Genomic DNA, 57,671 nt, shown 5'->3' on the forward strand with positions numbered 1-57,671 from the left:
ACGCGATCGTCGTCAACGAGACGATGATCGGCCGCGATGGCCACCGCTCCCCCGCGATCCCACGGGAACGCCTGGTCGGCTTGTTCAGCGAGTGATCGGCGCGCCGTTACGCCACACGGCGGAGATGCCTCGCATCGCGGTGATGTCCTTGGTCGGGTCGCCGTCGACCAGCACGAGGTCGGCGCGCAGACCCGCCCGGATCCGCCCACGGTCAGCGAAACCATAGATGCCCGCAGGCGTGGCGGTGGCCGCTGTCAATGCCTCGCGTGGCGTCAAACCTGCGCGGACCAGCAATTCCAGCTCCACCAGCAGGCTCACGCCGTACGCGATTCCCGGGATGCCCGAGTCGGTGCCCACGGTGATCGGCACGCCAGCGTCATGCAGGATCTTGATGGTACGAGAGGCGTTCGCCAGTCCCGGCCGTTCGAAACCCCAAGGGGTGTCGAGGAAAGCTCGCTGTGTCGCCGAAATGTACGGCGCCACACGCGGATCGTTGACCACGGCGCTGGATGCCGGGATCGCCGTGGAATCCCAGGCACTCCAGAGGGTCAATGTCGGCAGGACGAACGCACCGGAACGTTGGGCCAGCGCGACCGTTTCAGCGGACACGACGTCGTCGGCGAAGATGTGCACAAGACCCGTCACCCCGGCGCGCAAGGCGACCTGCGCGAGCCGTTGGTTGGTGGCGTGTGCGACGGCAGGCATGCCCAGTTTCTTGGCCGCCACGACCAGCTTGTTCGTCTGGTCGGCCGACAGTGTCGGGATCGGCTTGCCAGTAATCAGATCCTTGTCTTCCAGCGCGAGTTTCAGGTGGTCAGAGCCTTCAGCCTGGCGCGCTGCGACGAACTCCGCTGGTATCGTGCCCGGCTCGACCAGCGGGAACTTCTGGCCGGAACTGGTGCCGTGGCCGCCGGGCACGGTCGCCCACCAGCCCGCGGTCCACAGGTCCGAGTTCGCGGTCGGCGCGTAGGACCGGCGCTGCTGCTTGAACGGACCGTGCACGGTCGGGTCGCTGACCATGTCCAGCTCGGTGGTCACACCGAAGCGCGGCGCGTCCGTGCGGACTGGGTTGGTGTGGTGCACGTGTCCGTCGATCATGCCTGGCAGCAGTGTTTTGCCGCGGCCGTCGATGACGTGCAACGTTTCGGGCGCGCCACCATGCTCGAGCACGGAAACGATGCGGCCGCCCGTGACAACGACGTGTCCTCGGTCGATCACCCGCTTTCCGTCGAAGATCCGGACGTTGGCGATGACGAAGGTGTCTGGTGCGGCGGCCATTGCCTCAGATGCCCCGAACGCCAGCGGCACCGCCACTCCAGCGGCGAGGACGCTGCGACGGCTGACTTTGGGCGCGGGAACAACGTGGGACAAGCACATGTGTCAAACTCCCCAGTTCGGCTAGGAGTTCCACGTTACTCCTTCACCGGGGCAGCTTGACGACCGTGAGGAAGAAGTCGTCGATCTGGCGCACTGCTTGAACGAACCGGTCGAAGTCAACTGGTTTTGTCACGTAGGCGTTGGCGTGCAGCTGATAGCTGCGCAGGATGTCTTCCTCGGCCTCGGACGTGGTGAGGATGACGACCGGAATGATCCTCAGGTCGTCGCTGCTCTTGAGCTCGGCAAGCACTTCCTGGCCGTTCTTGCGCGGCAGGTTGAGGTCGAGCAGGATCAGGCCGGGCCTCGGCGCGTCTTCGTAAGGCGCCTCGCCCCGGACGAACTTCATCGCTTCGACGCCGTCGCTGACCACGTGCAACGTGTTGCTGACTTTGTTGTCCGCCAACGCTTCCCTGGCCATCAGCACATCGCCCGGGTCGTCTTCGACGAGCAGGATGTCGATTGGACGCAGCGCTTCTGTCATGGTTTCTTCTCCCGAACGGGCAGCGTGAACCGGAAGGTCGTACGGCCGTTCGTGGCCGATGTGTCCAGCCAGATCCGTCCGCCGTGGTATTCAACGATCTTACGGGCCATCGCCAGGCCGATACCTGTGCCCGGATAGGCAGCCCGAGAGTGCAGCCGCTGGAAGATCACGAAGATCCGGTCAGCGTAGTCCGGCTCGATCCCAATTCCGTTGTCACTCACCGCGAACACCCACTCGGTGCCCTCCCGCGTCGCGTCGATCTCGATCCGCAGCGGCTCTTGCCCGCGAAACTTGATGGCGTTGCCGATCAGGTTCTGCATCATCGTGGTCAGCAAAGACTCTTCGCCGTGCACGGTCGGCAGCTCGGAAACCGCGATGTCCACATCGGCCGCATCGAGGTTGCCAACAGCCGTTCGCACAACGGATCCCATGTCGACATCGGTGAATTCGCCAGTGCGACGGCCAACCCGGGAGAACGCGAGCAGGTCGTTGATCAGGACCTGCATCCGGGTCGCACCGTCCACAGCGAACTCGATGTACTGCTCGCCACGTTCGTCCAGCTGGCCCTGGTATCGGCGCTGGATCAACTGGCAGAAGCTGGTCACCTTGCGCAGCGGCTCCTGCAGGTCGTGTGAGGCGACGTAAGCGAACTGCTCAAGGTCCGAATTGGACCGTTGTAGCTCCTCGGTCTCCGCGGCCAGCCGTTGGCGCAGCGCCTCGACGTCCTTGGCCAGCTCTTTGAGTTCCTGCGGGCCGTCGCCTGGCGGAATGGCGTGGAAGATGTCGTCGGTGGCCGACCGGATCTCACTGGCCAACGCGAAGACCGGGCGCGCGACCCGTCGATGGAACCCCAACACCAGCAGTACGAACAGAATCACCAGCAGCGCGACAATGACGATGAACACGATCGGCAGCAGGATTGCCGAGCGCTGCAGAGTTTCCCGATTGGACTCGCGCTCGGCGGTCAGGTTGTTTCGCTGTGTTTCCAGTGCCGAGCGGACCTCGTCGAATTGCACTTTCCCGGTTTCGACAAGGGTTTGATCGTTCGGCGCGCCGACCATTCGTTCGGCGGTCGAGTGCCATTCGGCGGTTTTCTCAAGCACGACAGCCAAATCATCGCCGGCCCGCGTCCCATCGACCGCACCGAGGCGCCGCATGTCGGCGACGGACTGCTCCTGCTGAGCACGCCCTTCCTGGTACGGTGTAAGGAAATCGACGCGACCGGTCAGCAGAAATCCCCGCAGTCCGGTTTCCTGGTCGAGCAGGGACGTCTCCAGCTCACGCTGCTCGATGAGCTCAGGATCGATCTGGTCGACCACCCGCAGACGCGCCTGGCCCAGCTGCGTCAGGCCGATCACGCCACCCGTGACCGCCGCCGCGAGCACGATGGCCTCGACGACGATCAGGTAGAGCACCCATCGGCGAAGCGTGTTCATCGGTGGCTCAGCAGGGCCAGCGCCACATCGTCGTCCAACGGCCCTTGATTGAGGTCGACGACCGTGGCGATCAACCGGTCAAGCACGGCCAACGGCTCCGAACGCCAATCCGGATGGGCACGAAGGTCGTCGAGCACCAGCTCCGCCATGTTCTCGTGACCGAGCCGGTCGGGTCTGCCGTGTACTTTGCCCTCGAACACGCCATCGGTGTAGAGCAGCAGGGACCAGCCGGGGCTCAGCTCGACATCAACCGGTTCCCACGCGGCGTCGGGCAGTAGCCCAAGTGGGACACCGAGATGATCCATTGGCAGCAACCGCCCGGCATCCCCGTCGATCAGCAGCGGCGGCGGATGGCCTGCCAGGCGCATCCGCAGCGACCGCCTGTCCGGCGCGACACTGATCACGCACAACGTGGCGAAGGAATGGTTGATCCGCTCGTGTCGTAGGACGACCTCGATCGTGTGCAGCACGTCGCCGGTCGGCAGACCCGCCAAAACCAGGGAACGCCAAGCGATCCGCAGCGCCACACCCAGCGCGGCCTCGTCCGGGCCGTGCCCGCTGACGTCACCGATGATCACGTGCAGCGTGCCATCCGGCAGCTCGACGGCATCGTAGAAATCGCCGCCCAGCAACGTGCCATCGCGCCCCGGCCGGTAGCGCGCGACGAGGTTCAGGCTCGGGTCGGTCAGCAGCGGCGCGGGCAAGAGGCCTCGTTCCAGACGCCGGTTTTCGTCCGCCACCAGCCGTTGCTCCAGCAGCTGCCGCTCGGCTTCTTCGGCGCGCTTACGTTCCCACGCGTACCGCAACGCCTTGACGAGCAACGGACCGTCCACCTGGTCCTTGACCAGGTAATCCTGGGCACCGGCAGCTACGGCCGCGACACCGATCGCCTCATCACGGTGGCCCGTCAGCACGACCACGGCCGTTCCCGGCGCGTGCTGCCTCACCCTGGTCAATGCCGTGAGCCCCATGGCGTCGGGCAGCTGAAGGTCAAGCAGGACGCAGTCGACTCGTGGCGCGCTCAACGCGGCCGCGAGGGTGTCCACCCGGTGCAGGACAACGTGCCCGGCCAGGTCCGCGAGCAGCTCGGACACCAGGAAGGCGTCACCGTCGTCGTCTTCGACGAGCAGCACGCGCAACGGCTGACCCGCCCTCGGCGGCGCGTCCAGAACGTCCACACGGCTCCCTGAGGCGTGGCCCGGATGATCTGTGTCGGCTGTGGTCTCAACCGGCGATCATCTTACGGGTCAGCCCGATAAGCCAGCAGGTCGCCAGGCTGACATTCCAGCACCGCGCAGAGCGCGCCGAGCGTGGAGAACCGGATCGCGCGGGCCCGGTCGTTCTTCAGCACCGACAAGTTCACAATGGACACTCCGACCCGCGCGGACAGTTCGGTCAGCGTCATCCCGCGTTGGGCGAGCACGCGGTCGAGGTTGACGTAGACACCGTGGTCCTCAGGCGCCATCACACCGTCCCGTCGAGTTCCTCGCACATCGCCGTGCTCACCCGCATGATCCGGCCGAACGAGATCATGATGATCCCGAGGAACAGCGCGACCTCCGGCCAGTCCCAGCCGCCGAGCCAGCTCAGCCCGGGAATCGGCTCGAGGACCATGGAGTTGGTCAGCCAGAACCGCACCACCGACTCCAGCAGGGTCACGCCGAGCCCGGCCACGATCACGTACACGCCGACCGACTTCAGCAGGCCTGGCACGCGGTCACCGAAGAGCCCTTCTCGCCGCATACCCCGGAACAGGCGCAAGAAGAGCAATAGACCACCGACCAGCGCCAGAAAGCCCGGCACCACCGTAAGGGCGCCGAGTAGACGCTGGCCGAAATCCGGTGTGCTGTCGCAGAGCGACACGACCACGGCCGACGAGACGACTCCCTCCGCCGGATTACCGACCAAGTTCGGCACGCTCTGCGGCACGTACACGACCCCGGATGGCGCCTCGACGCACACGCTCGGGCCGCCGATGCCCATGGTGCTGCTCGATCCCCAGATCGCCGCGGGCACGGACAGAACAACGACCACGGCAAGCAGACTGATGATGATCTTGACCGTGCTGTCCATCGGTTCCAGCGGATCCCGTTGCATGATACCCCCTGTTTATCGACTATCGATAAGTTACTTAACGATAATCGTTAAGTCAACGGGCCTACTAGAGTGAGCGGGTGGAGTCACTCGCCGAGCGGACCGAACACTTCCCCGATCTCCGGGCGTTGATCTTCGACCTGGACGGCACCCTGGTCGACACGAAGGCCAACAACCGCCGTGCCCTGTACGCCACGTTCGCGACCCAAGGCGTACGGCCCGAGGACATGCCCTCGGCGCCAGAGGGAACGGGATTCGTTGACTGGTGCGCGCTGCTGGTCGCCGAAGGCCTGCTGTCCCCCGATGTCTCCGTGCCCGCGTTGCAGGAGATCTGCGAGAAGGAAACGCTGCGCACGATCCACGATGTCCGCGAGATCGAAGCCGTCGCCGAATTCGCCCGATGGGCTGAACGCCGGTTTCCACTCGCGCTGGCGACTGGGAGCTCGCGGGCGATCGTGGATTCGTTGCTGGCGGCGACCGGGTTGCGCAGGTTGTTCGATGTCGTTGTGACCAGGGACGAGGTGGCGAACGGCAAACCGGCGCCGGATCTTTTCCTGCGTGCGGCCGAATTGCTTGATGTGGCGCCCGCGCGGTGTGTGGTTCTGGAGGACACGCAGGTCGGGTTGGATGCCGCCGATCGGGCCGGGATGGGCGCTATGGACGTACGACCGTACCGATGACTTTCGCGGTTTCGGCGTCGTACGTCGCGGTCGCCGAGACCATCGCGAGCAGCTGGTCGACGAGCCAGTTCTCCAGCTGTTCCCTTGGCAGATTGCGTTCTTGCAGCCAGGTCAACGTGGTTCCCTCGACCACCGCGGTCCAGCAGTTCAACGTCAGCAACGCCAGCGGCGACGGTTCCCGCACGCCCGTCCGGGCAAGGATTTCCGCGACGGCGTGCCTGCGGACATCGTCGACCACCGCGCCGGTTTCCGCAGTCGCCACAACGGATCCTCCACGCAGCAACGCGATGAACGCGGCCGCGTGCGACTCGGCGAACGAGATGAATTCACCGATCAACGACCGGAGTTGGTCGAGTAGTGGGCCTTCCGCTGGCGCGGCGAACTTGGCGATCAGCCCGTCGGCGGCGAAGCGCAGTGAAGCGACGTAGATCTCGGTGGGGCTGGAGAAGTACCGGTAGAACAGCGCTCGGGACACGTCCGCGGCCGCGGCGATGTCGTCGATCGAGACCTGCTCGTACGGGCGGGTGCCGTACAGCTCGATCGCGGCTTCCAGCAGCTGCATGCGCCGCTGCTCTGGCGCCATCCGGCGCTGTGTCCTCACCAGGCTCATTCTGGCATCACATGTCCAAGACGATCCGGCCGCGGCCTCGGTCGACGCAGATCCTCATGTCGCCACCGTCCACCCGTTTCGTGGTGCACGTCCCGCAGAAACCCTGCCTGCACGAGTACGCGACCGCGGGCATGGCTTCGCGGATGACATCCAGTGCCGTGCGGTCCTTCGGGATCTGCAGAACCGTTCCGGTGCGGCGCAGTTCGATCTCGAATGGACGTCCGTCGACGATCGGTGGCGGCGAGAACCTCTCGTAGTGCAGGCCCGTTGTCCGGTCCACCCGGACACCGGCGATCATCGGCGCCGGGCCGCAGCAGTAGACGTGTGTGTTGGGCAGGGCCCAGGTCAGCAGTTCCTTGCCACTGACGGGAACGCCGAATTCGGTGTCCGGCCGAATCCAGACTCTGGCTGGGTCGAGTTCCGCTATCTCGTCAAGGAAGGGCATCGAGTCGCGGCTTCGTCCACAGTAGACAAGGTGCCAGTCCTTGTCCTGCGCGGCTTTGACCATTGGCAGGATCGGTGTGATGCCGATACCGCCCGCGATGAACAGGTATCTGGGGACGTCGATGAACGGGAAGGCGTTACGCGGGCCTCTGACCGTGACCAAGTCGCCTTCTTTGATGGCGTGGACTTCCTGGGATCCCGCGCCGAGTTTGCGGACCGCGATCCGGTACGTCCAACGGTCTTCCGGGTCGCCGCATAGGGAATATTGCCGTTCGGTGCCTGAGGGCAGGCGCAGATCGATGTGACAGCCGGGCTGCCATGTCGGCAGCGGACTCCAGTCCTCTGTGGACATCGTCAGGCTGACGACGTCCTCGGCCTCGGTTTTGACCTTGCGTACCACCAGTTTCATGCTCAGGCCCTTCGCGGGCTGTTCTGGTGTTTCGCTGCGCATGAAGCGCGTCATCACCTCGTACGCGCTGATCGCACGCGTGGCGAACTTCCACAGCCGATCCGTGGGACGTCTGCCATACAGATCCGGCGGTGCGCTCATTGTCCCGCCGCCAACGCCGCCGGCGAGCTCGCCAGGTATGCCACGGCTTGGCTCGTCGAACCTTCCTGCGAGGGGTGGTAGCCGCGCTTGAAGTACCGAAGTGTGGAGGTTGCCAGGTGTGGCGCGCTTGGCAGCAGGCCACACCTGCCAGCCCTGAAGAAGTCCCGCCAACGGGCTTTGCCGGTTCGTGGATCGCTGGCCATGAGGTACCGGACGCCGCGAGTCCATTGCCAGACGAGGAACGGGATGGCGACCGCCATTGCCATGACCCGGTTGGCGAACCGGCCGTCGATGTGCATGAAGAGGTCGAACGCCACGGAACGGTGTTCGACCTCTTCGGCCCCGTGCCAGCGCAGCAGATCCAACATCGTCGGGTCCGCTTTGGCCTCGTCGAGCTTGTGCGAGTCCAGCACCCACTGGCCGAGGAAGGCAGTCATGTGCTCGACGGCAGCGATGACCGCGAGCCGCGACACCAGCCAGCGTCTGCCGCCGTCCGGCCGGTCGAGCCGGACCCGGAAGAACCATTCGAGCTGCCGGACGTACGGGCCCGGGTCGATGCCGTGCTTGATCAGGTGGTCCTGAGCGCCTTGATGTGCGGAGGCGTGCATCGCTTCCTGGCCAATGAAACCGACGACTTCTTCGCGTAGCCGCTCGTCGGTGATCAGCGGCAGGGCCTCCTTGAAGACCTCGACGAACCAGCGCTCGCCTTCGGGCAGGAGCAGGTGCATCACGTTGAGGACGTGGGTGACCAGTGGCTCACCGGGGACCCAGTGCGCGGGCAGGGCCGACCAGTCGAAGCGCACGTCCCTCGGCCTGAGCGCGATCTTCTCCGGCTCCATGACAGGCCACCTCCACAATGAGACTGACTGTCATGATAGACAGAATGTCAACAAGGCTCTAGGTGAGCACGGCCAACTCGCGCCACTCACGCAGCGGCATGACACCCTTCTCAGCCGTCAGGACCTGCAGACAGACGTGATCCGCCCCGGCCGCCAAGTGCTCATCGACCCGCTTGGCGATCGCCTCCAGCGAGCCGCCCACGACCAGCGCGTCCACCAACCGATCGCTGCCTCCGCCCTCGAAATCCGTCTCGTCGAAGCCCAGCCTGAGCAGGTTGGCGCGGTGATGCGGCGCTCCCGCCACGTACGCACCTACGTGCTCACGCTTGAGTTCCTCATTCCCACCAAGGAAAACCGCCTGCTCAACCGCGAGAAACGCCGCCGGGCCCATGCGTTCACGAGCCATTACCGTGTGCTCAACGGGCACGAAGTACGGGTGCGCACCCCAGGTCAGCTCGGCCGCAAGGTCGAGCATCCTTGGCCCGAGGGCCGCGAGCACTCGCCGAGGCCGCTCGGCCGACGCCGAGTTCAGCGGGACCTTGTCGAGGTTCGCCAGGTAGTCACGCATCCCCGACACCGGCTTGCCGCTGAAGGGAATCCGATATCCGGCCGCATCGAGCCGGGACCCGGGCACGCGATGCCCACCAAGACCCAGCACGAACCGGCCCGGGTACTGCTCCCCCAATGAACGCTCCGCAGCCGCGGTGGCGATCGGATCCCGTAAGTGGATGTTCGCTATCCCGGTCGCCACGACCAGGCGTTTTGTCGCGTCGAGCAGCAACGCGGCCTGGGATACCGCGTCCCGGCCGAACGCTTCGCCGAACCAGATCGCGCCGAAGCCGAGGTCGTCCAGTTCGGCCGCGGCGTCCCGGACCACTGCCGCCGGGTGCGGGTCGAACGCGAAGGTCCAGATGCCGAGCCTGCCAAGATCATGCGTCACAGCAAGTCTCCAATAAGATGAGGGTACCTCCGTTTTTCGAAGCATACGGAGGCTGCCTCCGATTGGCAACGAAGGAGTCAGCGATGCGGGCCGACGCGCGACGCAACTACGAGCGGCTGCTGCAGGAAGCCGAAACGGCCTTCCGGGAACGCGGCACCGACGCGTCGCTCGAAGACATCGCCCGCAATGCCGGAGTCGGCATCGGCACCCTCTACCGGCACTTCCCCACGCGCGACGCGCTGCTCGAAGCACTGCTGCACGACCGTTTCATGGCACTGGGCGAACTGAGCACCAAGCTGCTGGACTCCGACGAGCCACGGGCCGCGTTGATCACGTGGCTCGGCGAGTTCGCACGATCGTCCAACAGGTACGAGGGCTTGCCCGCCTCGGTGGTCGCGACGCTGAACAACGAGGAATCCCGGCTGTACGCCTCATGTCACGCTATGGGCGACGCGGGCGCGCGCCTGCTCGCCAAGGCTCAGGAGGCTGGCGAGGTGCGCGCCGACCTGACGGCCAGCGAACTCCTGCTCTTGGTGGCGTCGCTGTCCTGGGCCAACGAACACAGCCCGAACAGCATCGACCGGTTCCTGAATCTGCTGGTCGAGGGCATCGCGACCTGAAGATGTCGTACCCCGCCGGTACGGTCGCGACATGGTCGTGAATTGGAACATCGCGTTCGACTGCGGCGAACCCGGGAAACTGGCCGAGTTCTGGGCGCTGGCCGTGGGGTACGTGCCCGCGCCCCCGCCGCAGGGGTTCGCGAGCTGGGACGACTGGTACCGGCACTTCAACGTGCCCGAAGACGAGATCGACTCGGGCGCCTACCTCGTCGACCCCGAGGGCGTCCGGCCCAAGATGTCGTTCTTACGCGTGCCGGAAGGCAAAACCGCGAAGAACCGCCTGCACATCGACATCCCGATCGGCGGCGGCAGGCACGTGCCCATCGAGGAACGGTGGCCGCGCGTGCTCGCGCACGTCGACAAGCTGACCTCGGCGGGCGCGACCGTCGTCGAGCAGTACGACCACGACGGCCAGCCCGACCACATGCTGATGACCGACCCGGAGGGCAATGAGTTCTGCGTGGTCTAGTGGTTGCGATCGGAAGTTCGTTGGGGGTATTCGGCGGATCCAGGTTTTCGCTGAGTGTGCCGGGCGAAGGGGCCGGTACCGGTGTTGTACCGGCGCCTTTGGCCGGTGCTGCCCAGAGGAAAATCTGGCTAGGAGGCCGCTGAATTAGGGTGGTTTGCGGGTTGGTTGTCACCGAGTGATGGCAGGCGAGGACCTGGGCCTTGCTGATTCATGGGCGATGCTGGGCGTTCAGGGAGCCCAGGGCGGTTGCTCGACGAGGTTCACAACTCCCAAGACTGGGGGTTGGGCCGTGGTTTCCCTCAGGTAGCCAGGGTCCAAGCGCCCGCCGTATGGGTCAGGCCGCGACCGATGAGGTTGCGGAGGTTCAAGGCTGCGGTGCGGCGTTTGAGCCAGGCGTTGTTCTTGCCGGTGCCTAGATATCGGAGTTTGAGACGTCGGCCACCGCGGCTGGCGATCTGGGAGATGACCCGTTCCACGTTGGGGCGGAACGTCCTGTAGCTCTCGCGCAGTTCGGGCTTGTCCGCCCAGTCGCGTCGGGCTTGGCGCAGCAGGTCATCTCGTGGGTGCAGAACGATTTTACGGCCGGTCTTGGACGTGGTGCACTGTGCACGCAGTGAGCAGGCACGACAGAGAGCGCCAAAGGTGGCGACCCGGGTCCGGCTGATCGGGCGGGTGATGTCGTTGGGGCAGGTGACCGTGCCCGCTTGCTCGTCCACGGTGAAGTCGTCCACGGTGAAGTCGCCCTCGACCGGAGCCCGCAGCGGCTTGGGCTTGATCACCGCCTCATGCCCGGCATCGTCGATCCCACCGCGTAGATCCCCTGTGCCATAGGCGGAATCGCCGTACCACGCGCGCTTGCCGTCCTCGGCGTCGAGGAACTCCTCGGCCACAGCGGGGTCGGAGTTCTCCGTGCCGGCGGCCGTGGTCACCTTCTCGTCGGTGACGATCCCGGTCTCGGGCTCGGCCGCCACGTGCGCCCGATACCCGTCCCGCCGGTTCTCCGGGGACTTGCGGGTATGCCGCGCATCCGGATCCACTGTGGACACCACCCGGTCCGGGGCGACCTTGCGGGCGATCCGCCACCGCCCATCAGTGCCGTCACTGCCCTCGGCGGGCTCGACATCCTGACCGGCGACCAACGCCAGCAACGCCAACGCGAACTCCGCGTCGCCTTCCAGTTCGGTATCGGCCAGCGCCGCCACCAGCGCGTTCGCATCGTTGACCAGCGCGGAGACCAGCGCGTCCCTGGCGGCCGGGTCGTCCCAGTCGATCCTCGGCTTGTCCGGCCGACTGTAGTCATGGCCGGTACACACCTTCGCGATCTGCCCCGCCGCGCCGGGCACCTGCCGATCCACCCGCCGGATCGCCGAGATCAGCTGGGTGATGGTGTCCTGGGTGGCGACCGCGTCGGCCAGGATCGTGGAATCCACCGCCCGCTTGCGGCGGCCACGCAGGATCCCGGTCTCCTCGACGACCGTGCGCACCGCGTCGTTGATCCGATGCGGCCGCCCCGAGGTGGCCAGTCGTTTGCGCCAGTACACCAGCGTCGAGGGGTCGAATCCCTTGTCGTCCAATGCCATCCCGGTCGCGACCTTCCACCGCAGGTCACACCGGGCCGCCTCAGCGGTCTCCCGATCCGAGAGATCATGCAGGGTCTGCAACACCAGGATGGAGGCCATCACCGACGCCGGGATCGAGGGCCGTCCCTTGCCCGAGGGGAACAGATCCTCGAACTCTCCATCGGGGAACAGATTCCGGCGATGCCCGGCCAGGAACGCGAACATGCTCCCCGCCGGGACCAGATGACCGACCAGCGCCTCCGCGTCCAGCAGCTCCCGATCACCACGCTCCACACCCTGCATGAAACGATTCTCCCAGCTCAAACCCACATCCTGGGGCGACACGCCGATTATTCAGCGGCCTCCTAGACGAGCTGGCGGCAGGTAATCGGCTTTGTCGGTTTTGCCGGGTGTCCGAAAAGGTAAAGAGAAAGTGTTGTTTCAACCACAGGCAATGTGGTTCCCTTGTTTTGAGAAAGGGAAAGTCATCCCTTGGTAAAACGCTCAGTTGATCATTAAGCGGACAAAGGTGCTGAATAGAGCACGCTTTTGTCTTGTTTTCCTGAATTGCACTGATCTCCGAATATTCTCAGGGAAAGAATCCTGGACTTTGTCGGTGATGAGGGCCACTATCGTCATCAGACCTCATTCAGTATGCAATTCGTTGCACAGAGTGTGGTCGGTCGCGGTGCTGCGCCACGTCGGGTGACACCGTGTTGGCGTTGGCGGGAAGCACGCACGCCGGCCTGCGGTCGTGGGCGCCAGAAATCCAATCCGATTTGAGGGCTTCGGTCGGGAGAGACTTGCATGGCGACCAGTTTCAAGCAGATCACGGACAGCAATGGCCGGGTCTATCGTGTGGGCGAGACACCGGAAGATCTCATGGGCCGTTCGCGCGGCTGGATGGTCTTTCTTCCGTGGATCGCGATGATGGCGGTAAGCGTATTCGAATATGGCTGGGGTGCTGCTGAGGACATCTTGGAGCAGGCTCATGGCTGGACCGTGAACAATGCGTTCTGGCTGGCTAGCGTATGGGCGATCTTCCAGGCGGCAGTCGCTTTCCCTGCTGGTCGGCTGCGGGAGAAGGGCATCGTGTCCGCACGCGCTGCGATGTTGGTCGGCGCGATCTGCAGCGGTGTCGGCTACTTCAGCATCGCCCACTCCGGCAACCTGGTGATCGCGTTCGTCGGCTACGGCGTGCTCGGCGGAGTCGGCGCAGGTTTGGTCTACGCCACCTGTATCAACATGGTTGGCAAGTGGTACCCGGACAAGCGAGGTGCCCGGACGGGCTTCGTCAACGGCGGATTCGCGTACGGCACACTGCCGTTCATCTTCCTCTTCGCGTCGTTCCTGACCCCGACCAACTTCACGGTCATGCTCGACCTGGTCGGTCTCTACATGCTCGTCGTGGTGGGCGTGTGCGGCATGCTGTTCCGTGACCCGCCGAAGAACTGGTGGCCCGCGGAGGTCGACCCGCTCACGGCGACAAGCGGAAAGAACCGCAACCTGGCCAAGAACCCGCCAGCGGTCCGTCAGTACACGCCGGTCGAGGCGATCAAGACCGGCATGCTGCCGCTGATGTGGATCACCCTGGTGGTCATCGGCGCGGTGTCCCTGTTCGGCATCAACTTCCAGGTGAAGTTCGCGCAGGCCAGCGGATTCGGCGCGTTCGTCGCCGCAGCGTCGGCCTCGGCGGTCGCATTGATCAACGGAATCGGCCGCGGCCTGTGCGGCTGGCTGTCGGACAAGCTCGGCCGCAAGCAGACGCTGACGCTCGTGCTCCTGGTCGCCGCGGTCGCCCAGTTCGGCATGCTGATCGCAGGCAACACCGGAAACCTGTGGATGTTCATCTTCTTCGCGTTCGTCGTCGGCTTCGGCGGCGGCGCGTTCTACCCGATGTTCGCCACCCTGGTACCGGACTACTTCGGCGAGAACAACAACGCGTCCAACTACGGCCTGGTCTACAGCGCCAAACTGGTCAGTGGCGTCTTCGGCGGTGGTGTGGCCGCCGCGATCGTCACGGGCTGGGGCTTCACCGGCGCGTACATCCTGGCCGGTTGCCTTGCGTTGCTTTCCGCAGTGATGACGTTGTTCCTGCGGCAGCCTGGACGTGACAAGGCTGGGCAGAAAGAGGTCGAGCCCGCCCCGGCATTGGCTGTGTCGTAAGGGATTCCTGGTCGGGAGCGCGCCATCTCCGCGCTCCCCGGCCAGGATCGGGAAGGGGGTCCGCCATCGCCGGACTCCCAACGCGACTGTTCAGGACGCGACTATTTGGTCAAGCATGCCGCTTATGGTCACAACGACGATCGCCCTGGCGCGCAAGCAGCCGCTGCCATCGTTCGTTGTGCCTGTGTACGAAGCGCGGAGCAGTTTGCCCGGCACGAATTCCACAGCGAACGCGCAACTGGTGCCCACGATCTCCTGGCGTGCGGCCAGATCACCGATCACCTGGCTGGTCACGGCGGCTCCCGCGGCCAGCCGGATCTCCGCGAGGCCCATGGCGGGCCCAAAGGTCAGCAGCACTTCGGCCGACGGACCACCGGTTCGGGCCGTGCAGGTCGATTGGCCCGCGATGCTATTGCTCTGCCACAGCTGCTCTTGCGGGATGTCAATGCCCACGAAACCGAAGGTGCCGCTGTCGGCGATGTCGCATACGCCTGTGTGGACGAAAGCCGGATGGGGCCGTTGCGGCGTCACGGACCAGACTTGCCCGCCTGCCAAGGGAACCATGCGCTTGGCGACGCGTTCGGCGACCTGATGGGCGGCCTGGCAGCTGCGCTGCCGATCCAAGGGTTTCCGTTCCTCGTTGCGGTGAAGCACCGTGAACGGAACGACGGATCGAGTGTCGACCTGCAACTGGCACGCGCCGGGAAAGCCGGCTTGATGTTCCGTCCGATCGTAGAACCGGGCGTAAAGGCCAGCGACGGTTGTCGCCTCCATGAACGCGGTCGGCTCGTTGAACGGAACGAAAGCCCCGCCCCATCGGATCTGCACCGAGTTGCCCTCTGCCGTGGTGAACGAGCAGAAGTCGTCATCGGAACGGACAGAATCACTGGTGATGCCCGCGAACAAGCCATCAGGCACCCAGGCGCATCCGTGGGATGGGTGGAAGTCCCAAGCGGCCCAGTTGGCGCTGGGCACGGGCACCGGCTGGTCGACCGGTCCCTCGCCGAAACCCGAGTGGTCAGCCGGATACGCGTAGTCGTCCGGCCGCTTCTCGGTCGGCCTCGGCGGTTGCGGCGCCGGGGCCGGTTCGCTGCAGGCCGTCAAGCCGCACAACAACGCCATCACAATCAATGTGCGCAAAAAATCCTCCCCTGTGTGCGGAGGATCTTGGCACACAGGGGAGGACTTGGTCTGACCTTATTCGGCTTCGGCGACGCGTTGGTCGTGGTAGGCCTGACGGGTCTTCTCGGTGTGCCGGTTCATGATCATCGCGGCCAGGTCGCTGTCGTGCGCGGCGATGGCCTTGATCAGTTCGGCGTGTTCGGCCCATGCGCCATGGCCACGGGGGCGGGCGATTGGCCGGTAGTACCACCGGACCCGGCGCTCGACCAACGCGATGTGCTCGGCCAGTACCGCGTTTCCGGAGATCTCCGTGATGTACGCGTGCAGCGCCGCGTTGGCCGCGGTCATGCCTTCCGCGTCATCTGTCTCGACGCGGGCTTCGCCGTCGCGCTGCAACTCCCACAGCCGCTCGATTTCTTCGTTCGTGGCGCGGCCTGCCGCCAACCGGGCCGAATGCGTCTCCAGTACCGAGCGGACGCTCAGCAACTGGTCGGCTTCTTCCTCCGTCGGCGTGTGCACGAACGCTCCCTGCGCGGGGCGCAGGTCGACCCAGCCTTCGGTTTGCAGGCGCTGCAATGCTTCGCGCACCGGCTGCCTGCTGACTCCCAAGTACTGGGCCAGTTCCAGCTCGACCAGATGCTGACCTGGCTGCAGGGTGCCGTTGATGATCAGCTCGATCAGCGCGGAGTGGACGGCTTCGCGCAGCGGAGCGGGCCGCTCGACCCGTTGGGTGGCGGCCCCGCTCAACGCACCTCGTCCACCCCGTTTGCCGCTCCCTAGTGACTCGGGAAGCTGGATCACGGGATCGTTCACCTGGGTCCTCCCGAACCGAGCGAAGGCGACAACGTTGTGTCTACAACATACATTATGGGAAGCGTGGATACATGGCCTGGACGCCGCAGACGTACGCTCAGTATCGCCGACACCAGCGCAATCAGCCCGGATATCAAGAAAACCGCCGGGAATCCCATGGCTGGAACCGCGAATGCGGCGAGTCCGACGCCGATCACGCCGCCGAATGCCTTCGCTGAGTAAACCACGCCGTGTGTCTTGGCGATGTCGCGGTCGCCGAAGAACTCCCTGGCCAGGCTGGCGAATAGCGGATAGAACGCGCCGCCGCCCGCACCGGCCAGCGTGACCGCGACCAGCAGCAGGAAGATCGACTCCGACGCGGCCGCGCCTGCCAGGAACACCTGGCCGACGGCCTGTGCCACCAGGACCGCGCCAATCGCGCGCCTGCGGCCGATCTGCTCGGAGATTCGGATCGCCAACGCTCGTCCCGCGCCGTTCGCGCCCAACAAAATCGCTGTTCCGATTGCGACGACGGCCAGACCAATGCCCATCTGTGAGCCAAGAATCGCAAAGAACGTGACCGTGAACAGCGATACCGCGCTCGCTGCCAGCAGCACGAAGTACATCAACGGAAGAACGCCGGTACGCAGTGCCTCGCGCACCGAGAATTGCCGTACCGCGCGCGACGGACTGCGCCTGCGGTCGACCGCCCATTCCTGCGGATCGATGTGCGGCGGCCACCAGTTCGGGGGCGGGTCGCGGAAGAAAAGGCCGGTCGTGGCCACAACGGCGGCCACGATGACCGCGGCGATGTCCAGCGCGATCGCGGGCGGCGTGAACAGGAATGCGACAGCGAACGGCACCGCCCCATACGCGAAAGCGCCGGTCACGAAACTGACCCTGGACGCCATCTGCTCCGGGTGCCATTTCGCCACGGTGGACGTGCAGGTCGCGTAGACCAATCCCGCACCAGTTCCGCCGAGCACCGAATAGCCGAGCAATGCCAGCACGTAGGAATCGAAATGCGCCAGCGAGACCATTCCGGCCAGCATCAGCGCCGCGCCGAGCATCATCACCGCACGCGGGCCGAGCCTGCCGCGTTCACGCAGGTACGCCGTGGGGAATCCGGCAATGGCCTGAAAAATGGCCCATGCGGCCAGCAGCCAGAGTGTTTCCGCGACACCCCAGCCGCGTTCCGCCAATTGGGGGACAAGCGAGCCGAAGGCGTATTGCATCACCCCGGTCGCCGCCATTGCGGCCCACGGCAGCCAGGCCATCCAGGCCCGCGGCCGGCCGATGAGTTCTTCAGGGACCGGGCCGACCTGATACGTCCGGCCAAAACAATCCCGCACCGATGGATACATCTCGCCCTCCCTCTGGACAGGCCGTTCCATACTGCATACAGTCTACAACGTGGACCTGTACGAGTATCAAGCCAAAGAGCTCTTCTCGAAGCACGGCGTCCCGGTCGGCTCCCAGCGAGTCGTCGCCAATCCAACGGACGCCGTCGCCGCCGCCCGGATTCTTGGCCTGCCCGTCGTGATCAAGGCGCAGGTCAAGGTGGGAGGGCGCGGCAAGGCCGGTGGTGTGAAACTTGCCCGCACCACCGACGAGGTGACCACGCACGCCGAGGCGATCCTTGGTTTGGACATCAAGGGCCACATCGTGCGCAAAGTCCTTGTGACACCGGCATCCGAGATCAGATGCGAGTACTACTTCTCGTTCCTGCTCGACCGTGCCAACAGGACGTTCCTCGCGCTGGCGTCCGCCGAGGGCGGCGTCGAGATCGAGGACAACGCGGACACGCTCGCGCGTATCCCGATCGACGCGATCGAAGGCGTGGATCTGGCCAAGGCCAAGCAGATCGCCGCTGAGGCGGGCATCCCGGAAGCGGCCGCGCCGATCATCGTTCAGCTGTGGAAGACCTTCGTGGCCGAAGAGGCGACGCTGGTCGAGGTCAACCCGCTGGTCAGTGACTCGGCCGGGGAGATCATGGCGCTGGACGGCAAGGTGACCCTCGACGACAACGCGGACTTCCGGCACCCGGAGCACGCCGACTTCGTCGACGCCGCAGCCGAGGATCCCTTGGAGGCCAAGGCGAAATCGAAAGGCCTCAACTATGTCAAACTCGACGGACAGGTCGGCGTCATCGGGAACGGCGCCGGGCTGGTTATGTCCACTCTGGACGTCGTCGCCTACGCGGGTGAGGCGTTCGGCGGGGTGAAACCCGCGAACTTCCTCGACATCGGCGGTGGCGCGTCGGCCGAGGTGATGGCCAACGGGCTGGAGATCATCCTGTCCGACCCGGACGTGCGCAGCGTGCTCGTCAACGTGTTCGGCGGGATCACCGCCTGCGACGCGGTGGCCAACGGCATCGTGCAGGCGCTGAAGTTCCTCGGCAAGGTCGACAAGCCGATCGTGGTCCGGCTGGACGGCAACAACGCCGAGGAAGGCCGCCGGATCCTGGAGGAAGCCGCGCTGCCGAGCGTCGTGCAGATCGAGACGATGGACGCTGCCGCCGAGCACGCGGCCAAGTTGGCAGGGGTATGACATGGCGATTTTCATCGACGAGAATTCCAAGGTCATCGTCCAGGGCATGACCGGCGCGGAAGGCCGTAAGCACACCGCGCGCATGCTCGCCGCGGGTACCAACATCGTTGGCGGCGTGACTCCGGGCAAGGGCGGCCAGTCTGTCGAGATCGGACAGAAGGAGCTGCCGGTCTACGACTCGGTCGGCAAAGCCATGGCCGACACCGGAGCCAACGCCACGGTCATCTTCGTGCCGCCGAAGTTCGCCAAAGGCGCTGTGGTGGAAGCGATCGACGCCGAGATCGGCCTCGCTGTCGTGATCACCGAGGGCATCCCGGTGCACGACTCCGCCTACTTCTGGGCGCACGCAGAAGCCAAGAGAGTCGCCAAGGGCACAGCGTCTAATTTTTCTGGGACCCGGATCATCGGCCCGAACTGCCCTGGCATCATTTCGCCAGGCAAGTCCAACGCGGGCATCATCCCCGCGGACATCACCACCGCGGGCCGGATCGGTCTCGTGTCCAAGTCCGGCACGCTGACCTACCAGCTGATGTACGAGCTGCGTGACATCGGGTTCTCCACGGCCATCGGTATCGGCGGCGACCCGGTCATCGGCACGACGCACATCGACGCCCTTGCCGCGTTCCAGGACGACCCCGAAACCGACCTGATCGTGATGATCGGCGAGATCGGTGGCGACGCGGAAGAGCGTGCGGCCGCGTTCATCAAGGAGAACGTGACCAAGCCCGTGGTCGGCTACGTCGCGGGTTTCACCGCGCCGGAAGGCAAGACCATGGGACACGCGGGCGCGATCGTGTCCGGCTCAGCCGGTACCGCCGCGGCCAAGAAGGAAGCCCTCGAAGCCGCTGGCGTGCGGGTCGGCAAGACCCCGAGCGAGACAGCGAAGCTGGCGCGCGAGGCGCTCTAAGACCGTCCTCGTGGGTGTGGTTGTGCCGAACCGCGCCCACGAGGGCACTCCATATCCCCTCGTGAGTGGTTATGCGTGTTAGAACACGCATAACCACTCACGAGGTATCGTCGCCGCTGATGAACGTGGTGACGGTGGTGGGTATTGGTGCTGAGGGGTGGGACGGCCTGACCGCCGTGGCCCAGCGAGCTCTGCGGGAGGCAGAGGTCCTGCTGGGCAGCGCACGCCAGCTTGACCTTGTCCCTGCCGAGGTCGCGGCGCGGCGGGTGGTGTGGCCCTCGCCCATGATGCCCGCGGTTCCCGGTTTGCTGGAGACATACCGGGACCGCGGGCTATGCGTACTGGCTAGCGGGGATCCGATGTTCTACGGCATCGGTTCCCGTCTCGGGCCGACCCGTGTGATCACCCACCCATCTTCGGTGTCGCTGGCATGCGCCCGGCTTGGCTGGGCGGTGCAGGACACCGAGGTGATCAGCGCGGTCGGCCGCCCAATCGAACTGCTCAACGCGGCAGTGCACCCGGGCCGACGTCTGATCGTGCTCAGCGCGAACGGCGAAACTCCTGGTCAAGTCGCCGAGCTGCTGACCAAACGCGGCTACGGCGCCAGCCTGATGACGGTTCTCGCGCAGCTGGGGGATGCTGCGGAGAACAAGGTCACGGCGACTGCCGAGCAGTGGCAAGGACCGTCGGACGCGTTGAACGTGATCGCGATCGAGTGTCACGGAAGCAAGCTCTTGCCCAACGTGCCGGGCTTGCCTGATGAGGCTTACGAAAGCGACGGTCAGCTTACGAAGCGTGAGGTTCGCGCGATCACGTTGTCCCGCTTGGCTCCTGTTCCCGGGCAACTGCTGTGGGACGTTGGCGGGGGAGCGGGCAGCATCGCGATCGAGTGGGCGCGTACGCATCCTTCGTGCCGCGCCATCACTGTTGAACGCGATCCCACACGTGCTGCCCGGATCACGCGCAATGCCGCGGAACTCGGGGTTCCGCGAATCCAGGTTGTCGAATCCGCGGCCCCGGTGGATGGGCTGGAGACGCCGGACGCGATCTTCATCGGCGGTGGGCTGACCGCGCCGGGCATGGTCGAGTGGGCGTGGGAGGCTTTGCGGCCCGGTGGACGGCTTGTGGTGAACGCGGTCACTGTGGAGTCGGAGGCTGTCATGGCACGATGGCACGCCCGGCTCGGCGGCGACCTGGTCCGGATCTCGGTCACCCGTGGCTCACCGGTGGGCGGGTTCACCGGATGGCGGCCGCTGATGCCGGTCACCATCTGGACCGTGAACAAGGAGTCGTTGTGACCGTGCACTTCATCGGCGCAGGCCCGGGCGCGGCCGACCTGATCACTGTGCGCGGCCAGCGGCTGATCGCGTCCTCGCCCGTGTGCCTGTACGCGGGCGCGTTGGTTCCGGCCGAGCTGCTGGAAATGTGCCCGCAGGACGCGCGGCTCGTGGACACAGCCAACTTGAACCTGGACGAGATCACGGCCGAGTTGGTCGACGCCCACGCCAAGGGCCTGGACGTGGCGCGGCTGCATTCCGGCGATCCGTCGGTTTACAGCGCTATGGCCGAGCAGATGCGTCGGCTCGATGCTGCCGGTGTGCCTTACGACGTCACGCCTGGGGTTCCTGCTTTCGCCGCGGCCGCGGCGACTTTGAAGCGTGAGCTGACTGTTCCTGGGCTCGGGCAAACGGTTGTGCTTACGCGGACTTCCGCTCGTGCGACTCCCATGCCTGAGGGTGAGGATCTTGGGACGCTTGGGCGTAGTCGTTCGACTATGGTTCTCCACCTTGCCGTGCAACGGGTCGACGAGGTTGTGGCGGAGTTGCTGCCCAATTACGGTCCAGAGTGTCCGGTCGCGGTTGTCGCCTATGCGAGCCGGGACAACGAGATTGTCCTGCGAGGCACGTTGTCCGACATCGCGGCCCAAGTCCACGCGGCCGGGATCAAACGGACAGCGGTGATCATCGTCGGTCAGGTGCTGTCGGCGACCGAGTTTCTGGACAGCCATCTGTATTCCGTCAATCGTGTGAGGCTTTCGTAAGACCTGACGGTCGTGGATCTCAGTAGGGTCAATGGCATGAAGATCAGTCGACGGTCCTTTTCGGCCATGGTGGCGTCCGGCGCGGCGGCGATGGCCGTCGGCGCCCCGGCTTCGGCATCTCCGGCACGCAACGGCAACGTCGTGCTGGTGCACGGCGCCTACGCTGACGGATCCTGCTGGGCCAAGGTGATTCCCTTGCTGCTGCACGCAGGAGTGGCCGTCACGGCGGTGCAGCATCCGCTCACGTCGCTGGCTGAGGGCGCCGCGGCCACGCGTCGCGCCCTCGACCTGCAGACCGGGCCGACTGTCCTGATGGGACACTCGTTCGGCGGGTCGGTGATCACCGAAGCCGGTGATCACCCGAATGTCAGTTCGCTGATCTACCTCTCGGCCCGTGCGCCGGAGGTCGGCGAGGACTATGGCGCCTTGGCTGCGAAGTTCCCGACTCCGCCTGCGAACGCTGGGTTGGTCTACAACAACGGTTTCGGCGGGTTGACTGAGCGGGCTTTCCTCAACGACTTCGCCAACGGTGTGCCCCGCAGCGAGGCCCGTGTCCTTTATGCCGCTCAGGGCCGGCTCGCGCAGACCCTGTTCGGGAATCGGACCACTGCCGCGGCATGGAAGGCCAAGCCCGCGCGGTACCTGATCACAACAGAGGACCGGACTACCAGTCCTGAGCTGCAGCGGTTCGTGGCCGAGCGAATGGGCGCGCAGATTTCCGAGGCGTCCACGGGTCACTTGTCGTTCATTGTCCGGCCGTCCCTGGTTGCCAGGCTGATCCTCGACGCGCTGCCATGATTCTTGTGCTCGGTGGGACCGGTGAAGCCCGGCGGCTCGCCGGGGAGCTGCCCGATGTGATCTCGTCGCTGGCGGGCCGGGTTCGTACGCCCCGACTGCCGCCGGGCGAGGTGCGTGTCGGCGGGTTTGGTGGTCCGGAAGGCCTGCGGAAATGGCTTCGGGACAACAAGATCGATGCCGTGATCGATGCCACCCATCCGTTCGCGGCTCGCATGACCGCGACCGCGGCGCGGGTGACTGCAGAGGAAGACCTGCCTTTCGTTGTGTTGCGGCGTCCAGGTTGGACTCAAGGGCCGGGCGATGACTGGCGCTGGGTGGACAGTGTTGCCTCTGCGGCGCTATCCCTGACGGCCGAGCGGGTCTTCCTTACCACAGGGCGTGAGGAGCTCTTCGAATTCGTCGGTCTCGGCAACTGGTTCTTGGCGCGCTCGGTTGAACCACCGGAACCTCCTGTGCCGCAACGGCTTCACGTTGTACTCGATCGTGGACCGTTCACTGTGGAGGGTGAGCTCGCGTTGATGCGTGAGCACAATATCCAGGCGCTGGTCACCAAGGACAGCGGCGGGGAGATGACCGCGGCGAAGTTGACCGCCGCGCGGGAACTGGGGATCCCGGTTGTCATCGTCCGCCGCCCGCCGCTTCCTGACGGTGTGGTTACGGTGTCCAGTGTGGACGAAGCCGTCAGCTGGGTTCGGGGTATCGGCGCGGTGTGAAGACTTGGCCGCTCTCGGTCAGCCGCGTCTGCGAGGAGCCGATCAGCAGCAGGCACCGCATGTCCACCTTGGACGGATCGAGGTCCGCCAGCCGGACGATCTCGATGGACTCAGTGGGATAGCCGACGTCCCGGCCGATCACCACCGGCGTCTCCGCCGACCGGTGTTCGAGTAGCAGGTCGCGGGCCGCCTCGACCTGCCAGGTCCGGGTCTTCGAGGCCGGGTTGTAGATCGCGAGCACGAGATCCGCCTTGGCCGCGGCGGAAAGCCGGGACGAGATGACGTCCCACGGCTTGAGCCTGTCGGACAAGGAAAGCACGCAATAATCGTGGCCGAGCGGCGCGCCGACCCTGCTGGCGACGGCGTTGGCCGCGGTCAGTCCAGGCAGGATCCTGACCGGGACGTCCGTGTACTCCTCGGCGACTTCCAGCACGGCGCTGGCCATCGCGAACACCCCGGGATCGCCTGACGAAACCACAGCAACCCGGGCGCCGTTACGCGCCAGGTCAAGGGCGAAAGCCGCCCGTTCGGCTTCGACCCGGTTGTCTGACAAGTGCCGTCGCTGACGTGGATTCGGTGGCACGCGGTCGATGTACGGCCCGTAGCCGACGAGATCCGTTGCTGTGGCGAGAGCATCTTGGGCTTCTGGCGTCAGCCATTCCCGCCCTGCCGGGCCGAGACCGACGACGACCACTTCACCTTCGACAGGCTTCTCCGCGGCAGTCGGTGTGACGGCCGCGGCCCGGCTCGACAGCAGGGCCACCGAGAAGTACGGGACCGTGGATGGATCGACCTCGGCGAGGGGCTCGATGCGCTGCTTGTCGGTGGTCGCGCGTTCGACGTACCAGGCCTCGTCAAGGCGTCCGGCCTCCTGCAACGCCGTCCGTACCTTGGTGAACGTCCGGCCCAGCTTCATGATCGCCGCGGAGTCCGTGGCTTTGAGCTTCTCGGTGAGCTTGTCGGCGTCGAGGGTGCCTGGCAGGACTGTGAGGGTTTCTTCCCGCTCGACCAACGGCCTGCCCAATTCGGCCGACGCCGCGCTGACCGACGTCACGCCCGGGACGACCTGCGTCGGGTACCGGTGGGCGAGGCGCTTGTGCAGGTGCATGTAGGAGCCGTAGAAGAACGGATCTCCTTCTGCCAGAACGACAACGTCACGACCCGCGTCTAGGTGCGCGGCGAGCCTTGCCGCGCATTCCTCGTAGAAGTCTTCGAGCGCACCGAGATACCCGCCGGGGTGATCGGTGGTTTCGGTGGTGATCGGGTACATCAGTGGCTCTTCGATCTGGCCCGCGTGCATGTAGTGCTTGGCGATCGAGCGGGCGATGCTGCGACCGTGCCGTGCACTGTGGAACGCGATGACGCCAGCCGATTCGATGAGCCGTGCCGCCTTGACGGTGATCAATTCCGGGTCGCCTGGGCCGAGCCCGACGCCCCACAAACGACCTGTCGGCGATGTCATTCTTCCTCACTCGCGATCGCGTTCAGGGCGGCCGCGGTCATGGCACTGCCACCGCGTCGCCCGTGAACCACCAGATACTCCAACCCAAGACTGTTGTCAGCCAACGCTTCCTTCGACTCGGCGGCGCCGACGAACCCGACTGGGATGCCCAGCACAGCTGCGGGCCGTGGCGCGCCGTCGGCGATCATGTCGAGCAGATGGAACAGCGCGGTCGGCGCGTTCCCAACCGCCACAACGGATTCCCCGAGGCGGTCTTTCAGGAGCTCGAAACCCGCGACGCTTCTGGTGTTGCCCATCTTGGCGGCGAGGTCCGGCACCCTTGGGTCGTTGAGCATGCACACGACCTCGTTGTCCGCAGGCAATCGCTTGCGCGTGACACCGGCCGCGACCATCTGGGCGTCACACAGAATCGGCGCCCCCGCTTGAAGTGCGGCGCGTGCCTTCGCGACAGCGTTGGGGGAGTAGGCGATGTCGGCGACGAGATCGACCATGCCGCACGCGTGGATCATCCGGACCGCGACCTTGGCGACGTCAGCAGGAAGGCCGCTGAGATCCGCCTCGGCACGGATGGTCGCGAAGGACTGGCGGTAGATTTCCGCGCCATCCCGCACGTACTCGGTCACTCGCTCCTCCGATAACCGTCGCCCGTGGCGATCATTTCGACCACGTGCCCTGCCGGTTTCCCGCACCGCCGGTCACATCCCGACCAGTGCACAGGAATCCTGTCTTTTCTTGTGGTAACCCACGCCGTCGCGTCCGCCCGCACGTCCGCCAACGCTTTCGCGCACCCCGGCCGCCCGGCGCAGGCGGTTACGCCGTGCCAAGGGGAGTCGGGGTCCGTGACGAGGTCGGTTTCGACGGCCGGAATCACGACGCTACGCCATGGCGTGAGCCGGACCCAGGGAGCAACGTCACACAGCTTCAGCGCCTGGGTCCGGGTGAGGCGGCCGAGCGGCACGGCGGCAACGGTCCGGTCGCCGAAGCGGCCGATCGGGTGGGTGGAGGCTGGCTTGATCTCGATGCGGCTGGGTCTGGTGTTGGTTGCCTGGGTGCTGTTCGGGGGCTCGCCAAGTTCAGTCGTGATTCGCTGAGCGGCATCCGGAGGTCCGGTCAGCTTCGCCGTGATCCTTTCGGCGCCATCCGGCACCTCGGCCAGCCGCCAGGCATCGCCCCTGATCCGCTGAAACTCCCGCGCCGCCGTGATCACCGCTTCAACCGGATTCGCCACCCGCAATCCAGTGTCTTTGCCCGCCAGCAACAAAGCATCGGCGTGCAGGCCGATATCGGCACCGAGGCCGCTGACATCGCCGCGGCCATCGTCCACAGTGACCAGAAACCGCCCAGGCAACGCGGCAAGCTCAGGCTCGGCACATAAAGCCCTGTCCACCTCATCGACAAGGTGTTGATCATCACCAAGCGGCGAAGCAATGATGTTGCGCACACGTTCATGCGACAACGACGGCAAAAGCCCCGCACCCCACAACCGGGACGCCAGCTCGACCTCAGCCCCCGCGGCCAACGCCCGAATCTGGATATTGGCCCGCGAGGTCAGCTCAAGACTGCCATCGCCCAAGTCGGCCGAGGCATCGGTCAACGCCCTGAGCTGGGCATTCGTCAACGTCCCACCGGGCACCCGGACCCTGGCGAGCCCACCATCCGCCGCCTGATGCACCGCGATCGCGCCAGGACAAGCGTCCGGGCGGGTGCGGTCAGGTTCAGCGGGCACGCGCCGGATGCTACTTGGGCGCGCCGCGTTGATAGGCCTCTCGGGTGAGGTGGCAACCGCTGCTGACGCTGAGCGTGGTGTTCTTGGCGGTGCCGAAGAGGAGTTCGGCGCCCCAGTCGTTGCCGAAGGTGACCTCGTGGTCGCCGGGGCGGTCGATGACCGCGCCATGCAGCTTGAAGCCGTGCTGGTTCGCGATCGACTCGACCAGTTTCACCGCCTCGCCCCACCTGGCGTCGGGCAGGTTGCCTGGTGAGTGGCCGGAGCTGTAGCGCCGCTTCTCGCCGTCAGCGCCGATGTCGTTGAACTCTCCGCACATCGATGCCCTGAAGAGCTCGTCGTTGGGCTGCCACGGCGTGATGCCGATCTTGGCGACCAGCTCGTCGCGGATGTTTCCGAGCATGCCGAGGTATTCCTCGTGGATCTGCTCGATGTCCGGCCGGTTGGCCAGTTGGGAATACTGGTCCGACGGTCCGCTGCACGCTCCCACCACGAGGACCGTGCAGAGGACCGCGAGCAGTCGGGTCACTTGGGCGTGCCGCGTTGGTGGGCCTCTTGGGTGAGGTGGCAGCCGGTGGTGATGCTGAGCGTGGTGTTCTTGGCGGTGCCGAAGAGCAGTTCGGCGCCCCAGTCGTTGCCGAAGGTGACCTCGTGGTCGCCGGGGCGGTCGACGACTGCGCCGTGCAGCTTGAAACCATGCTGGCCCACGATCGATTCGACCAGCTTGAGAGCATCAGCCCACTTGGCATCGGGCAGGTTTCCGGGTGAATGCCCTGAGCTGTACAGCCGGACCTCGCCGTCGCCGCCGACATCGTTGAACTCCGCCCCGCACAGCGAAGCCCTGCGGGGATTCTCGTCGGGCACCCAGGCCGTGATGCCGATCTCCGCGACGAGCTGGTCGCGGATCTGCTCGAGCATCCGCTCGTATTCACCGTTGATCTGCTCGATGTCCGGCCGCTTCGCCAGCTCGGTGAACTGCTCGTTCTTCGACGACGACATGGAACCACCTTTCGAATCACACGCGCCGACCAGCAGCAAGACCGTGCAGAAAAGACCAACTAGCCGCATCATTTCGTCCCTGGGAATGGCCATGTGAAGATGTCACCGACGCCTCTGCCGTCGTCGCGGACGACTCGGTCCTGCATTCCACCGACCACGACGCCAAGGTTGTATTGGCTGGTGCTCTTGTCGACCATGTACGCGCTGTGTCCCGTGGATTCGCTGAGGTGGCGGCCGTCCGGCAGAGTTGTTTCCTTGGCGGAAATGTGGTTCATGCCGTCCATGTGGCTTGGATCGCGGCCGAAGTACCCGAAGTCGCCGACCGCGTCGTTTTTCGCCTCGATGTAGAACGCGTTTCCGGTCGGCACATTGATCTTGTTGATGTCATCCGTGCCGAGGCCGGGGGAGCCGTAGAACACCGCGTTGTCGACGCCCGTGTTCTGCTGAAGCGCGAGTCCGGTTGTGGTCGAGCCATAGGAATGGCCGAGTGCTGTCATATGCGGATCGGTGGCACGTGACGCGTCGATCCCGTTCAGGAAAGGCGCCAGTTTCTTCGCGCCTTCCTTGGCGGAATGGTCGTCCAGCACGGTGTTGTCGTCGAAGACCACGCCGCCGAAACTCAGCTGAGGCGCCTGGTATCCGATCCACGTCACGGTGGCGACGCTACCGCCATCGCCGTAGCGCTTGAGCTCCTGCTCGGAACGGAGCCGGAGTTCTTCCATTTGCTTGTCGTATCCGCCGAGGCTGCCGTTGACCGTGGATGTCAGACCGGGGGTGAACACCGCGACGTGGTCGGCTGTGTCGATATTGCCGTTGGCGACGGCGGCTTCGGCCCGCTCGTTTGTCATGTTGAGCAACAGCAGTTGACGATCGCCCTTCGCCAACGTTTCCTCGATCTTGTTCAGCGAATCGAGCTTGGCGTTGACGTGCTCCAGTTCCGCGTCGGCATTCGTGAATGTGCCGCCGAACCAGTTGTCGTCCAGGTCTGCTTCCAGTTCACGCTTCCGAGCCTCGAGTTTCGCTCGTTCATCGTCCAGCCGGTTGCGGTTGGCCTCGTCGCGCGCCGAACCTGGCACGCCGTCGAGGTTGCCGATCCAGTCCGGATGCTGCTGGATGATCTGCTTGCGCTCGGCGTCCGACAGTGAGTCCCACCAACCCGCGTTGTCCCAAGGCGTTCCGTCCTTCGGCGGCTCCAGCGTGGACAGGCCACCCTGCTTTCCACCCGCGGCCGCGGCAGCCTGCAACGATGTCGCGCCCTGGTCGTCGACCTCGCCTTTCTCGGCGCGGGTCAGGATTGCCGCGAGGTCGTTGTCGATGTCTGTGCCGCGCCGGATCGCCTGCTCGACGCGGTCCGCCAACTCCGTCTGGACACGTTGGCGCTCGCGGAAATACTCGTCGATGTGCGCGGGGTCGTGGGCCGTTTCTGGCGCGTTGTCGACGATGCTGCCATCGTCTCGGATGACGAAATGGTGGTGTTGGGCGATGTCCTCGGTTTCTTTGACGGCGTGCCCAAGGGCTTCGACCGCGTCGGCCGCTTCGCCCATGCCCCGGCGGACCGCGGCTACCCCAGCCACTAGCCGTTCCATCCGGTTGTTGAGCTCTTCACGCTTCGCGCGTGCCTGGTCTGCCGATTGGCCGGTCCACCCGTGCGGGGTCCCGGTCGCGGCCAGTTCGTCGCTCAGGCCGATCAGTTCGTCGCAGCACCTGTTCAGGTCTCCGACTGACGTGTCCAACGGGCCCGACTGCCACTTGCGGATGTCTCCATACGATGGCATCGGCTATCCCATGCCTTGGAAGTCGGCTTTCGCCGCTTCTTCGTTCGCCGCGTAGTGGTCTGCCGCTTTCGTGAGGTTCTCGCCGTAGGTCTGCGCGTCCGTGCTCCAGGTTTTCACCTGATTCGTCCACGCCGTCGCCAACGAGGCCGCCGCCGGGCCTGAACGGCTGCCTGGCAGTGCCGGTCCGACGTCGTCGATGGCCGCCCCCAGCTGGACCTTCCCCGCTTGGGTCGCCGCGTCACCCGCAGCCGCGGACGCCTTCCGCAGCGAGTCGATCACGACCTCGTAGCCCACTTGTCGCCTCCAGTTGTCGCCGGACTCCTGTGAGGTTCGTGGCTCGTGTCCGGTTCCCCGCGTGACCTTACTGAGACGTAGCGCACGCGCTACCGGCCGGTGAAACTGGCCGACAGCGCGTGCGGGGGAGCTACTCGATCATTCCCACCAGTGGACTGCGAGGCCACCGGCGTTGGTGCGGACGAACGCGTACGGCTTGTGCGACGGGTCCGGCACGAGCGCCACCCCGAGCCCTCCGGCGATACCGCTGCCCACACTGCCCTGATTCGCCCAGTTCCAGGCGCGGCCGGTCCACCAGTGGACCCACAGGTTCCCGTCCCCAGCCCGGACGAACGCGTAGGGCCGCTGGTTGTCCACCGTCAACGCGCCCACTCCGTCGCTCACGCCGCCAGCGGGTGCGCCCTGGTTGGACCACGCCCATGCGCGGCCACTCCACCAGTTGAGCCACAGGTTTCCGTCGTGGCCGCGGACGAACGCGTATGGGCGTTCGGCACCACCAGACGAGTTCCTGACGCCGGTCGTTCCCACGCCCGCAGCGATGCCGCCGCCAGGCGCACCTTGGTTGGACCAGGACCAAGAGTTGCCCGACCACCAGTTCAGCCACAGGTTTCCGTCGCCGCCCCGCACGAACGCGTACGGGCGTTCCTGGCCCCCCGGGCTGTCCTTGACCGTCATGACGCCGACCGTGCCGATGATGCCGCCGCCGGGTGTGCCCTGGTTGGACCAGACATAGTGGCTGCCCGTCCAGGAGTTGAGCCACAGGTTTCCGTCGTTGCCACGGACGAACACGAACGGGCGTTCGTTCGCTGTGGGGCTGTCCCGAACCGTGATGGCGCCGATGCCCTCAGCGATTCCGCCTGCGGGCGCGCCGTGGTTGGTCCAGCTCGAGTTGCCGGTGACCGATGTGTTCCGCCAGAGGTTCCCGTCGCCACCGCGGACGAACGCGTACGCCAGGTGACCGCCGAAACCGTCTCCGTACCGGATGACACCGACGCTGCTGGCGACACCGGACGTGGGGGCGCCGAGAATGGACCAGACCCAGGAAGAGCCGGTCCACCAGTTCTTCCACAGGTTTCCGTCGGACCCGCGGACGAAGGTGTGTACCAGATTGTCCTGCCCGCCGGCCGGGGGCCGCATGGACACCGCGCCGACCCGCTCGGCCACGGTGGTGTTACCCGGCGTCCCTTGGTCCGCCCAATGCCAGGCGGCCAGTATCGAGGACTCGGCGTTCGATGTGCCGACTGCTCCGGCACCTAACGTCAGGGAAGCTAACACCAAGCTGGCGACTCGTCTGAGTCCACCGCGCATGTGCTTTCTCCTTGTTCGTGTTGTCGCTTGGCCATGATCGTGTCGGCTCATCGCGCACCGGCGCATCGTCGTGAGACGAGAAACGACGGCGGTGCACGGGAGGTGGTTTGTCACATGTGACAAGCAGGCCCAGTGCGAGCAGGTAGGGTCAGCTGGAACGACGAAGCAGCGAGGAAGCCGGTGCGAATCCGGCGCGGTCCCGCCACTGTTCACCGGGTCACCCGCCCGGGAGCCAGACACTCCTGCTCGCCGACCTGCGTCCCGGGGCGAGGACCCCGGGGGAGTGGAGTGACCCGCGTGATCCTGCTGCTGTCGACGTCCGACACCGACCTGTTGTCCGCGAGGGCCAGCGGCGCCGACTTCCGTCTCGGCAACCCGAGCCGGGTCGAGGTGGACGATCTTCCCGCCCTGGTAGACGGGGTCGACCTGGTCGTGGTCCGCATCCTCGGTGGCCGTCGCGCGTGGGAAGAGGGCCTTGATGCCCTGCTCGCGGGGCCACGTCCGGTGGTCGTGCTCGGTGGCGAGCAGCAGCCGGACGCCGAGCTGATGGAGCTTTCCACGGTTCCCGCAGGCGTTTGCGCGGAGGCGCATGCCTACCTGGCGCACGGTGGCCCGGAGAACCTGAGCGAGCTGTTCAACTTCCTGTCCGACACGGTTCTGTTGACAGGCCTTGGCTTCAACCAGCCCGTGCCCGCGCCTAACTGGGGCTTGCTTGAACGCTCGTCAGCGGGCACGGGCCCGGTCGTCGCGGTCCTGTACTACCGCGCGCACCACATGGCCGGGAACACGGCGTTCGTGCACACGTTGTGCGATGCGATCGAGGCTCAGGGCGGGCAGGCGATGCCCGTGTTCTGTTCGTCGCTCAGGACCGCCGAGCCGGAACTGCTGGCGACGCTCGGCAAGGCGGATGCCCTTGTCGTGACGGTGCTCGCGGCCGGTGGCACGAAGCCCGCCACGGCGTCGGCCGGTGGGGATGACGAAGCATGGGACGTTGGTGCCCTCGCCGCGTTGGATGTGCCGATCCTGCAAGGGCTTTGCCTGACGTCCAGCCGGGCGAGCTGGGACGAGAACGACGACGGGCTTTCTCCGCTTGACACCGCGACTCAGGTCGCGATCCCGGAGTTCGACGGCCGGATCATCACGGTTCCGTTCTCGTTCAAGGAGATCGACGAGGACGGGCTGACTGTTTACGTCGCCGACGAGGAGCGCGCCGCCCGCGTCGCGGGCATCGCGGTACGGCACGCGTCGCTGCGGCACATTCCGCCTGCCGAGCGTCGGATCGTGGTCATGCTGTCGGCGTATCCGACCAAGCACTCCCGCATCGGCAATGCCGTCGGCCTCGATACCCCGGCGAGTGTTGTCCGGTTGCTGACCGCGATGAAGGAACGTGGTTACGACGTTGGCGAGCTGCCTGGCGTCGCGAACCAGGACGGCGACGCGCTGATCCACGCGTTGATCGCGGCAGGTGGGCAGGATGCGGACTGGCTGACCGAGGAGCAGTTGACCGGCAACCCGATCCGTATCTCTGCCGCGAAGTACCGGGCTTCTTTTGCCAAGCTGCCGCAGGACGCGCGGGAGGCGATCGAGGAGCACTGGGGCGAGGCGCCCGGCGAGCTGTTCGTGGACCGTTCGTCCGATCCGGACGGTGAGATCGTCCTGGCTGCGTTGCAGGCCAACAACATTGTCGTGATGGTCCAGCCGCCACGCGGGTTCGGCGAGAACCCGATCGCGATCTACCACGACCCGGACCTGCCGCCGAGCCACCACTACCTGGCCGCATACCGTTGGCTGGCCGAGGAGTTCGGCGCGCACGCGATGGTGCACGTCGGCAAGCACGGCAACCTGGAGTGGCTGCCCGGCAAGACTGTCGGCATGTCCGCCGGATGTGGCCCGGACGCGGCACTCGGGGACATTCCGCTGATTTACCCGTTCCTAGTCAACGACCCTGGCGAGGGAACGCAGGCAAAACGCCGTACGCACGCCACTTTGGTCGATCACCTCGTGCCGCCGATGTCCCGTGCCGACAGTTACGGCGACATCGCGCGCTTGGAGCAGTTGCTCGACGAGCACGCGAACATCGCCGCGATGGACCCGGCGAAACTTCCGGCGATCCGCGCGCAGATCTGGACGCTGATCCAGGCCGCCAAGCTCGACCACGACCTCGGTCTCGACGACCGCCCGCACGACGCGGAATTCGACGACTTCCTGTTGCATGTGGACGGCTGGTTGTGCGAGGTCAAGGACGTCCAGATCCGCGACGGCCTGCACATTCTCGGCGTCGCACCGGAAGGCGAAGCACGCGTCAACCTGGTGCTCGCGATGTTGCAGGCACGGCAGATGTGGGGCGGTCAGGCTGACGCTTTGCCCGGTCTGCGTGAAGCTCTCGGGTTGTCCGAAAAGGACTCTGACCGGACCGCGACGGACACTGTGGAAGCCACCGCGCGCGCTTTGGTCGAGGGTATGGAGAACGCGTCCTGGAACGTGGACGCGGTACCGGGCGTTGTGTCCTCAGTGCTTGGTCGTTCCGATGATGTCGTCGCCAAGATCATGGTGTTCGCGGCTGCTGAGGTCGTGCCTCGGTTGGCTCGTACGACCGACGAGCTCGACCATGTCCTGCATGCCTTGGATGGCGGCTACATTCCTGCTGGGCCAAGCGGCTCGCCGCTGCGCGGCTTGATCAACGTACTGCCCACCGGGCGTAACTTCTACTCGGTCGACCCGAAGGCTGTGCCGTCTCGTCTGGCTTGGGAGACCGGTCAGGCGATGGCTGACTCGCTGCTGAACCGGTATCGCCAGGACACTGGGGAATGGCCGCCGTCGGTTGGGCTTTCGGTGTGGGGCACGTCCGCGATGCGGACCGCGGGCGACGACATCGCGGAAGTGCTTGCGCTTGTTGGTGTCCGTCCACTGTGGGATGACCAGTCCCGGCGTGTTTCCGGCCTTGAAGTGATTCCGCTTGACGAGTTGGGGCGCCCGCGTATTGACGTGACCGTGCGCATCAGCGGCTTCTTCCGCGACGCCTTCCCGCATGTGGTGGCTTTGCTTGACGACGCTGTGCAAATGGTTGCGGCCCTTGATGAGCCAGCCGACCAGAACTTCCTCAAGGCGCATGTGGACGCTGATCGTGACGATCACGGTGACGCGCGGCGGGCCACGATGCGGATCTTCGGCTCGAAGCCAGGTGCTTATGGCGCGGGCATTCTGCCGTTGATCGACAGTCGCAACTGGCGTGACGACGCGGACCTTGCTGAGGTCTACGCGGTGTGGGGCGGCTACGCCTACGGGCGCGGCCTCGACGGAGTCCAGGCGCGCCAGGACATGGAGACGTCGTACAAGCGAATTGCCGTGGCCGCCAAAAACATTGACACCCGCGAACACGACATCGCCGACTCAGACGACTATTTCCAGTATCACGGCGGAATGATCGCGACCGTCCGCGCGCTCACCGGCAAGGCGCCCGCCGCTTATGTCGGCGACAGCACGCGCCCGGACGCCGTGCGCACGCGAACGCTGAACGAGGAGACCACACGGATCTTCCGTGCTCGCGTGGTGAACCCGCGTTGGTTGGCGGCTATGCGTAAGCACGGCTACAAGGGCGCTTTCGAGCTCGCGGCCACTGTGGACTATCTGTTCGGATACGACGCCACCACGGGTGTCGTGGCCGACTGGATGTACGAGCAGCTCGCAGCGTCCTATGTGCTCGATCCAGAGAACCAGAAGTTCCTTGCTGAGGCCAATCCCTGGGCGCTGCACGGGATTTCCGAGCGGCTGTTGGAAGCGGCCGACCGTGGCATGTGGGAGCACCCCGAGCAGAGCACCCTCGATGCCCTGCGCGCGGTGTACCTCGCAACCGAAGGCGACCTGGAAGGCGGCTCCTGAACAGACTCGTGAGTGGTTAGCCGTGTTCTAACCCTGCTAACCACTCACGAGGGACGGGTGTAGCGGTGTTTGACGCCGACCGGGAAGTATTCCGGGTCACCGGCCGGGCGCAGGACCACCTCCGGTAGCTGCCGCTCGGCCGGGACGTAGTTGGCGAACTCGCTGTTCAACCGGCGCAGCTGGGCCAGGATCTCGTCAGCGATCCTGGCCGCGTCACCCTGCTGGCCCGGTGCGAGTTCGACCGTGATCCGCAGGCGCCGGTCACGGTCATCGTCCTCATAGGTCTCAAGGACGAACTTCCCGGTGACCCAGTCGCTGATCTCCGGCTGTTCCAAGCCGACGGTCACATTCTCGGGATAGATGTTCGCGCCGAAATACGAAACAGTGAACAACGACCGCCCGAACACGAAAACAAACGGTAGGTCGGGCCCGTCTGTCGGCGTGAACCCGTTGTCGTCGCAGAATTCCAGCATCTGCTCATGCGTGATCACGCCGCCCTCATCGGCGATGTGATAGCGGATCAACGGAACCCCGTTGTCCCCGGAGAACAGCAAGGTTCCATTGTGGACCTCGAAGAAACGGCTGCGCGGGTCGTATTGGAGGAGAGATGGCAGCCGTGAGTCACCGAAGAGCTCTCTGGCGAGATCTGGCCGGGTGGCGAGAAAACGCCGGATCGACACCGACTTCGAGGTCTCGTTGCCAAGCACGCCCGCGTCCGCGGTGCCGTACAACGACACCATCCCGCTGACCGGATCCCGCACGCCTGCCCTTGACGCGACCAGATCGCGCCACTCCTCGCTGAACACCTCACCCGCGAAGACCATCTTGATGTCGTAGGAAGCCCAGCCTGATCCGGAGTCGACGACATCCTTGACGAACGGTGGGTACCCAAGCAGCACGACCTGGTCGAAGTGCGGTGCCAGTTCGGGCAGCACGCGCAGGATCTCGGCCTTGTTGTTGCCAGGGGCCACGGACGTGATCGGGAATCCCTGGTTGGACAGGTGTCGTACGCAGGCGAGGGTGAACAGCCCGCCGACCCACGTGCCCAAAGGAAAGCAGATCACGGCAAGGGTGGTCTTGGTGTCGGCCTCGAATGCCCGGAACACCTGCTCGAAGCGTTGGGTGATGTGCAGCTCGTCGCTGACCGACCGTGGCCAGATCGTCGGCGTGCCCGACGACCCTGACGATACGGAGATCATGTCCCCGATCCGCCCATCCCGGCACAATTCAGCCAGCGGATACCGGCTCTGGTAGTTCTTCTTCGAGGTCAAGGGCAGCTGCTGAAAATCCTCAAAGGACCGCACCGACTCCGGACCGACCCCGTGCTCGGCAAGGAACTTGGGATACGCCGGTACAGAAGCGACAACATCCCGGAACAGCGAGAGCACATCATCCATGCCTCCGATTGTGCACGCCGTGTCCACCGTTCCAGAACACCGTGTCCACCGTTCCTGAAGGCCGTGTCGACCGTTCCGGCACACCGTGTCCACCGTTGCTTGCGGCTGTGTCCGCCTTTGCTGACGGGTGTTGACCGTTGCTTGCTGGTTTTTCTTGCTTTCCAGCGTGGCGCTCCGCGCTTCGGGGCTTTCACTTCGGCGCATCTTTCATTGCACCGCGCTGGGCGCGTGTCCACCATTCCTTCATGGTGAGTCAAACTGCTCGACTCGCTTCCAGCTCTGCTAGGGCGTGTTTCGAATGTCCCGGTCGATGAGAGGCAGGATCGGGGTGGTTCCTGGCGACGCCGCGGTGACGCCGCGAATACTGGTTGTCTTTGGGCGTTGCCGCGGTGGCGTCAGGGGCCGCATCCGGCCTGGCTATCGCGATCGGGCATTTGAAACACGCCCTAGTCGCCGTTGTTCGTCGCTCGCGTGTTCAACTCACCACAAGGAATGGTGGACATGCGGGAGGCTAGGCCGTCTAGTAGGGCTTGTAGGCCTTGCTCGAAGAGGTTGTCGAGTATCAGGTCGTATCCTTCCGCGTTGAGCGTCGCCAGCATCTTGCTGAACGTGGGGAAGCGGCCCATTGCCGTGATCGCGTTCAGTGCGCCTTCCGTGCTGTCCATCCAGTCCTCATCGGACATTCCGGACGTGCTGAAGGCTTGCTGCTCACGCTCCAAGTGCACCGCGATGCCCTGGGTGTAGCTGAAGATCAGCACGGTTATGTCGAGCATTTCGGCCGCGGTGAGTCCAAGTGCTTCCAAGGGTACGAGCATCCACTCGGAATGTGCGGTCAGATTGGGCAATGGCAGGGGGCGGGTGATGGGCCCCAGCTGAGCGAGCCAAGGGTGTCGTTTGAACAGGGACCACAGGGTTCGCGCGGCGAGTTCCAGACGGGGACGCCAGGCCAGTGACCCTTTGGAGGGGTAACCACGTTCACCGAACGCGGCATCGGCCATCAGGATGACGAGCTCGTCCTTGCCTTTCACGTGTCGGTACGGCGCCATCGTGGCCACGCCGAGCCTGGCGGTCACGCTGCGCATGGATACCGCGGCCAGGCCCTCGGCGTCGGCGATGTCGATGGCCGCGCGCACGAGCCGGTCGCGCGTGAGGTCGTGCTGACGGGACCATTTCGGCGCCTTCACGTTCTTGGAACCGGCGACCACGAAACCGGACCGGGGCTCGGCATTGATCAGGCCTTCCTGCGCCACCACAGTCAGGGCTTTGGCCGCCGTGGCGGTCGCGACGCCCCACGTGGCGGCGAGTTTGCGGACCGACGGGACCTTCGCGCCGGGTACCAGTTCGCCTGCGGCGATCTGCCGCTTGAGTTCGGCGGCTATGTCCAGGTAGCGGGGCATCCCGGGGCCTTCCTGTGCTAGTACAGATATGCAACTGTGCTAGGTCAGTTTTGACCAACATGCCTGTTCGGTTGCCAGTGTATGCGTCATAGCGTACGACCAACTGATACAGGAGAACGCCATGCGAAACGTTCTGGTCTCTGGTGCGGGTGTCGCCGGTTCTGCCCTCGCCTACTGGCTCACGCGGAACGGCTTCGCCGTCACCGTCGTCGAGCGTGCCGAGAGCCTGCGCAAGGGTGGCCAGGCGATCGATGTCCGTGGCGTCGCCCTTCAGGTGATCGACCGGATGGGCCTTGGTGAGCAGCTGCGAGCGGCACGGACGCAGATGCGCGGAATGTCCATGATGGACCGTGACGGCAACGAGATGTTCCGGTCCGAGGAGAAGACCTTGAGCGCGGGCCGACTCGACAGTGACGACATCGAGGTTTTACGGGAAGACCTGACGGCCATGATCTACGAGGCGACCAAGGACGGGGTCGAATACGTCTTCGACGACACGATCACCGCGCTGCACCAAGAAGACCACGGCGTGCGGGTCGAGTTCGAGAAGGGCGGCTACCGCACCTTCGACTTCGTGATCGGCGCGGACGGCATGCATTCACGTGTCCGCGGCCTGGCCTTCGGTGCCGAAGAGAAGTTCATTCAGCACCTTGGCTCGTACATCGCGGTCTTCCCGTCGCCCAACTTCCTCGAGCTGGACAACTGGCAGGTGTGGATCCAGGACCAGGAAAGCGGCGCGGGTGGTGGCGTGTATCCCGTGCGGGACAACAGCGAGCTGCGCGCGACCTTCGGTTTCATGTCCGACCGGATCGACTATGACTACCGGGACGTCGCGCAGCACAAGAAGCTGATGGCCGACCACCTCTCGCACCTCGGCTGGGAGATGCCGAAGTTCATCGAGGTGATGACGGACGCGCCGGACTTCTACTTCGACGCGATGGCCCAGATTCACATGGACAAATGGTCAACCGGCCGGGTCGCACTGGTCGGTGACGCCGCCTACTGCGCCTCGGTTCTGTCCGGACAGGGAACAAGCATTGCCTTGGTTGGCGCGTACATCCTCGCCGAGGAGCTCGGTAAGGCCGATCACGCCGAGGCGTTCGCGGCGTACGAGCGCCGGATGCGGTCGTACGCCGAGCTCAACCAGGCGCTGGCAACGGAGAACCCGGGCCAGCCCGCGTCAGAAGAGTCCATGGAGAAAGCCAAGAACGCCATTTCCCTGTGAACAAAGGAATGCCGCTTTATGAGCAGGGGGTGCTCATAAAGCGGCATTCCGGTTAGTTAGACCATTGGGCGGTCGGTCGGGGCGATGGGGGCGGGCAGGACGGACCTGTTCATCAGGTACGCGTCCACCCCGGCCGCCGCCGAACGGCCTTCGGCGATCGCCCAGACGATGAGCGACTGGCCACGGCCCATGTCGCCCGCGACGAACACGCCATCGACGCTGGTGGCGAAGGATTCGTCGCGGGCGACATTGCCCCGTGGGTCGTATGCGACCCCGAGCTCGTTGAGCAGGCCTTCCTGCTGCGGGCCGACGAAGCCCATCGCGAGGGTGACCAGCTGCGCGGGAATCTCCCGCTCGGTTCCTTCGATCGGGACGAACCTTCCCGCGTCCATCTTGACGTCGACGAGCTTGAGCGACTGGACGTTATCTTCGGAATCGCCGGTGAACTCCACAGTGGACACCGCGTAGATCCGTTCGCCGCCCTCCTCGTGCGCCGAGGAAACCCGGTAGATCATCGGGTACGTCGGCCACGGGTGCGCCTCCGACCGGACCTCCGGCGGCCGCGGCATGATCTCCAGCTGTGTCACCGAAGCCGCGCCTTGCCGGTGGGCCGTGCCCACGCAGTCAGCGCCGGTGTCACCGCCACCGATCACCACGACGTGCTTGCCTGCGGCACTGATCGGCGACGTGGCCAGGTCACCCCGGGCGACGCGGTTGGCGGGCGGGAGGTATTCCATCGCCTGGTAGACGCCCTTGAGCGACCGGCCAGGGATGGGCAGGTCACGCCACGCGGTCGCGCCACCGGCCAGAACGACGGCGTCGTACGACGTCCGCAGTTCGGTGGCCTTGATGTCCACGCCGACATTGACATCGGTCTTGAACGACGTGCCTTCGGCCCGCATCTGGTCGATCCGCCGGTCAAGACGCCATTTCTCCATCTTGAACTCGGGGATTCCGTAGCGCAGCAAGCCACCGATCGCGTCGGCCCGCTCAAGCACGGTCACCGAATGACCGGCCCTGGTCAGCTGCTGGGCCGCCGCGAGACCGGCGGGACCCGAGCCGACCACAGCGACCTTCTTGCCGGTCAAGGAAACCGGGACCTGCGGGGTGACCCAGCCTTCGTCCCACGCGCGGTCGATGATCGAGATCTCGACCCGCTTGATGGCCACGGGATCGCCGTTGATCCCGACCACGCAAGCGGTTTCGCACGGCGCCGGGCACAACGTCCCGGTGAATTCCGGGAAGTTGTTGGTCGCGTGCAGCCGCTCGATCGCGGCGAGCCAGTCCGTCTTCCAGACCAGGTTGTTCCACTCCGGAATCAGGTTGCCGAGCGGGCAACCCTGGTGGCAGAACGGGATTCCGCAGTCCATGCAGCGGCCCGCCTGGCGCTGCGTACGTTCCGTTGCGAAGTCCTCGTAGACCTCGCGCCAGTCCTGCAGCCTCAGGAAAACCGGCCGATGGGCCGCGTTTTCCCGCGGGGTGGTGATGAATCCCTTGGGGTCAGCCATGCGCGGCCTCCATGATCGCCTCGTTCACGTCACGGCCATCCCGCTCGGCACGAGCCCGCGCGGCCAGGACACGCTTGTAGTCCTTCGGCATCACCTTGGTGAAGCGGTCAGGGTCCCAATCGACCAAAAGATCGTGGGCGATCGCGGATCCTGTCTCGGTCAGATGCTTCTCGACGGTCTCGCGCAGGAACGCGCGATCGGTTTCGTCGAGGGGGTCCAGGTCGACCATCTCCGGGTTCACCCGGTGCTTGGCCATGTCGAGCACGTACGCGGCGCCGCCGGACATACCGGCCGCGAAGTTGCGCCCGATCTGCCCGAGCACGACCACCCGGCCACCGGTCATGTACTCGCACCCGTGGTCGCCGACGCCTTCCACGACAGCCAAAGCGCCAGAGTTGCGGACGCAGAACCGTTCGCCGACTTTGCCGCGGATGAAGATCTCGCCGGACGTGGCGCCGTAGCAGATCACGTTGCCCGCGATGATGTTCTCCTCGGCCACGAACGGCGCCGACGGGTCTGGCCGCAACGTGATCCGGCCACCGGAGAGTCCCTTTGCGACATAGTCGTTCGCGTCGCCGATCAACCGCAGCGTGACACCTTGCGGAATGAACGCGCCGAACGACTGGCCCGCGGTCCCGGTGAACGTGATGTCGATGGTGTCGTCCGGAAGCCCGGCACCACCCCAGATCCTGGTCACCTCGGAGCCGAGCATCGTGCCCACGGTCCGGTTCACGTTGCGTACCGGCAATTCGAGGCGTACTCGGTCCCCTGAGGACAGTGCGCCCTCGGCGAGCTGGATCAACGTGTTGTCCAGTGCCTTCTCCAAGCCGTGTTCTTGGGAAACGGCCTGGTGACGCACCGCGCGTGGCGGCAGTTCGGGCACGTGGAAGATCGGCGACAGGTCCAAACCGGACGCCTTCCAGTGATCAAGTGCCTTACGCGTGTCCAGCAGCTCGGCATGCCCGATCGCCTCGGCCATGGACCGGAAACCCAGCTGTGCCAGGTACTCGCGGACCTCCTGCGCGACGAACTCGAAGAAGTTCACCACGTATTCGGCCTTGCCGCTGAACTTCTCCCGCAGCACCGGGTTCTGCGTGGCCACGCCCACCGGGCACGTGTCCAGGTGGCAGACGCGCATCATGATGCAGCCCGACACAACCAGGGGAGCGGTCGCGAAACCGAACTCCTCCGCGCCGAGCAGCGCCGCGATGATCACGTCACGGCCGGTCTTGAGCTGGCCGTCGGTCTGCACCACGATCCGGTCACGCAACCTGTTGGCCAGCAATGTCTGCTGGGTCTCGGCGAGACCGAGCTCCCATGGACCACCGGCGTGCTTGATCGACGACAGGGGAGAAGCACCCGTGCCGCCATCATGACCCGAGATCAGCACGACGTCCGCGTGCGCTTTGGACACACCGGCCGCGACGGTGCCAACGCCCACTTCGGACACCAGCTTGACGTGAATACGCGCCCGAGGGTTGGCGTTCTTCAGGTCGTGGATCAGCTGTGCGAGGTCCTCAATGGAATAGATGTCGTGGTGCGGAGGCGGTGAGATGAGCCCGACACCCGGCGTGGAGTGCCGGGTCCTCGCGATCCACGGATACACCTTCGCGCCGGGCAGCTGCCCGCCTTCGCCTGGCTTGGCTCCCTGCGCCATCTTGATCTGGATGTCGTCGGCGTTGACCAAGTACTCGCTCGTCACGCCGAACCGTCCACTCGCGACTTGCTTGATCGCCGAGCGGCGCAGATCGCCGTTCTCGTCCGGCGTGAACCGGTCCGGATCCTCGCCGCCCTCACCGGTGTTCGACTTGCCGCCGATCCGGTTCATCGCGATCGCCAGGATCTCGTGCATCTCCTTGGAAATCGAGCCATAGGAGATGGCGCCGGTCGCGAACCGCTTGACGATGTCGCTGACCGGCTCGACTTCCTCGATCGGCACCGGCGGCCGGTCGGTCTTGAAGTCGAACAGGCCACGCAACGTCATCAGCCGCGCGGACTGCTCGTCGACCGAGCGCGTGTATTCCTTGAAGATCTCGTACTTGCCACTCCGGGTGGAGTGCTGGAGCTTGAACACCGTCTGCGGGTTGAACAAATGCGCTTCACCCTCGCGGCGCCACTGGTAGTCGCCGCCGGTGTCCAGCTCACGGTGGCTCGGGCGAACCCCGTCCGGCGGGAACGCCTTCCGGTGCCGCTGCGCCACTTCCTCGGCCAGCACCTCGAATCCGACGCCGCCCAACCGAGACGTGGTACCGGTGAAGCAGCTCTCGATCACCTCGTCGCCGAGACCGATCGCCTCGAAGATCTGCGCGCCGGTGTACGAGGCCACAGTGGACACGCCCATTTTGGACATCGTCTTGCGGACACCCTTGCCCAGCGCCTTGATCAGGTTGCGGGTGGCCTGCTCGGCCGTCTCGGCGAGCGCCATCTCCTCGACGCTGGCCATCGCCAGGTACGGGTTCACGGCAGCGGCACCGTATCCGACCAGCAGCGCGATGTGGTGCACCTCGCGGGCGTCACCGGCCTCCACGATCAGCCCGACCTGGGTACGGGTCTTCTCGCGGATCAGGTGGTGGTGCACGGCCCCGGTCAGCAGCAGCGACGGGATCGGCGCGTGCGTCTCGTCGACGCCACGGTCGGACAGGACAATCAGCCGGGCACCGTCGGCGATCGCCGCGGATACCTCGGCCCGGATCTCGTCCAGCCGTCGCTTCAAGGCGTCGCCGTCACCGGCCACTTCGAACAGACCACGCACGGTGAACGTCTTGAAACCAGGCAGGTTGCCATCGTCGTTGATGTGCACGATCTTGGCCAGCTCGTCGTTGTCAAGCACAGGGAAGGACAACGAGATCCGGCGGCACGCACTGGGCACCGTCGACAGCAGATTCGGTTCAGCACCGATCGAAGTGTGCAGTGACGTGACCAGTTCTTCGCGGATGGCGTCCAACGGCGGGTTGGTCACCTGTGCGAACAGTTGCGTGAAGTAGTCGAACAGCTGGCGTGGCCGCTCGGACAGCGGCGCGAGCGGTGAATCGTTGCCCATCGACCCGATCGGCTCAGCGCCGGTCGCGGCCATCGGGCGCAGCAGGATGTTCAGCTCTTCCTCGGTGTACCCGAAGGCCTGCTGACGCCGCACGAGCGACGCGTGCGTCACCACCTCGCGCTCACGCGTCGGCAGATCCTCGAGGCGGATCACACCGGCGTGCAGCCATTCGGCGTACGGATTCTCCGCCGCGAGCTGTCCCTTGATCTCGTCGTCGTCGATGATCCGCCCGGCCACGGTGTCCACGAGGAACATCCGGCCCGGCTCCAGCCTGCCCTTGCGGATGACCGACGACGGGTCGATCTCCAGCACCCCGGCTTCGCTGCCCAGTACGACAAGACCGTCCTCGGTGACCCAATAACGGGCCGGACGCAGACCATTGCGGTCGAGCACGGCACCGATCAGCGAGCCATCGGTGAACGAGACCAGCGCCGGTCCGTCCCACGGCTCCATCAGATTCGAGTGGTACTCGTAGAAGGCCCGCCGCGCCGGATCCATCTCGTCGTGGTTCTCCCACGCCTCAGGGATCATCATCAGCACGGCGTGCGGCAGGCTGCGGCCACCGAGGTGGAGCAGCTCCAGCACCTCGTCGAAGCTCGCGGAGTCGCTGGCGCCACGCGTGATCACCGGCAGGATCCGCTCGATGTCGCCGGGGATCTCGTCGCTGGCGAGCATCGACTCGCGGGCGTCCATCCAGTTCCGGTTGCCGCGCAGCGTGTTGATCTCGCCGTTGTGGGCCACGTACCGGTACGGGTGGGCCAGCGGCCATGACGGAAACGTGTTGGTGGAGAACCGGGAGTGCACGAGGCCGATCGACGAGACGACCCGTTCGTCGGTCAGGTCGGGGAAGAACCGCTCGACCTGAGGCTCGGTCAGCATGCCCTTGTAGACGATCGTCCGCGACGACAGGCTGGGGAAGTAGACGTCCGCGGCGTGCTCGGCACGCTTGCGGATGATCCACGCGAGGCGCTCGAGCGCCAGGCCGGCCTTGCTCTCTGCTGTGAAGAACAGCTGGCTGAACGACGGCATCGTGGTCGCTGCCGTCGGGCCGACATGCTGGGTGTCCACGGGCAGTGCACGCCAGCCGAGAACCCGCGCGCCCTCTTCGGCCGCGATCCGCTCGATCGTGCCGACGACCTCGGATCTCGTCGTGTCGTCGGTCGGCAGGAACGCCGTGCCGACAACGTATTCGCCCGCGGGCGGCAGATCGAAGTCCACCACGGCGGCGAAGAACTCATGCGGGACCTGAATCAGCAGTCCGGCGCCGTCGCCGGTTTCAGGTTCCGCACCTCGGGCACCGCGATGCTCAAGATTTCGCAGTGCGATCAGGGCTTTGGCCACAATGTCGTGATTCTTGCGGCCGGCGAGATCCGCGACGAACGAGACGCCACAGGCGTCGTGCTCGAACTGTTCGTCGTATAGGCCCTCGGTCTGATGGCGGGTCACAGCAGCGGCCCTCCCAGGCAGTTAAAGGGGCTGGTGCCGCACGTCGTTGTGCGAAAAACGGCTGCCGTGCCTCCCGGATGGCGGGATTGCGGTCAGCGCAGGGCAAGCTCCCCGGGGTCTTCCGGTTTTCCTGTGACAGTAATGTGAACACACGGTTATGCCTGATGTCACGTGGCAAATCCCACGTGAGCGTTGACAGTTACGGACAAAAGGTGCTCAACTGATGCATTCCACAATGTGGACAACCGTGACAGTCGGCCCGGTTCCCAGTTTATCCCCTGTTCAAACGTGGTCCGCGTGACACTCGTCGACTAGCATCAACCCTCATCCCCATCTCGGCGGGGACGGTGTGCGGCGCGTGGTTGAAACGTTTCAATTACCTGGTGGAGGGTAGTGCGATGGAGTTCGACCGCCGTGTCTTCCCGCGGAATTCCGCTGTGAGTGCCGGTGCTTTCGTCCTGCCACACAAAAAGGGGCCTGAATCGATGTGGGTCGAACGGACCACAGTGGAGTACGCCGATTCGTTGCTTGGCACCGATGTGGCGAATCCGCGCCTCTCGTGGGTACTCGGTTCGGAGCTGCCTGGTGCCCGCCAAACGGCGTACCAAATCAGGGTCAAGGGAATGTGGGACTCCGGCAAGGTTTCCTCGGACCAGTCGGTCGCCGTGCGCTACGCGGGATCGCCATTGCGGCCTCAGACCCGATACGAGTGGCAAGTCAGAGCGTGGGATTCCGCCAACCGGCCGACGGAATGGTCGCGGTTGGGATGGTGGGAGACCGGGCTGCTCGGGACCGCGTGGCAGGCGCGCTGGATCGGTTCTCCCGCACCCGAAGCTCCGCCGTCGATCGAGGGCGCCTCGTGGATCTGGTCGGCGACAGCGCCTGTGGCGTCCCGTTGGTTTCGTGGAGCCGTCGACATTTCCGGGTCGATCACCCGGGCGCGGATCGTCGCAACCGCGGACGACGACTTCACCCTTTTCGTCAACGGGACCCAGGTTCTGCATGCCCCGCAGGCGACGGACAGCTGGAAGACGGCGTTGTCCGCTGACGTGACCGCGCTTATACGTTCGGGCCGAAACGTTCTCGCTGCCCTTGCGACGAATCGCGGCACGCCAGGATCGACCAACCCGGCCGGATTGTTGGTCCGGCTCGCGGTCGATCAGCAGGCTTTCGTGACCGGCGAGGGATGGAAGGTCGCCGAATCGGAGCACAGTGGATGGCAGCAGCCAGAGTTCGATGACTCAGCGTGGACCGTGGCGACCGTGCTTGCGTCATATGGGCAAGGAGTATGGGGCAGCAACGTCACGGTCTCCGCTCCAGAACCGCCGGCGCCCTTGTTACGCAAGGAGTTCGCCATAGACAAGCGCGTGACCAAAGCGCGGCTGTACATCAGCGGCCTGGCGTATTACGACGCCACCATCAATTCCAAGCGCGTCGGAACCCAGGTCCTCGACCCCGGGTTCACCGACTACGACGAAACCGTGCTCTACGCGACCCACGACGTGACAAACCTGGTCAAGCGAGGATCCAACACCCTGGAAGTGTTGCTGGGCCGTGGGTTCTACGCAATGACCACGCCCAACGTGTGGAACTGGCATCGGGCGACCTGGTACGGCGAACCCAGACTCCTGGCGCAGCTGGAGATCAGCCATCCGGACGGCACCAAGACGGTCATCGCCTCGGGCCCGGACTGGCAACTCGCCGAAAGCCGCACGATCACCAACTCGCTGTACGCGGGGGAGACCTACGATGCGCGCAAAGCCATCGTCTGGCGCGAAGCCGTCATGCTCGATCCTCCGCAAGGGATACTCAAAGCGCAGCAGCACGAGCCGATCGAGGTCCTCGAAACCGTGACCCCGACGGTCCAAGAGCTCAGTCCAGGCGTGTACATCGCCGACATGGGCCGCACGATGTCCGGCTGGACCCGGATGTCCGTCCGTGCCTCGTCCGGAACCGTGATCCGCCTGGTGCACGGCGAGAAACTCAACGAGGACGGCACTGTGTTCTCGGTGAACAAGCATGTGCCCGGCCGTCACCAGACCGATGAGTACATCTGCGCGGGCACGGGCCTGGAGACCTGGGAGCCGAAGTTCTCCTACAAGGGATTCCGTTATGTCCAGATCGCCGGTACACGCCCGGAAGCGTTGCAAGGCAAGGTAGTGCAGAGCGCTGTGCCGGACACCGGGACATTCCGTTGCTCGGAACCCTTTTACGAACAGCTCGACCAGGCAATGCGACGGACTTTGCGTAACAACCTGCACGGCATCCCGACCGACACCCCGATGTTCGAGAAGAACGGTTGGACGGGCGATGCGCAGCTCGGCGCGCCGGTGATGATGTATGCCTTCGGCATGGCCCGGTTCCTGACCAAGTGGCTCAACGACCTTGCCGACAGCCAGAACGACGTCGGCCAGCTGCCGGTGGTCGTGCCCAGTGGCAGCTGGGGCTACCGGGAAGCCGCGCCCGCTCCGGAATGGACAACGGTGTATCCGTTCCTGCTGCGCGAGATGTACCGGATCTACGGCGACACGTCCATCGCGGGCGAGCACTGGGAAACGCTGACCCGTTACCTGGACTGGGAAATCGGGCGGTTGCAGGACGGGCTCGCGATCACCGCACTCGGCGACTACCTCCCGCCCGGATACCGGGGCAACCCGCCGGAGGACACGCGGCTGACCGCGACCGCGTACCTGCATCGGGCATTGACCGACACCGCGGAACTCGGGGACCTGTTGGGGCACAGCGACACGGCTGCCAGATACCGCTCGGTCTCGGCCGCCTGTCGTGCCGCTTTGAACGAGACTTTCCTGGTAGACGGACGTTATCGGACCGACAAGGATCCGGACTACCGGCAGACCTCCAACGCGATCCCGCTGATGTTCGGCCTTGTCCCGTCGGGTTCGGTGGCTTCTGTTGTCGCCAACCTGGTGGCAGATGTCAAAGCACGCGGGAATCACTTGAACACGGGTGCTCTCGGCACGAGCGTCCTGCTACGTGTGTTGTCAGAACACGGTCACGCGGATGTTGCGCACGCTGTGGCAACGCAACGGACGTTCCCGAGCTGGGGCTACTGGTTCGACAACGGTGCCGACACGATGTGGGAGATGTGGCCGCTCGACTCGCGGTCACGTAACCACTACTTCCAGGGCACATTAGTGCAGTGGTTGTACGAAAACGTGGCGGGACTACGCCCCGGCGATGACGGTTACCGGCGGTTCACCGTCAAGCCGGACGCCCGGGTCGGCGTGAACTGGGCGGAGACGTCGGTACGGACCGTGCGGGGCTTGGCTTCTGTCGCGTGGTCACGCGTAGGCCCGACTGTCCATCTGACGACAGTGGTGCCAGTTGGCTGCACGGCGGAGGTTTACGTGCCCGGGGTGGTCCGGACCAGTCCGGCTGACGCGGAGTTCGTCCGCGAAGAGCCGGGTTTCCAGGTGTTTCGCGTCGCCGCGGGCCGGTGGGCGTTCGCCGGTGACGTGGATCACCCTTAGTTCGCCCCTAATTCGGGCGCGATGGAATGGTTCCGGGGCCTTTGCGCGTTGTAATAGTAGCGAAGGACTGTCACGTGCTTGGAGGCTTGTGGTGCTGGAGCCGGAGAACCTGTACGAGGTCGATTCGGACGTGCCGGATTTGACCGGCGCGGTGCTGCTGCACCACGTGGACGGTTTCATGGACGCCGGATCCGCGGGTGCCTCGCTGGTCGAGGAGCTGCTGAACGCGCATGAGAACCGCGTGATCGCCCGGTTCGACGTCGACAGCCTGCTCGACTACCGGGCAAGGCGGCCGTCGATGACGTTCGTACAGGACCACTGGGAGGACTACCAGGCGCCGGAACTCGTGGTGCGCCTGCTGCACGACCAGGTTGGAACGCCGTTCCTGCTGATGACCGGCCCAGAGCCGGACTTCCGCTGGGAAGCGTTCGCCGAAGCGGTCCGGCAGCTCGTGGACCGCTGGGGTGTGCGGCTGACGATCGGCGTGCACGGAATCCCGATGGGCGTGCCACACACGCGGCCCTTGGGTTTGACGGCGCATGCGACCCGGCCTGAGCTGGTCAAGGACTACCAGCCGCTGTTCAGCCGGGTTCAGGTGCCTGGAAACGTGGCCGGGTTGCTGGAGCTGCGTCTCGGCGAATCCGGGCACGACGCGATCGGTTTCGCGGCCCACGTGCCGCACTACTTGGTCCAGTCGACCTATCCGGCCGCGGCTCTGGTGCTGCTGGACGCGGTGAGCAAGGCGACCGGTCTGGTTCTGTCGGGCGGTTCGCTTGCCGAGAGCTCCCGTCGCGCGGACGCGGAGATCGCGCGTCAGGTCGCGGAGTCCGACCAGATCGCCGAGGTCGTGAAGGCGCTCGAGCAGCAGTACGACACGTTCACGTCGGCCAAGGACGAGGACAACCTGCTGTTGGACCCGAACGACATCCCGAGCGCGGACGAGCTTGGGGCGGAACTGGAGCGGTTCCTGGCGGAGCAGCAAAACGGGAAAACAGAATAAAAAGCCCCTCGTGAGTGGTTATGCGTGTTCTAACACGGATAACCACTCACGAGCTTTTCTAGGCGCGCATGACTGTGGCGATGGGGATGCGGGCTGCCCGGATTGCTGGGATCAGGCCGCCGAGCAAGCCAGCGATCAAACCCGCGATCACTCCGGCAACCCCTGCCTGCCAAGGGAACGTGAGATCGCCGAGGGACGGGAACCGGCCGCCGAACATCGACGCCCCGACCTTGAGGCCGAGCGCCCCGGCCCCGATCGCCGCGGCCGCGGTCATCAAGCCAACCAACAAGGTCTCGGCGAGCACGATCCCGGCGAGCAGGATCCGGGGCGTGCCAACGGCTCGCCGCAAAGCGAATTCCTCGACCCGTTCACCCACGGTCGCCAGGCCGACGTTCAAGATCCCGGCCGTGCCGATCAGCAGCACGAGCCCGGCCATCCCCAGGAAGATCAGCCGCATCAAAGCCAGCTGGTCCTCGACGCGTTCGCGGGACTTCACCGTATTGATGTGCATCTCGTCGGCCTTCATTCCCGACGCGATCAGCCGGGCCTTCAACGTCTCCTGAAGCGCGGTGGCCTCCGGCGCCATGAAGATGCTCATCTGGCCGTCGTTGCCGCTCAACGCGTTGACCGGCAACCAGTTCAGCAGTTCGTCTGCCCGCACGTAAGCCGTCGGGCTGTACGGGTCACCGTCGTTGACCACGCCGATGATCTGGGGTGTCGCGTCCGCTGTCCCGCCGTCGATGTGCATCTGGGCCGGGACTCGGTAGCGTTCGAAGCCTTTGGCCGCTTCCTTGTTCAGCACGATCCGCGGCGCCAAGGACGGCTCCGTCGTGAAGTCCAGCCACTGCCCGGATTCGTGTTTGAACGCGCGGAACGTCCGGATGTCACCGGTCAGCGCGACGATCCTCAGCTCGATCGCCTTGCCCGGTGGCGCGGCGGTCTGGCCGGGGTCATAGCAGTTGCCCTGGCTGTCGCACTGGATGTACCGGCCGCCGCCGCTCTGGTCGAACGGCGAGGCGCCCGGGTTCACCGGTGCCACGTTCGGCTCACCGATGACCGCCCGTTTGCTGATGACGGCGACCGCGTCCGACCGGCCTTTCAGCGTTTCCAGCGTGACCGGGCCCGCTTTCTCGTGTGGTGACAGGTATATCTGCAGCGTGCCGTCCTTGGCCGTGTTCAGCTCGGACTCGGCAAGCACCTGGCGTTGCGCGAACTCCGATCCCGCCTGCACGACCACCACGGCGAGCACACCGAGGAACAGGCTGATCATCGACAGGAACGTACGCAGCTTGCGGGCCCGGATTCCTTGCCCGCCAATAATCAGCGCGGACCGGAACCGGCCGGACAGCCTGATCACACGACCACCTTCTCGTGCGCGGGGGCGAGCTTGCCGTCCTGCAGGCGCAGCACGCGGCCCATCCGGTTGGCGTGCGCGTGGTCGTGCGTGACCAGGATCAGGCCGCAGCCGCGATCCGTTGCCGAATGCAGGGCGTCGATCACGAGGTTGCCGGTCTCCGTGTCCAGCGCGCCGGTCGGCTCGTCGGCCAGCAGGATCCTCGGTTCACGGACCAAAGCGCGCGCGATCGCCACCCGCTGCTGCTCACCACCGGACAGCCGGGGCGGCTTGCTCTTGGCCAGATGCGCGATGCCGACCTGCTCCAACGCCGTCATCACGCGGGCGCGGCGCTTGCGCCGTGGCATCCAGCCCTGGCCGTTGACCAGCGCCATCGCCACGTTCTGCGCCGCGGTGAGGTTCTTGAGCAGGAAGAAGCGCTGGAACACGAACCCGAACCGCGCGCTGCGCAGCGCGGCCGCCTTGCGCTCGGCGATCCGTGAGATGTCCTGCTCTTCCAGCAGGTACTGGCCGCCGTCGGACCGGTCGAACAGGCCGATCAGACTCAGCAAAGTGGACTTTCCCGACCCGGACCGGCCGAGAATGGCCACGCTTTCTCCACTGTGGACAGTCAGATCCACGCCGTCGAGGATGGTCCTCGGCTGTTGCTGGCCTTTGAGCGTCTTGGTGATCCCGGACAGCCGGATCAGCGCGGGAGAGCCGATCGGCTGCGTCAAATCCATGGTCACTTGATCGGGCCTCCGGCAGCGTCCTGCGGCGCCGGTGGGAGGTTCGGGCCGGGCACGGCGACCGTCTCGTCCCCGGTCAGCCCGGACTTGATCTGCACGACCTTGCCGTCGGTCAGGCCGAGCACGACGTCCTTGGTGATCCGCTGGCCGCCGGAGCCCATCACGTCGACCTTGCCCTTGCCCTGGCCACCCGCGACCGCCTCGACCGGCAGCACCATCACGTTCGTCGCCTTCTCGGTGATCACCTCGATGGTCGACTCGGCTCCATTGATCAGCTTCACGTCCGTCGGCGCCTTGCACACCATCCGCATCCCGGTCGGCTCGGACGGCTCCTGCTTGCGCTCCGGCAGGCCACTCCTCGTCGGAATGGTCGGCGTGCTTGACGCCGAAGGCGGCGGCACCGAAGCCGAAGGGGCCGGGGGTTCGGGAATTGTGCCTGCGGGCAAGGCGGCGATCGTGCCAAGCACAGCGCACGGGAACGGGCCTGGGCCGTTCTTGATCTGCGCCTGCACCGAGGACAACGTGTCCGACAGTTGATACGCCTGCTCGCCCTTGATGTCCGCGACGATGCCGTACCCGACGTGCTTGGCGGAGACGATCGGCTGGCCCGCAAGGACATTGGCCTTCTCGTCGGCCAGCCTGCCGCTGAAGATCGCCCCAGCCGGGATTTCGACGGAACTCGGCCTGCCATTCGCGAACACGTTGGCGACCTTGGTCGGCTTCGTCGGCGTCTTGTCCGGCTGCTTGACGTCCAAGTAGCGCACCTGCCCGGCGACCGGCGACACCAGACCGAAGGTCGGGTCGATGGTCACCTTGCCGCTCAGGCTGACCTTGTTGGTCAGGTCCTGACGGGTCGGCTTGGTGGACGTCATCTGCGTGCCACGCGGTGCCATACCCGGCGGCGCCGACTCCGATGACGGCGAACTGCACCCGGCCACGACGAAAAACGCCGCGACGAGCGCGGGGAAGGTGCGCACCAGCTGACCCCCAAGGTCCGGTTCATGGTGATTTGTTCACAATGACGCCGGACAGCCGGGAAAGGTTGCGTCGAGCGTCACCACGGAACACGTCATTTGATCTTGCACTGGCCCCCAGCCTCAGTCAGGCTATCGGGGTGGCATGGCGCGCCCAAGGAGGGGGACCCCTGAGCGATCAGACCGTCACTGAAGGAATCACTGCCCAGGTAGACCGGCTCTCAACCACCATCGCGCCAACCGAGCACGCGGAATACCGTGCGCAGGCGCGTAAGTGGCTCGCCTCGGCCGCTACCGGGTCTTCAGTGGCACACCGGATCACGGTGGCCCGCGGCTACCTCAAGCTGCTTGCCGCCGGAGTGTGGGGCGTTGACGAAAGCTGGCGTGGCGAGGTCCGTGACCTCGTGCACGCGTTGCGGCCAACCGAAGACGATCAGTCGAGTGCGTCCGGCGAGCAGCTGGACGAGCTCTACGCGCTGATCGCGATCGGGCTGGCGTTGTTGTTGCAGGACGCGAATCTGCACGGCGGCGCGGGTGCGGACCTGATCGCGCGCTCGGCGTGGGACGAGGTCCAGGAACTGGCCGCGTTCGCGGACGAGTCCGTCGTGGACAAGTTCCTCGTGCACTCGACCCAGCTGCATGCCCGCGTGGCGACTGAGTCCGAGGTGCAGAGCGTCGTCGAGCTGGCGATGGCGACGGCCGACGACCCGAACGCGGAGATCATCGCCGCGTTGGAGGGCGAAGGTCTGCAGGCGGAGCTGATGGACAGCGTGTGGGTGATCGACGGCGACTTCCGTACGCCGCTGCGTGCCGCCGCGCGTGCCGCGACGCTGATTGGCAGCCCGTGCGTGGTACTTGCCCGCAACACCAAGAAGTCCACTGTGTTGCTGTGGCGTGATTCGACGCTCGCGATGGCGGATTCGACGGTGCCGCGCTGGCGGATCTACCGGATCGTGCCACCGACCACGCCGCAGTCGAAGTTCGGCGGCGGCGAGGGACTGCCGTCCACCCGCGACATCTTCCCGCTCGCACCGGCCCCCGAGCAGGTTCGCACGCTGGCCGATCAGGCCGGAGTGGCACTGCCGATGCTGCTCGCGGCCCTGCGCTAGTGTCGCGTGCCTCTGTTCCCTTTCGCCTTGCTGGGAGATCAAATTGTTCCTGGTGGTGACGCCGGGACGGCGGAATACTGGTTGTCTTTCGGCGTTCCGGCCGTTGCCGCCAGGGACGATTTGAGCCCCAGCAAGGCCAAGGGAACAGGGGCACGCGATACTCGTCCTGTCGGTCAGCCCGGCTACGATGCGTGGCCTGGGCTGATCACAAAGACTGGGTGGGGGTAGTCGTGAGGGTAGTCGCAGGCAGATATGCCATCCGCGACGAGCTCGGCCGCGGCGGCATGGGGGTCGTGTGGCGCGCTGACGACCAGGTGATCGGCCGTCAGGTGGCGTTGAAGGAACTTCCTCCGCCACAAGGCGTGTCCGGCAACGAGCGGTCCGTCTATCTGGAACGTGTGCTGCGCGAGGCGCGCACGGCCGGTCGTCTGAACGACCCCGCTGTGGTCACGGTGTACGACGTGGTCAGCGAGAACGGCGCCACGTTCATCGTCATGGAGCTGGTCGAAGCCCCGACCTTGGCCGACATCATCGCCGCGGAAGGCCCGATGGCAGCCGATCGCGTCGCGTCGATCGGTCGGCAAGTGCTCGGCGCGCTTGAAACGGCGCACGCGGCCGGGATCGTGCACCGGGACGTCAAGCCCAGCAACATCATGGTCATGCCGAACGACCGCGTGAAGCTCGCGGACTTCGGCATCGCCAGGGCGATGGACGACCCGAACCTGACCATGACCGGCGGCATCATGGGCTCGCCCGGTTACATGGCGCCCGAGTTGTTCTCCGGCTCCCAGCCGTCGCCCGCGTCAGACCTCTGGGCGCTGGGTGCGACGCTGTTCCACGCGGTCGAAGGGCGTTCGCCGTTCAGCCGTGAGACAACGGCAGCCACGATGCACGCGATCATGTACGACGACCCGCAGCTCACGCGCTGCCAGGGCCCGTTGTTGCAGGTCATCCTGGGTTTGTTGACGCAGTCGCCGGAGTCCCGGCTCACGGTCGCCGGCACGCGGGAGCTGCTGTCGGCGCCGGTTTCGGACAGCACGCAGGTGGTCGATAACCAGACCCAGGTTGTGGACGTACCGACCGTGCAGGTGCACGCCGTGCGTCGCGACACGCGTCCGCGCGAGCCGTGGCAGGAGGCGCACCCTGAGGACGCGCCGCTCGCCGCGCCCGCCCCGGTGAGCTGGGCGAGCGAAGACCAGTGGGGAACGCCGTCCGCGGAGAAGAAGAACGGCAACCGCAAGCGGGTCCTGCTTTTGTCCGGCGCGGGTGTGGTCGTGGTTGGCGCGCTGCTGGCGGTGTTCCTGATCTTGCCGGGTGGTGGGCAGGACAATCAGGCGTCGGGCAAGCCTGTTGCCAATGTCGGGGAAACCGAGGCACAGAGCGAGATCGCGACCCCGGTGCTGCCTTCGTCGGCGCCGCCTTCGTCCACAGTGTCCTCATCGCCGCCGCCGACCACGGTCACCGTGACCAAATCGGAGAAGCCGCCGAAACCGCAGCCTGGCCAGTCTGTCGGTGCTTCGCCGCCGCCACCCGCGGCCGACAAGCCGCAGCGCAACCTGATCCAAATCACTCGCTACAACCACCCCAAGGGCCCGCATTTCACCGCGACACCAGGTGTTCCGGCGCCCGGCGGGTTCAACCGCGAGTTCCCGATGGGCTGGTTGGTGCAGGACTCGGAACCGGGCACAAAGCGGCTGTACGCGTGCCAGCTCAAGGGTTCGGAAGACCGGATGACCTCAGTGGACCCTGGCTGCGAGGGGCACACCCAGGTCGGCGTGCTCGGCTACATCTTCACCGGCAAACCGGCAGGCGTGAACAGCCGTGGGCTTTACCGGTGCACGTACTCCGGCGGGCACTACGACTCGACGGATGCCAAGTGCGAGGGCTACAACACCGAGTTTCAGTTCGGCTTCATCCTGGTCTGAACCAGCTCGTCGACCTCGTCCCTGGTCGGCGAGGTCGCTGGGCCGTGCCGGGTGACGGCGATGGCCGCGGCGGCGTTGGCCCGTGTCGCGGCCGTGTAAATGTCGTTGCCGCGCAACAGTTCCGCTGCGAGCACGCCACAGTGCGCGTCCCCGGCGCCGTTCGTGTCCACGGCCTTTATTGGAAACCCGGGGATATGCGTGCTGTGGCCGTTGTGGACGATCGTGCAGCCGTTCGGGCCTTCTCGCCGGATAGTCGTGGATACGTCCACATCCGACAGTGTGGCGGCTTCGGTCGCGTTGCTGCTCAGAATGTCCACATGGGCCAGTACCGCGCGCCAGATCTCGGCGGGAATGTCGGCGACGAGCGGGCTCGGATCGAGCAGGACCGTCGCTTCGACGCTGGGCAGCCAGGCGAGCAGGGCGTCCACATTGTGCTGATGGGTCAGGCTGTAGCCGGTCACGTAGACGATGTCCTGTGCCGTTGTCTCGACGGGAGCGAAGTGGCCTTCGGCGCCGGGGCTCGTCACGAAGGTGCGTTCGCCGTCGCTTTCGACCAGTGCGACCGAAATCCCGGAATCCGGTTCAGTGACTGGATGAGCGACCTGGATTCCCTCGCTCGCCATCGCGGCGCGGATCAGGTCGCCATAAGGGCCTGAACCGTGGCTGCCCGCGTAAACCACCTCGGCACCCGCTCGCCGGGTCGCGGCCATGACATTGAACCCGCCGCCCGCGGTCTGCAGGAAGTCGGAAGCCAGAACGTCTCCGCCGCGCGGTGGCATCTTGTCGAGCCGCAGGACGAGGTCGACAACGACCTGTCCGGTGTGGACCAACCGGCCCGTCATCGCAGTTTCAGTAGATCGTCGACCAGAGGTTCGAGTTCGAGCTGGTTCACGTCCCGAACCTTAGCGACGAGGTCGGCTGGCAGACCCGCAAGGCCGTGCTGTGCGCCAAGAATCGCGCCGACCATCGCCGCGACAGTGTCGGTGTCTCCACCGATCTCCGAAGCCAGGGTCAAGGCGTCGACCGGGTCGTCGCCAAGCGCCTCAGCCAACGCGATCGCCGCGACCACGGACTCCTGTGCTGCCACAGAAGTCCCGATCACCTCGGCGACCGCGTTGGCCAACGCGTCGCGGCTCATGCCGCGTACCCAGGTGCGGGCCCAGCGGATCCGGGGGGAGATCTCGCCGCCTGGCACCCAATGGCTCCGAGCAGCGCCGTTGCCGGCGGCGCGCTCGGCTTCGTCCAGCGCGGCACCGAGATCGGCGCCGTCGATGGCGGAGGAGACCGCGGCCGCGATGGCGGAGGCGGCCGCGATCCCCAGACTGGTGTTGTGGGTGACCATGCTGGTCTGCGTGACCGCGTCGAGCAGACCGTCACCCACTGGATAGGCGATGCCGACCGGAGTCACCCGCATCGCCGCCCCGTTGGTTGTTCCGGTGACGCCGGCCTGTTGGGGGTCCAGGCCGGCGTCGAGCAGCTCGAGCGCGCGCTTCGTCGACGGGCCAAGCAGGTCAAGGGAGCCGCGGGCGATCATGTCGGCTTCCCACGCCCGCAACGCGTCGGCGAACGCCTGCGGGTCGACCTGCCCATCACCGGCGATGAGCAGCTGCGCTACGAGCACAGCCTGTTCGGTGTCATCCGTGATCGACCCGGCGGGCATCCCGGGCGCGATCGGCTGGTCGGGGGCTGCGTCGACCAACCCGAGGATGGAGCCATAGCGTTGCTTGATCTGGGTGCGGGACATCGACTGCGTCGGCATCCCGAGGGCATCACCCAGTGCAAGGCCGTAGAACGCGCCCAGCGCCCTGGCTCGCACCTGTTCAGGCATGTGCAATGACTACCGCACGGGCATGGTCAGGTCAAGAGCGCGATTGTGTGAAAGTTGTGCTGGGTGTTGGGCGAAAAGCCCAGGTAGGAGACTTTCATGCCGGTGCGGCCGACTTGAGGTTGTGTCGATAGTGGTCGTAGATCATGGCCGTTTGCCGTGTCGATGGCTTGTTGGCCGAGGTGGGGTGCGCACCTGTCCAATTCGGGTTTGTCGGAACTGGTCGTGGATCACCGGGGCATTTCGGACTGATCGATCAGCTGGGTGTCCGGCGGCACGGCGACCGAGACCGGTTTGCCGTAGTTCGCGACCTTCAGGTCCAGCTTCGTCGGCACACCATCCGATGGCAGCCGCACCCCGCTCATCGTCATGATCTGCTCCATCAGGTCCGTCGCGTCCAGCTCCATGCTCTCGATCCGGCCTTCGCTGTCGACGACGACCTCGACGGTCGCATTGCCCTGCAGCATGTCGACGTCCAGTTCGCCGTTCGCGAACCTGCGCGCCGCGGCCACACCCAATACCGACACTGCCTTGCGTGCGGGCACTGTCAGCTCATAGGTCGAGCCCGATCGGGTCACGTTCGCGTTCGCCGAGTCGACGAGAGCGAGCAGACGTGACGGAGAC

Annotated in this window: 49 protein-coding genes and 1 riboswitch (2 of these 50 only partly in view); of the genes, 17 read left to right on the plus strand and 32 right to left on the minus strand. The window is 65.5% G+C overall.

The annotated features are described in order from the left end of the window. Nucleotides 1-95, plus strand: partial view of a DmpA family aminopeptidase gene (locus LWC34_RS52160; protein ID WP_233733750.1) — the final stretch only. 1,000 nt of this gene lie to the left of the window's left edge; 95 of the gene's 1,095 nt are visible here — the last part of the coding sequence; the start codon falls outside the window, past its left edge; the stop codon is at nt 93-95. Here LWC34_RS52160 and LWC34_RS52165 read toward each other — a convergent pair. The 6 genes from LWC34_RS52165 to LWC34_RS52190 all read right to left on the minus strand — a co-directional run bounded on the left by LWC34_RS52165 (nt 85) and on the right by LWC34_RS52190 (nt 5,391). After that, nucleotides 85-1,377, minus strand: coding sequence for an amidohydrolase family protein (locus LWC34_RS52165; protein ID WP_233733752.1), 1,293 nt, complete (start codon nt 1,375-1,377; stop codon nt 85-87). The two genes, LWC34_RS52160 and LWC34_RS52165, sit on opposite strands and share 11 nt — an antisense overlap. Nucleotides 1,378-1,420: 43 nt before the next feature. Next, nucleotides 1,421-1,858, minus strand: coding sequence for a response regulator (locus tag LWC34_RS52170; protein ID WP_233733754.1), 438 nt, complete (start codon nt 1,856-1,858; stop codon nt 1,421-1,423). After that, nucleotides 1,855-3,294: a sensor histidine kinase gene (locus LWC34_RS52175; protein ID WP_233733756.1), complete on the minus strand. Its 1,440-nt coding sequence runs from the start codon at nt 3,292-3,294 to the stop codon at nt 1,855-1,857. The genes LWC34_RS52170 and LWC34_RS52175 overlap by 4 nt, the downstream gene beginning before the upstream one ends. After that, nucleotides 3,291-4,472: a PP2C family protein-serine/threonine phosphatase gene (locus LWC34_RS52180; protein WP_233733758.1), complete on the minus strand. Its 1,182-nt coding sequence runs from the start codon at nt 4,470-4,472 to the stop codon at nt 3,291-3,293. The genes LWC34_RS52175 and LWC34_RS52180 overlap by 4 nt, the downstream gene beginning before the upstream one ends. A 62-nt stretch (nt 4,473-4,534) precedes the next feature. Continuing rightward, nucleotides 4,535-4,759, minus strand: coding sequence for a helix-turn-helix domain-containing protein (locus LWC34_RS52185; protein WP_233733760.1), 225 nt, complete (start codon nt 4,757-4,759; stop codon nt 4,535-4,537). Further along, nucleotides 4,759-5,391, minus strand: a complete 633-nt coding sequence (locus tag LWC34_RS52190) for a DUF2975 domain-containing protein (RefSeq protein ID WP_233733762.1) — start codon at nt 5,389-5,391, stop codon at nt 4,759-4,761. The genes LWC34_RS52185 and LWC34_RS52190 overlap by 1 nt, the downstream gene beginning before the upstream one ends. A gap of 77 nt (nt 5,392-5,468) precedes the next feature. On the opposite strand from LWC34_RS52190, the gene LWC34_RS52195 reads away from it, so the two are divergent. Continuing rightward, nucleotides 5,469-6,068, plus strand: coding sequence for an HAD family hydrolase (locus tag LWC34_RS52195; RefSeq protein WP_233733764.1), 600 nt, complete (start codon nt 5,469-5,471; stop codon nt 6,066-6,068). Here LWC34_RS52195 and LWC34_RS52200 read toward each other — a convergent pair. Genes LWC34_RS52200 through LWC34_RS52215 form a run of 4 tightly spaced genes read right to left on the minus strand, consistent with a single transcriptional unit; the run spans nt 6,043 to nt 9,451 of the window. Beyond that, nucleotides 6,043-6,678 carry a TetR/AcrR family transcriptional regulator gene (locus LWC34_RS52200; protein WP_233733766.1) on the minus strand — a complete coding sequence of 212 codons (636 nt, stop codon included), beginning with the start codon at nt 6,676-6,678 and terminating at the stop codon, nt 6,043-6,045. The two genes, LWC34_RS52195 and LWC34_RS52200, sit on opposite strands and share 26 nt — an antisense overlap. Nucleotides 6,679-6,685: 7 nt before the next feature. Then, entirely contained in the window at nt 6,686-7,672 is a 987-nt protein-coding gene (locus tag LWC34_RS52205) for a PDR/VanB family oxidoreductase (protein ID WP_233733768.1), read from the minus strand. Then, entirely contained in the window at nt 7,669-8,511 is an 843-nt protein-coding gene (locus tag LWC34_RS52210) for a metal-dependent hydrolase (protein ID WP_233733770.1), read from the minus strand. Before LWC34_RS52210 ends, LWC34_RS52205 begins: the two co-directional genes overlap by 4 nt. 58 nt (nt 8,512-8,569) lie before the next feature. Further along, nucleotides 8,570-9,451 carry a TIGR03620 family F420-dependent LLM class oxidoreductase gene (locus LWC34_RS52215; protein WP_233733772.1) on the minus strand — a complete coding sequence of 294 codons (882 nt, stop codon included), beginning with the start codon at nt 9,449-9,451 and terminating at the stop codon, nt 8,570-8,572. An 83-nt stretch (nt 9,452-9,534) separates the two neighbouring features. Here LWC34_RS52215 and LWC34_RS52220 point away from each other — a divergent pair, with 83 nt between their 5' ends. Together LWC34_RS52220 and LWC34_RS52225 are read left to right on the plus strand one after the other, a co-directional pair. Further along, nucleotides 9,535-10,071 (plus strand): TetR/AcrR family transcriptional regulator, encoded by a 537-nt coding sequence (locus LWC34_RS52220; protein ID WP_233733773.1) that lies wholly within the window; start codon nt 9,535-9,537, stop codon nt 10,069-10,071. A gap of 31 nt (nt 10,072-10,102) precedes the next feature. After that, entirely contained in the window at nt 10,103-10,540 is a 438-nt protein-coding gene (locus tag LWC34_RS52225) for a VOC family protein (protein ID WP_233733774.1), read from the plus strand. A gap of 299 nt (nt 10,541-10,839) precedes the next feature. Here LWC34_RS52225 and LWC34_RS52230 read toward each other — a convergent pair whose 3' ends face one another. Continuing rightward, entirely contained in the window at nt 10,840-12,402 is a 1,563-nt protein-coding gene (locus LWC34_RS52230; RefSeq protein ID WP_233733775.1) for an IS1182 family transposase, read from the minus strand. Nucleotides 12,403-12,906: 504 nt separating this feature from the next. Here LWC34_RS52230 and LWC34_RS52235 point away from each other — a divergent pair. Continuing rightward, entirely contained in the window at nt 12,907-14,265 is a 1,359-nt protein-coding gene (locus tag LWC34_RS52235) for an OFA family MFS transporter (protein WP_233733776.1), read from the plus strand. Nucleotides 14,266-14,355: 90 nt separating this feature from the next. Here the strand turns inward: LWC34_RS52235 and LWC34_RS52240 are convergent, their stop codons facing one another. The 3 genes from LWC34_RS52240 to LWC34_RS52250 are packed head-to-tail and all read right to left on the minus strand — an operon-like array spanning nt 14,356 to nt 17,543. Continuing rightward, nucleotides 14,356-15,405, minus strand: a complete 1,050-nt coding sequence (locus LWC34_RS52240; protein ID WP_233733777.1) for a hypothetical protein — start codon at nt 15,403-15,405, stop codon at nt 14,356-14,358. A gap of 57 nt (nt 15,406-15,462) precedes the next feature. Next, nucleotides 15,463-16,200 carry a GntR family transcriptional regulator gene (locus LWC34_RS52245; RefSeq protein ID WP_308200287.1) on the minus strand — a complete coding sequence of 246 codons (738 nt, stop codon included), beginning with the start codon at nt 16,198-16,200 and terminating at the stop codon, nt 15,463-15,465. After that, complete coding sequence (locus LWC34_RS52250; protein WP_233733778.1) at nt 16,197-17,543, minus strand: OFA family MFS transporter; 1,347 nt, start codon at nt 17,541-17,543, stop codon at nt 16,197-16,199. Before LWC34_RS52250 ends, LWC34_RS52245 begins: the two co-directional genes overlap by 4 nt. Before the next feature lie 49 nt (nt 17,544-17,592). Between LWC34_RS52250 and sucC the strand changes: the two genes are divergently transcribed. The 6 genes from sucC to LWC34_RS52280 all read left to right on the plus strand — a co-directional run bounded on the left by sucC (nt 17,593) and on the right by LWC34_RS52280 (nt 23,188). After that, nucleotides 17,593-18,729 (plus strand): ADP-forming succinate--CoA ligase subunit beta, encoded by a 1,137-nt coding sequence (sucC, locus tag LWC34_RS52255; RefSeq protein ID WP_233733779.1) that lies wholly within the window; start codon nt 17,593-17,595, stop codon nt 18,727-18,729. Nucleotide 18,730: 1 nt separating this feature from the next. Continuing rightward, nucleotides 18,731-19,636, plus strand: a complete 906-nt coding sequence (gene sucD, locus LWC34_RS52260; protein ID WP_233733780.1) for a succinate--CoA ligase subunit alpha — start codon at nt 18,731-18,733, stop codon at nt 19,634-19,636. Between the two features lie 119 nt (nt 19,637-19,755). Then, the gene (gene cbiE, locus LWC34_RS52265) at nt 19,756-20,934 is read left to right on the plus strand and encodes a precorrin-6y C5,15-methyltransferase (decarboxylating) subunit CbiE (protein WP_233733781.1); all 1,179 of its coding nucleotides are present in this window, start codon (nt 19,756-19,758) and stop codon (nt 20,932-20,934) included. Beyond that, nucleotides 20,931-21,677: a precorrin-4 C(11)-methyltransferase gene (cobM, locus tag LWC34_RS52270; RefSeq protein ID WP_233733782.1), complete on the plus strand. Its 747-nt coding sequence runs from the start codon at nt 20,931-20,933 to the stop codon at nt 21,675-21,677. Before cbiE ends, cobM begins: the two co-directional genes overlap by 4 nt. A 36-nt stretch (nt 21,678-21,713) precedes the next feature. Continuing rightward, the gene (locus LWC34_RS52275; protein WP_233733784.1) at nt 21,714-22,475 is read left to right on the plus strand and encodes an alpha/beta fold hydrolase; all 762 of its coding nucleotides are present in this window, start codon (nt 21,714-21,716) and stop codon (nt 22,473-22,475) included. Continuing rightward, nucleotides 22,472-23,188 (plus strand): cobalt-precorrin-6A reductase, encoded by a 717-nt coding sequence (locus tag LWC34_RS52280; protein WP_233733786.1) that lies wholly within the window; start codon nt 22,472-22,474, stop codon nt 23,186-23,188. Before LWC34_RS52275 ends, LWC34_RS52280 begins: the two co-directional genes overlap by 4 nt. Here LWC34_RS52280 and LWC34_RS52285 read toward each other — a convergent pair. From LWC34_RS52285 to LWC34_RS52320, 8 genes are all read right to left on the minus strand, one after another. Next, a complete protein-coding gene (locus tag LWC34_RS52285; RefSeq protein ID WP_233733791.1) occupies nt 23,157-24,650 on the minus strand; it encodes a precorrin-2 C(20)-methyltransferase in 1,494 nt (497 codons plus the stop codon). The two genes, LWC34_RS52280 and LWC34_RS52285, sit on opposite strands and share 32 nt — an antisense overlap. Beyond that, the gene (locus tag LWC34_RS52290) at nt 24,647-25,273 is read right to left on the minus strand and encodes a precorrin-8X methylmutase (protein ID WP_233733792.1); all 627 of its coding nucleotides are present in this window, start codon (nt 25,271-25,273) and stop codon (nt 24,647-24,649) included. Before LWC34_RS52290 ends, LWC34_RS52285 begins: the two co-directional genes overlap by 4 nt. Then, nucleotides 25,270-26,376 carry a ferredoxin-like domain-containing protein gene (locus LWC34_RS52295; protein WP_233733793.1) on the minus strand — a complete coding sequence of 369 codons (1,107 nt, stop codon included), beginning with the start codon at nt 26,374-26,376 and terminating at the stop codon, nt 25,270-25,272. Before LWC34_RS52295 ends, LWC34_RS52290 begins: the two co-directional genes overlap by 4 nt. A 10-nt stretch (nt 26,377-26,386) precedes the next feature. Continuing rightward, nucleotides 26,387-26,902 (minus strand): LppA family lipoprotein, encoded by a 516-nt coding sequence (locus tag LWC34_RS52300; RefSeq protein WP_233733794.1) that lies wholly within the window; start codon nt 26,900-26,902, stop codon nt 26,387-26,389. Further along, the gene (locus LWC34_RS52305) at nt 26,899-27,372 is read right to left on the minus strand and encodes an LppA family lipoprotein (RefSeq protein WP_233733795.1); all 474 of its coding nucleotides are present in this window, start codon (nt 27,370-27,372) and stop codon (nt 26,899-26,901) included. Before LWC34_RS52305 ends, LWC34_RS52300 begins: the two co-directional genes overlap by 4 nt. Nucleotides 27,373-27,440: 68 nt before the next feature. Next, nucleotides 27,441-29,147: an alpha/beta hydrolase gene (locus tag LWC34_RS52310; protein WP_233733796.1), complete on the minus strand. Its 1,707-nt coding sequence runs from the start codon at nt 29,145-29,147 to the stop codon at nt 27,441-27,443. Between the two features lie 3 nt (nt 29,148-29,150). Beyond that, nucleotides 29,151-29,441: a type VII secretion target gene (locus tag LWC34_RS52315; protein ID WP_233733797.1), complete on the minus strand. Its 291-nt coding sequence runs from the start codon at nt 29,439-29,441 to the stop codon at nt 29,151-29,153. 138 nt (nt 29,442-29,579) lie between these two features. Further along, a complete protein-coding gene (locus LWC34_RS52320) occupies nt 29,580-30,749 on the minus strand; it encodes a DUF8189 domain-containing protein (protein ID WP_233733798.1) in 1,170 nt (389 codons plus the stop codon). 125 nt (nt 30,750-30,874) lie between these two features. Then, a riboswitch (cobalamin riboswitch) is annotated at nt 30,875-31,007 on the plus strand. 39 nt (nt 31,008-31,046) lie between these two features. On the opposite strand from LWC34_RS52320, the gene cobN reads away from it, so the two are divergent. Then, a complete protein-coding gene (gene cobN, locus LWC34_RS52325; protein ID WP_233734194.1) occupies nt 31,047-34,628 on the plus strand; it encodes a cobaltochelatase subunit CobN in 3,582 nt (1,193 codons plus the stop codon). A 44-nt stretch (nt 34,629-34,672) separates the two neighbouring features. On the opposite strand, the gene LWC34_RS52330 is transcribed toward cobN, so the two are convergent. Both LWC34_RS52330 and LWC34_RS52335 read right to left on the minus strand, forming a co-directional pair. Beyond that, the gene (locus LWC34_RS52330; protein ID WP_233733800.1) at nt 34,673-36,025 is read right to left on the minus strand and encodes a phenylacetate--CoA ligase family protein; all 1,353 of its coding nucleotides are present in this window, start codon (nt 36,023-36,025) and stop codon (nt 34,673-34,675) included. Between the two features lie 446 nt (nt 36,026-36,471). Next, complete coding sequence (locus LWC34_RS52335) at nt 36,472-37,422, minus strand: TetR/AcrR family transcriptional regulator (RefSeq protein ID WP_233733802.1); 951 nt, start codon at nt 37,420-37,422, stop codon at nt 36,472-36,474. 121 nt (nt 37,423-37,543) lie between these two features. Between LWC34_RS52335 and LWC34_RS52340 the strand changes: the two genes are divergently transcribed. Then, a complete protein-coding gene (locus tag LWC34_RS52340) occupies nt 37,544-38,647 on the plus strand; it encodes an FAD-dependent monooxygenase (protein ID WP_233733804.1) in 1,104 nt (367 codons plus the stop codon). Between the two features lie 56 nt (nt 38,648-38,703). Here LWC34_RS52340 and LWC34_RS52345 read toward each other — a convergent pair whose 3' ends face one another. Then, nucleotides 38,704-40,155, minus strand: a complete 1,452-nt coding sequence (locus LWC34_RS52345; RefSeq protein WP_233733805.1) for a glutamate synthase subunit beta — start codon at nt 40,153-40,155, stop codon at nt 38,704-38,706. Further along, the gene (gltB, locus tag LWC34_RS52350) at nt 40,148-44,641 is read right to left on the minus strand and encodes a glutamate synthase large subunit (RefSeq protein ID WP_233733806.1); all 4,494 of its coding nucleotides are present in this window, start codon (nt 44,639-44,641) and stop codon (nt 40,148-40,150) included. The genes LWC34_RS52345 and gltB overlap by 8 nt, the downstream gene beginning before the upstream one ends. Before the next feature lie 383 nt (nt 44,642-45,024). On the opposite strand from gltB, the gene LWC34_RS52355 reads away from it, so the two are divergent. Together LWC34_RS52355 and LWC34_RS52360 are read left to right on the plus strand one after the other, a co-directional pair. Beyond that, the gene (locus LWC34_RS52355) at nt 45,025-48,132 is read left to right on the plus strand and encodes a family 78 glycoside hydrolase catalytic domain (protein WP_250109482.1); all 3,108 of its coding nucleotides are present in this window, start codon (nt 45,025-45,027) and stop codon (nt 48,130-48,132) included. 88 nt (nt 48,133-48,220) lie between these two features. After that, nucleotides 48,221-49,132, plus strand: coding sequence for a proteasome assembly chaperone family protein (locus LWC34_RS52360; RefSeq protein WP_233733808.1), 912 nt, complete (start codon nt 48,221-48,223; stop codon nt 49,130-49,132). A 58-nt stretch (nt 49,133-49,190) separates the two neighbouring features. Here the strand turns inward: LWC34_RS52360 and LWC34_RS52365 are convergent, their stop codons facing one another. The 3 genes from LWC34_RS52365 to LWC34_RS52375 are packed head-to-tail and all read right to left on the minus strand — an operon-like array spanning nt 49,191 to nt 52,191. Beyond that, entirely contained in the window at nt 49,191-50,489 is a 1,299-nt protein-coding gene (locus LWC34_RS52365) for an ABC transporter permease (protein ID WP_233733809.1), read from the minus strand. Continuing rightward, complete coding sequence (locus tag LWC34_RS52370) at nt 50,486-51,208, minus strand: ABC transporter ATP-binding protein (protein ID WP_233733811.1); 723 nt, start codon at nt 51,206-51,208, stop codon at nt 50,486-50,488. The genes LWC34_RS52365 and LWC34_RS52370 overlap by 4 nt, the downstream gene beginning before the upstream one ends. Nucleotides 51,209-51,210: 2 nt before the next feature. Further along, nucleotides 51,211-52,191 carry an efflux RND transporter periplasmic adaptor subunit gene (locus LWC34_RS52375; RefSeq protein WP_233733813.1) on the minus strand — a complete coding sequence of 327 codons (981 nt, stop codon included), beginning with the start codon at nt 52,189-52,191 and terminating at the stop codon, nt 51,211-51,213. Between the two features lie 302 nt (nt 52,192-52,493). Here LWC34_RS52375 and LWC34_RS52380 point away from each other — a divergent pair, with 302 nt between their 5' ends. Both LWC34_RS52380 and LWC34_RS52385 read left to right on the plus strand, forming a co-directional pair. Further along, on the plus strand, nt 52,494-53,297 hold the full coding sequence (locus tag LWC34_RS52380; RefSeq protein WP_233733815.1) for a hypothetical protein: 804 nt from the start codon (nt 52,494-52,496) through the stop codon (nt 53,295-53,297). 230 nt (nt 53,298-53,527) lie between these two features. Continuing rightward, the gene (locus LWC34_RS52385; protein ID WP_308200288.1) at nt 53,528-55,222 is read left to right on the plus strand and encodes a serine/threonine-protein kinase; all 1,695 of its coding nucleotides are present in this window, start codon (nt 53,528-53,530) and stop codon (nt 55,220-55,222) included. Here LWC34_RS52385 and LWC34_RS52390 read toward each other — a convergent pair. The 3 genes from LWC34_RS52390 to LWC34_RS52400 all read right to left on the minus strand — a co-directional run. Further along, entirely contained in the window at nt 55,198-56,064 is an 867-nt protein-coding gene (locus tag LWC34_RS52390) for a PfkB family carbohydrate kinase (protein ID WP_233733817.1), read from the minus strand. The genes LWC34_RS52385 and LWC34_RS52390 overlap by 25 nt on opposite strands. After that, a complete protein-coding gene (locus LWC34_RS52395) occupies nt 56,061-57,050 on the minus strand; it encodes an ADP-ribosylglycohydrolase family protein (protein ID WP_233733819.1) in 990 nt (329 codons plus the stop codon). Before LWC34_RS52395 ends, LWC34_RS52390 begins: the two co-directional genes overlap by 4 nt. Before the next feature lie 227 nt (nt 57,051-57,277). After that, nucleotides 57,278-57,671: the 3' portion of a hypothetical protein gene (locus LWC34_RS52400; RefSeq protein ID WP_233733821.1), read on the minus strand. 458 nt of this gene lie beyond the right edge of the window; only the last 394 of its 852 coding nucleotides appear in the window; its start codon lies beyond the right edge, outside the window — the gene reads right to left on this strand; the stop codon is at nt 57,278-57,280.

This window comes from Kibdelosporangium philippinense, from assembly GCF_021390435.2.
Classification (GTDB): Bacteria; Actinomycetota; Actinomycetes; order Mycobacteriales; family Pseudonocardiaceae; genus Kibdelosporangium; species Kibdelosporangium philippinense.

Bases quoted from the DNA above. Each gene is read 5' to 3' on its own strand.
- LWC34_RS52305 (WP_233733795.1), bottom strand. From the start codon at position 27,372: ATGTCGTCGTCGAAGAACGAGCAGTTCACCGAGCTGGCGAAGCGGCCG.
- LWC34_RS52310 (WP_233733796.1), bottom strand. From the start codon at position 29,147: ATGCCATCGTATGGAGACATCCGCAAGTGGCAGTCGGGCCCGTTGGAC.
- LWC34_RS52330 (WP_233733800.1), bottom strand. From the start codon at position 36,025: ATGGATGATGTGCTCTCGCTGTTCCGGGATGTTGTCGCTTCTGTACCG.
- LWC34_RS52340 (WP_233733804.1), top strand. From the start codon at position 37,544: ATGCGAAACGTTCTGGTCTCTGGTGCGGGTGTCGCCGGTTCTGCCCTC.
- LWC34_RS52225 (WP_233733774.1), top strand. From the start codon at position 10,103: ATGGTCGTGAATTGGAACATCGCGTTCGACTGCGGCGAACCCGGGAAA.
- LWC34_RS52320 (WP_233733798.1), bottom strand. From the start codon at position 30,749: ATGCGCGGTGGACTCAGACGAGTCGCCAGCTTGGTGTTAGCTTCCCTG.
- LWC34_RS52165 (WP_233733752.1), bottom strand. From the start codon at position 1,377: ATGTGCTTGTCCCACGTTGTTCCCGCGCCCAAAGTCAGCCGTCGCAGC.
- LWC34_RS52345 (WP_233733805.1), bottom strand. From the start codon at position 40,155: ATGGCTGACCCCAAGGGATTCATCACCACCCCGCGGGAAAACGCGGCC.
- sucD (WP_233733780.1), top strand. From the start codon at position 18,731: ATGGCGATTTTCATCGACGAGAATTCCAAGGTCATCGTCCAGGGCATG.
- LWC34_RS52210 (WP_233733770.1), bottom strand. From the start codon at position 8,511: ATGGAGCCGGAGAAGATCGCGCTCAGGCCGAGGGACGTGCGCTTCGAC.
- LWC34_RS52200 (WP_233733766.1), bottom strand. From the start codon at position 6,678: ATGAGCCTGGTGAGGACACAGCGCCGGATGGCGCCAGAGCAGCGGCGC.
- LWC34_RS52220 (WP_233733773.1), top strand. From the start codon at position 9,535: ATGCGGGCCGACGCGCGACGCAACTACGAGCGGCTGCTGCAGGAAGCC.
- LWC34_RS52395 (WP_233733819.1), bottom strand. From the start codon at position 57,050: ATGCCTGAACAGGTGCGAGCCAGGGCGCTGGGCGCGTTCTACGGCCTT.
- LWC34_RS52335 (WP_233733802.1), bottom strand. From the start codon at position 37,422: ATGCCCCGCTACCTGGACATAGCCGCCGAACTCAAGCGGCAGATCGCC.
- LWC34_RS52205 (WP_233733768.1), bottom strand. From the start codon at position 7,672: ATGAGCGCACCGCCGGATCTGTATGGCAGACGTCCCACGGATCGGCTG.
- LWC34_RS52275 (WP_233733784.1), top strand. From the start codon at position 21,714: ATGAAGATCAGTCGACGGTCCTTTTCGGCCATGGTGGCGTCCGGCGCG.
- LWC34_RS52285 (WP_233733791.1), bottom strand. From the start codon at position 24,650: ATGACATCGCCGACAGGTCGTTTGTGGGGCGTCGGGCTCGGCCCAGGC.
- LWC34_RS52190 (WP_233733762.1), bottom strand. From the start codon at position 5,391: ATGCAACGGGATCCGCTGGAACCGATGGACAGCACGGTCAAGATCATC.
- LWC34_RS52250 (WP_233733778.1), bottom strand. From the start codon at position 17,543: ATGTATCCATCGGTGCGGGATTGTTTTGGCCGGACGTATCAGGTCGGC.
- LWC34_RS52390 (WP_233733817.1), bottom strand. From the start codon at position 56,064: ATGACGGGCCGGTTGGTCCACACCGGACAGGTCGTTGTCGACCTCGTC.
- LWC34_RS52230 (WP_233733775.1), bottom strand. From the start codon at position 12,402: ATGCAGGGTGTGGAGCGTGGTGATCGGGAGCTGCTGGACGCGGAGGCG.
- LWC34_RS52280 (WP_233733786.1), top strand. From the start codon at position 22,472: ATGATTCTTGTGCTCGGTGGGACCGGTGAAGCCCGGCGGCTCGCCGGG.
- LWC34_RS52170 (WP_233733754.1), bottom strand. From the start codon at position 1,858: ATGACAGAAGCGCTGCGTCCAATCGACATCCTGCTCGTCGAAGACGAC.
- cbiE (WP_233733781.1), top strand. From the start codon at position 19,756: ATGAACGTGGTGACGGTGGTGGGTATTGGTGCTGAGGGGTGGGACGGC.
- LWC34_RS52370 (WP_233733811.1), bottom strand. From the start codon at position 51,208: ATGGATTTGACGCAGCCGATCGGCTCTCCCGCGCTGATCCGGCTGTCC.
- LWC34_RS52175 (WP_233733756.1), bottom strand. From the start codon at position 3,294: ATGAACACGCTTCGCCGATGGGTGCTCTACCTGATCGTCGTCGAGGCC.
- LWC34_RS52185 (WP_233733760.1), bottom strand. From the start codon at position 4,759: ATGGCGCCTGAGGACCACGGTGTCTACGTCAACCTCGACCGCGTGCTC.
- LWC34_RS52235 (WP_233733776.1), top strand. From the start codon at position 12,907: ATGGCGACCAGTTTCAAGCAGATCACGGACAGCAATGGCCGGGTCTAT.